This window comes from Micromonospora sp. CA-259024 (genome assembly GCF_050936255.1).
Lineage (GTDB): Bacteria > Actinomycetota > Actinomycetes > Mycobacteriales > Micromonosporaceae > Micromonospora.
Map to the genome: position 1 here is coordinate 2,906,891 of NZ_JBNJND010000001.1, position 57,671 is coordinate 2,964,561.

48 protein-coding genes and 5 pseudogenes (2 of these 53 running past the window's edge) are annotated in these 57,671 nt (G+C 68.9%); 27 read left to right on the forward strand and 26 right to left on the reverse strand.

The genetic code is table 11. The annotated features are described in order from the left end of the window. Window positions 1-299, forward strand: partial view of a hypothetical protein gene (locus ACQEUX_RS12585; protein ID WP_433045994.1) — the 3' portion only. Its footprint begins 196 nt before the window's first position; the window shows 299 of its 495 coding nt (coding positions 197-495); its start codon lies beyond the left edge, outside the window; the stop codon is at window positions 297-299. Between the two features lie 151 nt (window positions 300-450). On the opposite strand, the gene ACQEUX_RS12590 is transcribed toward ACQEUX_RS12585, so the two are convergent. Continuing rightward, a complete protein-coding gene (locus ACQEUX_RS12590) occupies window positions 451-777 on the reverse strand; it encodes a hypothetical protein (protein WP_433045997.1) in 327 nt (108 codons plus the stop codon). Window positions 778-1,076: 299 nt separating this feature from the next. On the opposite strand from ACQEUX_RS12590, the gene ACQEUX_RS12595 reads away from it, so the two are divergent. The 4 genes and pseudogenes from ACQEUX_RS12595 (at window position 1,077) to ACQEUX_RS12610 (ending at window position 3,883) form a co-directional block, all read left to right on the forward strand. Further along, entirely contained in the window at window positions 1,077-2,276 is a 1,200-nt protein-coding gene (locus ACQEUX_RS12595; RefSeq protein WP_433046000.1) for an alpha/beta hydrolase family protein, read from the forward strand. Between the two features lie 319 nt (window positions 2,277-2,595). Then, window positions 2,596-2,763 carry a hypothetical protein gene (locus tag ACQEUX_RS12600; RefSeq protein WP_433046003.1) on the forward strand — a complete coding sequence of 56 codons (168 nt, stop codon included), beginning with the start codon at window positions 2,596-2,598 and terminating at the stop codon, window positions 2,761-2,763. Between the two features lie 133 nt (window positions 2,764-2,896). Next, window positions 2,897-3,408 (forward strand): annotated as a pseudogene (locus ACQEUX_RS12605) (hypothetical protein). Between the two features lie 16 nt (window positions 3,409-3,424). Further along, entirely contained in the window at window positions 3,425-3,883 is a 459-nt protein-coding gene (locus ACQEUX_RS12610) for a hypothetical protein (protein WP_433046006.1), read from the forward strand. A 133-nt stretch (window positions 3,884-4,016) separates the two neighbouring features. Here ACQEUX_RS12610 and ACQEUX_RS12615 read toward each other — a convergent pair whose 3' ends face one another. Continuing rightward, entirely contained in the window at window positions 4,017-6,242 is a 2,226-nt protein-coding gene (locus tag ACQEUX_RS12615; RefSeq protein WP_433046009.1) for an MMPL family transporter, read from the reverse strand. Window positions 6,243-6,349: 107 nt separating this feature from the next. Here ACQEUX_RS12615 and ACQEUX_RS12620 point away from each other — a divergent pair, with 107 nt between their 5' ends. The 3 genes from ACQEUX_RS12620 to ACQEUX_RS12630 all read left to right on the forward strand — a co-directional run bounded on the left by ACQEUX_RS12620 (window position 6,350) and on the right by ACQEUX_RS12630 (window position 8,763). Then, the gene (locus ACQEUX_RS12620) at window positions 6,350-6,964 is read left to right on the forward strand and encodes a TetR/AcrR family transcriptional regulator (protein ID WP_433046012.1); all 615 of its coding nucleotides are present in this window, start codon (window positions 6,350-6,352) and stop codon (window positions 6,962-6,964) included. A gap of 363 nt (window positions 6,965-7,327) precedes the next feature. Then, a complete protein-coding gene (locus ACQEUX_RS12625; RefSeq protein ID WP_433046015.1) occupies window positions 7,328-7,810 on the forward strand; it encodes a PadR family transcriptional regulator in 483 nt (160 codons plus the stop codon). Beyond that, window positions 7,807-8,763, forward strand: a complete 957-nt coding sequence (locus tag ACQEUX_RS12630; protein ID WP_433046018.1) for a hypothetical protein — start codon at window positions 7,807-7,809, stop codon at window positions 8,761-8,763. Before ACQEUX_RS12625 ends, ACQEUX_RS12630 begins: the two co-directional genes overlap by 4 nt. A gap of 96 nt (window positions 8,764-8,859) precedes the next feature. On the opposite strand, the gene ACQEUX_RS12635 is transcribed toward ACQEUX_RS12630, so the two are convergent. Next, complete coding sequence (locus ACQEUX_RS12635; RefSeq protein ID WP_433050014.1) at window positions 8,860-9,057, reverse strand: hypothetical protein; 198 nt, start codon at window positions 9,055-9,057, stop codon at window positions 8,860-8,862. On the opposite strand from ACQEUX_RS12635, the pseudogene ACQEUX_RS12640 reads away from it, so the two are divergent. Beyond that, window positions 9,058-9,300 (forward strand): annotated as a pseudogene (locus ACQEUX_RS12640) (replication initiator); the annotation flags it as partial. A gap of 13 nt (window positions 9,301-9,313) precedes the next feature. Here the strand turns inward: ACQEUX_RS12640 and ACQEUX_RS12645 are convergent. From ACQEUX_RS12645 to ACQEUX_RS12655, 3 genes are all read right to left on the reverse strand, one after another. Further along, complete coding sequence (locus ACQEUX_RS12645; protein WP_433046021.1) at window positions 9,314-10,057, reverse strand: alpha/beta fold hydrolase; 744 nt, start codon at window positions 10,055-10,057, stop codon at window positions 9,314-9,316. A 97-nt stretch (window positions 10,058-10,154) separates the two neighbouring features. Continuing rightward, window positions 10,155-10,724 (reverse strand): DJ-1/PfpI family protein, encoded by a 570-nt coding sequence (locus ACQEUX_RS12650; RefSeq protein ID WP_433046024.1) that lies wholly within the window; start codon window positions 10,722-10,724, stop codon window positions 10,155-10,157. 92 nt (window positions 10,725-10,816) lie between these two features. Then, window positions 10,817-11,560 carry a GntR family transcriptional regulator gene (locus ACQEUX_RS12655; protein ID WP_433046027.1) on the reverse strand — a complete coding sequence of 248 codons (744 nt, stop codon included), beginning with the start codon at window positions 11,558-11,560 and terminating at the stop codon, window positions 10,817-10,819. A gap of 460 nt (window positions 11,561-12,020) precedes the next feature. Between ACQEUX_RS12655 and ACQEUX_RS12660 the strand changes: the two genes are divergently transcribed. The 9 genes from ACQEUX_RS12660 to ACQEUX_RS12700 all read left to right on the forward strand — a co-directional run bounded on the left by ACQEUX_RS12660 (window position 12,021) and on the right by ACQEUX_RS12700 (window position 20,702). Then, window positions 12,021-13,385 (forward strand): extracellular solute-binding protein, encoded by a 1,365-nt coding sequence (locus ACQEUX_RS12660; RefSeq protein WP_433046030.1) that lies wholly within the window; start codon window positions 12,021-12,023, stop codon window positions 13,383-13,385. A 101-nt stretch (window positions 13,386-13,486) separates the two neighbouring features. Further along, window positions 13,487-14,332, forward strand: coding sequence for a carbohydrate ABC transporter permease (locus tag ACQEUX_RS12665; RefSeq protein WP_433046033.1), 846 nt, complete (start codon window positions 13,487-13,489; stop codon window positions 14,330-14,332). After that, window positions 14,332-15,243: a carbohydrate ABC transporter permease gene (locus ACQEUX_RS12670; RefSeq protein WP_433046036.1), complete on the forward strand. Its 912-nt coding sequence runs from the start codon at window positions 14,332-14,334 to the stop codon at window positions 15,241-15,243. The genes ACQEUX_RS12665 and ACQEUX_RS12670 overlap by 1 nt, the downstream gene beginning before the upstream one ends. Continuing rightward, complete coding sequence (locus ACQEUX_RS12675; RefSeq protein ID WP_433046039.1) at window positions 15,243-16,310, forward strand: ABC transporter ATP-binding protein; 1,068 nt, start codon at window positions 15,243-15,245, stop codon at window positions 16,308-16,310. The genes ACQEUX_RS12670 and ACQEUX_RS12675 overlap by 1 nt, the downstream gene beginning before the upstream one ends. Continuing rightward, a complete protein-coding gene (locus tag ACQEUX_RS12680) occupies window positions 16,310-17,386 on the forward strand; it encodes an ABC transporter ATP-binding protein (protein ID WP_433046042.1) in 1,077 nt (358 codons plus the stop codon). Before ACQEUX_RS12675 ends, ACQEUX_RS12680 begins: the two co-directional genes overlap by 1 nt. 77 nt (window positions 17,387-17,463) lie before the next feature. Then, window positions 17,464-17,586 (forward strand): hypothetical protein, encoded by a 123-nt coding sequence (locus ACQEUX_RS12685; protein WP_433046045.1) that lies wholly within the window; start codon window positions 17,464-17,466, stop codon window positions 17,584-17,586. Between the two features lie 74 nt (window positions 17,587-17,660). Then, entirely contained in the window at window positions 17,661-19,121 is a 1,461-nt protein-coding gene (locus ACQEUX_RS12690; protein WP_433046048.1) for an NAD-dependent succinate-semialdehyde dehydrogenase, read from the forward strand. Further along, window positions 19,118-19,447 (forward strand): hypothetical protein, encoded by a 330-nt coding sequence (locus ACQEUX_RS12695; protein WP_433046051.1) that lies wholly within the window; start codon window positions 19,118-19,120, stop codon window positions 19,445-19,447. The genes ACQEUX_RS12690 and ACQEUX_RS12695 overlap by 4 nt, the downstream gene beginning before the upstream one ends. A 1-nt stretch (window position 19,448) precedes the next feature. Next, on the forward strand, window positions 19,449-20,702 hold the full coding sequence (locus ACQEUX_RS12700; RefSeq protein ID WP_433046053.1) for an iron-containing alcohol dehydrogenase: 1,254 nt from the start codon (window positions 19,449-19,451) through the stop codon (window positions 20,700-20,702). A 347-nt stretch (window positions 20,703-21,049) separates the two neighbouring features. On the opposite strand, the gene ACQEUX_RS12705 is transcribed toward ACQEUX_RS12700, so the two are convergent. The 3 genes from ACQEUX_RS12705 to ACQEUX_RS12715 all read right to left on the reverse strand — a co-directional run bounded on the left by ACQEUX_RS12705 (window position 21,050) and on the right by ACQEUX_RS12715 (window position 22,524). Beyond that, window positions 21,050-21,277 (reverse strand): hypothetical protein, encoded by a 228-nt coding sequence (locus tag ACQEUX_RS12705; protein WP_433046056.1) that lies wholly within the window; start codon window positions 21,275-21,277, stop codon window positions 21,050-21,052. A 278-nt stretch (window positions 21,278-21,555) separates the two neighbouring features. Beyond that, the gene (locus tag ACQEUX_RS12710) at window positions 21,556-22,239 is read right to left on the reverse strand and encodes a hypothetical protein (RefSeq protein WP_433046059.1); all 684 of its coding nucleotides are present in this window, start codon (window positions 22,237-22,239) and stop codon (window positions 21,556-21,558) included. Between the two features lie 39 nt (window positions 22,240-22,278). Then, the gene (locus ACQEUX_RS12715) at window positions 22,279-22,524 is read right to left on the reverse strand and encodes a hypothetical protein (RefSeq protein ID WP_433046062.1); all 246 of its coding nucleotides are present in this window, start codon (window positions 22,522-22,524) and stop codon (window positions 22,279-22,281) included. Window positions 22,525-23,036: 512 nt separating this feature from the next. On the opposite strand from ACQEUX_RS12715, the gene cspE reads away from it, so the two are divergent. Then, entirely contained in the window at window positions 23,037-23,240 is a 204-nt protein-coding gene (cspE, locus tag ACQEUX_RS12720) for a transcription antiterminator/RNA stability regulator CspE (protein ID WP_013283833.1), read from the forward strand. A gap of 472 nt (window positions 23,241-23,712) precedes the next feature. On the opposite strand, the gene ACQEUX_RS12725 is transcribed toward cspE, so the two are convergent. The 6 genes and pseudogenes from ACQEUX_RS12725 to ACQEUX_RS12750 form a co-directional block, all read right to left on the reverse strand. Then, entirely contained in the window at window positions 23,713-25,479 is a 1,767-nt protein-coding gene (locus ACQEUX_RS12725; RefSeq protein WP_433046065.1) for a hypothetical protein, read from the reverse strand. Further along, window positions 25,476-28,922, reverse strand: a complete 3,447-nt coding sequence (locus ACQEUX_RS12730; protein WP_433046068.1) for a DUF5682 family protein — start codon at window positions 28,920-28,922, stop codon at window positions 25,476-25,478. The genes ACQEUX_RS12725 and ACQEUX_RS12730 overlap by 4 nt, the downstream gene beginning before the upstream one ends. Next, window positions 28,915-30,030: an ATP-binding protein gene (locus ACQEUX_RS12735; RefSeq protein WP_433046071.1), complete on the reverse strand. Its 1,116-nt coding sequence runs from the start codon at window positions 30,028-30,030 to the stop codon at window positions 28,915-28,917. Before ACQEUX_RS12735 ends, ACQEUX_RS12730 begins: the two co-directional genes overlap by 8 nt. Further along, on the reverse strand, window positions 30,027-34,757 hold the full coding sequence (locus ACQEUX_RS12740) for a hypothetical protein (RefSeq protein WP_433046074.1): 4,731 nt from the start codon (window positions 34,755-34,757) through the stop codon (window positions 30,027-30,029). The genes ACQEUX_RS12735 and ACQEUX_RS12740 overlap by 4 nt, the downstream gene beginning before the upstream one ends. Then, a complete protein-coding gene (locus tag ACQEUX_RS12745) occupies window positions 34,754-35,629 on the reverse strand; it encodes a DUF4132 domain-containing protein (protein WP_433046077.1) in 876 nt (291 codons plus the stop codon). Before ACQEUX_RS12745 ends, ACQEUX_RS12740 begins: the two co-directional genes overlap by 4 nt. Before the next feature lie 829 nt (window positions 35,630-36,458). Further along, window positions 36,459-36,995 (reverse strand): annotated as a pseudogene (locus ACQEUX_RS12750) (GNAT family N-acetyltransferase); the annotation flags it as partial. 48 nt (window positions 36,996-37,043) lie between these two features. Between ACQEUX_RS12750 and ACQEUX_RS12755 the strand changes: the two are divergent. Both ACQEUX_RS12755 and ACQEUX_RS12760 read left to right on the forward strand, forming a co-directional pair. Continuing rightward, window positions 37,044-37,655 (forward strand): TetR/AcrR family transcriptional regulator, encoded by a 612-nt coding sequence (locus ACQEUX_RS12755; protein ID WP_433046080.1) that lies wholly within the window; start codon window positions 37,044-37,046, stop codon window positions 37,653-37,655. A gap of 118 nt (window positions 37,656-37,773) precedes the next feature. Next, the gene (locus ACQEUX_RS12760; protein ID WP_433046083.1) at window positions 37,774-38,466 is read left to right on the forward strand and encodes a hypothetical protein; all 693 of its coding nucleotides are present in this window, start codon (window positions 37,774-37,776) and stop codon (window positions 38,464-38,466) included. Window positions 38,467-38,766: 300 nt separating this feature from the next. On the opposite strand, the gene ACQEUX_RS12765 is transcribed toward ACQEUX_RS12760, so the two are convergent. Next, window positions 38,767-41,295: a LamG-like jellyroll fold domain-containing protein gene (locus ACQEUX_RS12765; RefSeq protein WP_433046086.1), complete on the reverse strand. Its 2,529-nt coding sequence runs from the start codon at window positions 41,293-41,295 to the stop codon at window positions 38,767-38,769. A gap of 289 nt (window positions 41,296-41,584) precedes the next feature. Further along, window positions 41,585-41,897, reverse strand: a pseudogene (locus ACQEUX_RS12770) (LD-carboxypeptidase); the annotation flags it as partial. Between the two features lie 79 nt (window positions 41,898-41,976). On the opposite strand from ACQEUX_RS12770, the gene ACQEUX_RS12775 reads away from it, so the two are divergent. From ACQEUX_RS12775 to ACQEUX_RS12790, 4 genes are all read left to right on the forward strand, one after another. Next, complete coding sequence (locus ACQEUX_RS12775; RefSeq protein WP_433046089.1) at window positions 41,977-42,348, forward strand: hypothetical protein; 372 nt, start codon at window positions 41,977-41,979, stop codon at window positions 42,346-42,348. A 107-nt stretch (window positions 42,349-42,455) separates the two neighbouring features. After that, window positions 42,456-42,725: a MauE/DoxX family redox-associated membrane protein gene (locus tag ACQEUX_RS12780; RefSeq protein WP_433046092.1), complete on the forward strand. Its 270-nt coding sequence runs from the start codon at window positions 42,456-42,458 to the stop codon at window positions 42,723-42,725. Between the two features lie 111 nt (window positions 42,726-42,836). After that, window positions 42,837-45,356, forward strand: coding sequence for a S8 family serine peptidase (locus ACQEUX_RS12785; protein WP_433046095.1), 2,520 nt, complete (start codon window positions 42,837-42,839; stop codon window positions 45,354-45,356). 264 nt (window positions 45,357-45,620) lie between these two features. Beyond that, window positions 45,621-45,752: a hypothetical protein gene (locus tag ACQEUX_RS12790; RefSeq protein WP_433046098.1), complete on the forward strand. Its 132-nt coding sequence runs from the start codon at window positions 45,621-45,623 to the stop codon at window positions 45,750-45,752. 235 nt (window positions 45,753-45,987) lie between these two features. On the opposite strand, the gene ACQEUX_RS12795 is transcribed toward ACQEUX_RS12790, so the two are convergent. Next, window positions 45,988-46,311: a hypothetical protein gene (locus ACQEUX_RS12795; protein ID WP_433046101.1), complete on the reverse strand. Its 324-nt coding sequence runs from the start codon at window positions 46,309-46,311 to the stop codon at window positions 45,988-45,990. 254 nt (window positions 46,312-46,565) lie between these two features. Beyond that, on the reverse strand, window positions 46,566-46,754 hold the full coding sequence (locus tag ACQEUX_RS12800) for a hypothetical protein (protein WP_433046104.1): 189 nt from the start codon (window positions 46,752-46,754) through the stop codon (window positions 46,566-46,568). A gap of 583 nt (window positions 46,755-47,337) precedes the next feature. On the opposite strand from ACQEUX_RS12800, the gene ACQEUX_RS12805 reads away from it, so the two are divergent. Further along, complete coding sequence (locus tag ACQEUX_RS12805; RefSeq protein ID WP_433046107.1) at window positions 47,338-47,622, forward strand: transposase; 285 nt, start codon at window positions 47,338-47,340, stop codon at window positions 47,620-47,622. Between the two features lie 173 nt (window positions 47,623-47,795). Next, complete coding sequence (locus tag ACQEUX_RS12810; RefSeq protein WP_433046110.1) at window positions 47,796-48,881, forward strand: hypothetical protein; 1,086 nt, start codon at window positions 47,796-47,798, stop codon at window positions 48,879-48,881. 175 nt (window positions 48,882-49,056) lie between these two features. Here the strand turns inward: ACQEUX_RS12810 and ACQEUX_RS12815 are convergent. The 7 genes and pseudogenes from ACQEUX_RS12815 to ACQEUX_RS12845 form a co-directional block, all read right to left on the reverse strand. Next, a pseudogene (locus ACQEUX_RS12815) lies at window positions 49,057-49,830 on the reverse strand (IS701 family transposase); the annotation flags it as partial. Between the two features lie 226 nt (window positions 49,831-50,056). Further along, on the reverse strand, window positions 50,057-50,620 hold the full coding sequence (locus ACQEUX_RS12820) for an RICIN domain-containing protein (protein ID WP_433046113.1): 564 nt from the start codon (window positions 50,618-50,620) through the stop codon (window positions 50,057-50,059). A 609-nt stretch (window positions 50,621-51,229) separates the two neighbouring features. After that, the gene (locus ACQEUX_RS12825) at window positions 51,230-52,414 is read right to left on the reverse strand and encodes a radical SAM protein (protein ID WP_433046116.1); all 1,185 of its coding nucleotides are present in this window, start codon (window positions 52,412-52,414) and stop codon (window positions 51,230-51,232) included. 92 nt (window positions 52,415-52,506) lie between these two features. Then, on the reverse strand, window positions 52,507-52,737 hold the full coding sequence (locus tag ACQEUX_RS12830) for a hypothetical protein (protein ID WP_433046119.1): 231 nt from the start codon (window positions 52,735-52,737) through the stop codon (window positions 52,507-52,509). A 935-nt stretch (window positions 52,738-53,672) separates the two neighbouring features. Beyond that, complete coding sequence (locus ACQEUX_RS12835; RefSeq protein ID WP_433046122.1) at window positions 53,673-54,626, reverse strand: SH3 domain-containing protein; 954 nt, start codon at window positions 54,624-54,626, stop codon at window positions 53,673-53,675. Window positions 54,627-54,691: 65 nt separating this feature from the next. Beyond that, on the reverse strand, window positions 54,692-57,223 hold the full coding sequence (locus tag ACQEUX_RS12840) for a CHAT domain-containing protein (RefSeq protein ID WP_433046125.1): 2,532 nt from the start codon (window positions 57,221-57,223) through the stop codon (window positions 54,692-54,694). Window position 57,224: 1 nt separating this feature from the next. After that, on the reverse strand, window positions 57,225-57,671 hold the 3' portion of the coding sequence (locus tag ACQEUX_RS12845) for a hypothetical protein (protein WP_433046128.1). 42 nt of this gene lie beyond the right edge of the window; only the last 447 of its 489 coding nucleotides appear in the window; its start codon lies beyond the right edge, outside the window — the gene reads right to left on this strand; it ends in the stop codon at window positions 57,225-57,227.

The following is a 57,671-nucleotide window of genomic DNA, read 5'->3' on the forward strand; positions in this document are numbered from 1 at the left end:
TCACCACCGCCCGCAAGTCCCCGAACCCGAACGACTTCGCCCTGGTCGCGCTCTTGGGCCTGCTCGGGCTGCGGATCTTCGAAGTCTGCAGGTCGAACATCGCCGACCTGGGCGAGGAACACGGTCACCGGGTCCTGCGCGTGCGCGGCAAGGGCGGCAAGGTCGTCCTCGTCCCGCTACCAGCCCCGAGCCATCGACTGGGCCGTCAACGAGCGCAGCAGCGGGCCGATCCTGCGAACACCCACGGTGCGCGGATGGACCGGTACGCCGCCGCCCGCCGAGTCAAGCACCTAGCTTAGGCCGCAGGATCCGGATGCCGAGGATAAGACGTTGGGTTATCGAAGCGCCTACCCGCAATGTCCGGGCAGCCCGCTCAGATGACTGGCCGAGATCTCCTACAACATCCGCTTCTTCTAGCCGCGATTCGCGCAGTGCCCGACGGCGCGGCTGTCAGCGCCCATACGATGAGTTGGGCAGGAGCAGCTCGAAGGCCGGCCCCGGGCGGGAGGGCTGCCAACCGGCAGCCAGGGCCTGGCGGACGCCTACAGCCACCGTGCCGGGCAACACCGGCTGGCTCGGTAATCCGAGCCAGTTGCCGGGATGAGCGCAAGGCAGCGATGCCACCATCAGGGCCCCTGGCTGCTCCGCACGCTCGACCACGAAGGTCAGCGGTGACCAGCCGAGGGCTTGACAGTAGGTCGGTCTGCGCCGAACCGACCAGCGGTAGGTCACGCCGTCCACCGTGATATTCCGAGAACCCTTGATTGCCAGCGTCATGCGCCCGCCCCGTCGGTCTCGGCCATCCCGTGGCGAGCACCGGAGCGAGAACCCGGTCGCGCCGCTATCAATATGGCCTAGCTCGGTGCTCGACGTATCCGAATTTGCCGCGATCCGGGCGTCACGGTGCGTAACGGCACGCGTCAGCGCCCCGGGTCTGGTCGTGCCGATCGCAGAACCGCCGGGTCGTCGATTCGGGTGATCATCCGGTGTCGAACCGGGCGAAAGTACGGTCCATAACGGCATGGACCGTACTTTGGGCCGATGCCGCGGCCGGACCGTCCGGCCATGGTGAACCCATGCCATCTATCCGTCGACGTGGCGTCCTGGTCGCCACAGGCCTGCTCGCGTTCGTCACCATCGCCATGTCCGCGACAACTCCCTCGGCCTCAGCTCGAGACACCATTGCCGACCGCGCATCGGCAACGCCGCCAAGCACACCGCGATTGCCCGAGCCCACCGGTCGTCGACCGGTTGGCACGACCTCGCTGCATCTGAAGGATCTCTCCCGGCCGGATCCCTGGGTTCCTACGGCGAAGGCGCGAGAACTCATGGTGTCGCTGTGGTACCCGGCGAAGACCAGAGACGGCCGGCCGGTGCAGTACCTGACGCAGAGGGAGTCCGAACTCATCCTCGAAGGCAGCCTGGGTACGCCGTCCGACTCGCTCAGCAGAACACGGACCCACGCCATCGGCGACGCCGAGCCCGCGGGAGGCAGGCACAAGCTTCCTCTTGTCGTACTCTCGCCCGGCTTCACCTGGCCACGCAGTTCCCTCTCGGCCCTAGCCGAGGACTTGGCAAGCTGGGGCTACGCAGTGGTCGGCATCGACCACACATATGAGACCTTTGCCACGACCTTTCCGGACGGACGGGTCACCACGTGTGCCGCCTGCGAACTGGAAGATGTCGAGGACTTCGGCAGGAAAGCCGAGGAGAGCAGAGCAGCCGACGTCTCGTTCGTACTCGATCAGCTCATCGGCGCTCACTCGAAATGGACCGGCAGCAGGCTGCTCGATCCGTCCCGGATCGCGATCGCTGGCAGCTCCCTCGGCGGTGCGAGCAGCACCGAGGTAATGCTGCGGGACCCGCGTGTGCGCGCCGGGATCAACATGGACGGTCACATGTTCGCCCCACTGCCCCCGGGCGGGCTATCGCGGCCGTTCCTTTTCCTCGGTCAGCAGTCGTTCCACAGCCCCGGAAGCGCGGCCGACACGACATGGGACGACAACTGGCCGCTGCTGACAGGTTGGAAGCGCTGGCTCGTGGTGGCCGGGTCGGTGCACGCCTCCTTTACGGACTACGACCTCCTGGCCGAGCAGATCGGCGTCGATCTGGGCAGCGACCTGACCGGGCTTCGGTCCGTGGAGATCACCCGCAGGTACGTCCGCGCGTTCTTCGACCTGAACCTCCGTGGAGTTGCACAACCGCTGCTGGACCGGCCTTCAGCGCGCTATCCCGAGGTCGGCTTCTGCTCGCCACCGGCAACGACCTGTCAGTAAGGCTCGTAGTGGAGTCCCGGCCCGCAGGCGACCGACGCTTCACGAGCCGGGCTCCTGGCCCCGGTCGTTAGGATCGGACCTGCGGCCTGCACCCGGAGACCGCGCAGGCCCATTGAGAGCCACACGACCAGCGTGGGCAGCCGATGTGAGAGCGACAGCCCGGGCACCTGGACCAAAGCCTGGCCGGGCCACGGTCCTACCCGCAATGAAACAAGCAGCCGATGACCGGATGCCGAGGGGTGGCACGTACTGTCCGGTCCCACACTGTGGGAGCGCGCCGAGTCTGGACTTCTACGCCGTTGACGAGAACTGGATCGCTGTGCTGGAGGCCGTCTTCGAGCTCGTCCGGCACGGGCGACGACACGTGGTCCTTTGCTCCGGTGAAGCCGGCAACCCAGCCGCGCTCAACAGCGAACTGATCCTGGGCCGCGAAACGCAGTATCCGCTCATGGCCGCGATCCGCACCTGGGCGACCGTCTGCTGGTGACTCACAGTGCGCAGGGACGCAGTGCCACTGAGTCGGGTCGCGAGGGGACTCCAGTGACTGCGCTGTCTCATGAGACATCCGAAGTCTGGAGAATGATGGCTGGCGGGCACCTGCCTTCCGCCGGCCCGACGGCGTGTACCTGCAGTCCAGAGCCGGCCGGGACGTCACCACCTACTTTCCCGACATCACCCGAGCCGTCGCCGAAGCCGTCGAGCCGGGTGCCGTCCTGGACGGCGAGTTGGTGGCGTGGGAAGGCGAACGAACCAACTTCGCCCAACTGCAGCGACGAGTCACCGCCGGCGCGCAGCTCCCCGACATCGCCCGACGCCACCCTGCGCACTACGTCGTCTTCGACCTGCTCAGCGCCTCATCGGGCCGACCACTACTGGACCGTCCCTGCACGAGCGACGTGCCCTACTCACACAGTTGCTCGCCGACGCACCCGCCCAACTCACCCTGTCCCCACAGACCACCGACCTCGACCAGGCCGCCGAATGGTTAACCAACTGGACCGCCGCGGGCATTGAGGGTGTCGTGATCAAACGCCCCAACGGGCGGTACGAGCCGGGCCGGAGAACCTCGCCCTGCTTACTTGCTGGCTCGCACGCACACTCACCACACTCCCACCGGCACACGTCACCCTGATCCGCGCGTTCGCCGAGTGGCACGTGACGCGCGACGCCGATCCGTACGTGGCCGCTACACCTACGCCGCCGACAAGGGAGACTCCGGCAATATCCGAGCCGCCACTCGAGTCCTGACCTGGCTGGATGAGCAGCACCTGACGCTCGCCACCCTGTCGCAGGCAGACCTCGACGGCTGGGCTTTAGGCAACTCAACCCTGAGGGCCGGCAGTATTCCCTTCATCCAGTGGGCGGGGGCGCGCGGCCTGACCACCGCGCTCACCATCGCCCATCCACCCAACCGGCCACCCAGCCACTTCCAAGTCGACGACATCCAGCATGAGGAACTGCGGCAGCGCCTCGTCGCCGAGTTCGCGGTCCACCCGGGATGCTGGCGCGTGGTCCACGGGGGTTGCCGCGTCCGGCCTGTGGAGACGGCGAGCCACCTTGATGCCTACGGCGACGTCCCCACCAGGCTTCGGTCAAGTAGCCGCTGAGCGTGTGTTCGGTCTTTTGGCGCCGCTGACCGACCGATCTTCTGCTGGCCGAGGCGCCGAACGTCGGAGCCCCGGCCAGTGGCCGTTGTGGTTTCTCAGCGGTCGGTCGGTTGCATCCGGACAAGAACCGGAGTCACCCGGTGGTCGCGGAGGGCCGTTCCGACCGGGGATCCACGACAGTGGCTGGTGGGAGAGAGGCGTGCGGGTCGAGCCGGCGTTGGAGTCGTCGCAGCGGGGCGGGGGCCCACCAGTTGGCTTGCCCGGCGAGGCGCATGAATGCCGGCACCAGCATGGCGCGGATGATGGTCGCGTCGATCAGGATCGCGATCGCGATGCCGATGCCGATCATCTGGAGGTACATGACCCTGCCGGTGGCGTAGAGGGAGAACGACACGGCCAGGATGACGGCGGCAGAGGTGATCAGGGGAGCACTACGCTGCAACCCCTCCAGCACCGCTCGGGTGTTGTCGCCGGTGGCCTCGTACCGCTCCTTGATTCGGGAGAGCATGAACACCTCGTAGTCCATGGATAGTCCGTAGGCGACGCAGAACATCAGGATCGGGAAGGCGGGGTCGAGAGTGCCGATCGGCGTGAAGCCGAGCAGTGACGAGAACGCTCCCCCTTGGAAGACGAACACCAGCGCGCCGAACATGACGGAGAGGCTGAGCAGGTTCAGCACGGTGGCCTTGACCGGGATGAGCAGACTGCCCGACATCAGGAACAGCAGTACGAACGTGATGGCGAGGATCAGCGCGGCGACCAGCGGCACCCGTTCCATCAAGGTGGAGCGGAAGTCGGTCAACTCGGCCGGGTACCCTCCGACCAGCACGCGCTCGAACGGCGCCGGCTCGGCCCGGATCCGCTCGACGAGTTCGGAGACCTCGGTGCCGGCGAGCACGTGGCGGGTCGGGATCGCCTCCAGACGGGTGCCCGTGGCACTGGTCAGCCGTTCTGGTTTCGGTGCCGGGCGTGCCAGCGTACCGTCGACGAAGACGCCGACGGCCGAGTTGACCTGCGCGATGCCGTCGATGCGCGAGAGTTGGGCGGCGTAGTCGGCGGCCCTGGCGTCTGGGCGTCCGGCTGGGGCGAGGATGTGTATGGCGTCATTCGCCTCCTGGGCGAAGGTGGCGCGTAGCTCGTCGTACGCCTGGCGGGTGGACGCCGACGGCGGCAACACCCGGTCGTCGGGCAGGCCGATCCGCAGCCCCAGCGCCGGCGCGCCGAGCACCGCGACCAGGACGAGCCCCGCGGTGCCGAACAGCAGCGGCCGTCGCATCACTCGGACACCGAAGCCGTACCAGCGCCGGCCACTGGCCGCGCCGGGCGATGCGCCGCGGGGCATCGCCCGGGGGCCGAGCACGGCGAGCGCCGCGGGCAGCAGGGTCAACGAGCCGAGCACCGCCGTCGCGACGACCAGGACGCCCGCGTAGGCGAAGGAGCGCAGGAAGGGGTACGGGAACACGAGCAGCGCCGACAGGGAGGCGGCGACCGTGAGCCCGCTGAAGATGACGGTACGGCCGGCGGTGCGGACCGTCGTCGCCACCGCGTCTGGTGTCCGCGCGCCGGCGGCCAGTTCTTCGCGGAACCGCGCGATGACGAAGAGGCTGTAGTCGACGCCGAGACCGATGCCCATGACCAGCGTGATGTTGGCGGCGAACGTCGACACCTCGGTGACTCCGGCCAGCAGCCGGAGCCCGGCCAGGGTGCCGAACACGGCGAACAGTCCGATGCCGAGGGTTAGCATGGCCAGCCGTACCCGCCGGTACAGCGCGAACAGCAGGATGACCATCAGGGGAATGATCAGTATCTCTGCTCGAACGAAGTCCATCGTCGCCTGCTGGCTTATCTGGGCGGACGCCGCCTCCGCGCCGGCCACCTGCACGTCGATCGTCTCTGAGGTGCGCGTGAATGCGGGCAGCAGCCGTTCCCTGATCTCCGCGCGCGCGGTCGTGGCGTCGCCTTCGACGTGGGCGAGGACCAGCGCCTGCCGGCCCTCCGAGCCGCGCAGCATCGGGTCACGCCCCTCCGTCCAGTACGACCACACGTCGGCGACGAGTGGCCGGTTCCGCAGGTCGTCGGAGAGTTGCTGAGCGGCGGCACGGGTCGCCGGGTCGTCTACGGTGCCGCCGTGGGCGGTGATCAGCAGGATGAGGTTCGCGTTACCGGTGTTGAAGTCCCGGCGCAGCACCTCCTGGGCGTGAACCGACTCGGTGCCGGGCGCCTCCCAACGGCTGAGCACCAGGACGCCCATGGCGCCGGCCCCGACAGCGGCAAACGCCAGGGTCACGATCAGACCGGTGACGAGCGTGAGCCGACGATGGCGGGCAACGTACGCGCCTAGCCGGTGCAATGGTGACATGCACGGTCCTCTGCTAGTGTCAAAACACGAGCGGTCGCCCGTATTTTGACAGTACGAGTGATCACTCGCATTAGTCAAGGCACTGTCCGCAACGCGAAGGGGTACGGGTGACTGAGGCCCATTCGGTCAAGCGGCAAGCGCGGGGGCGACAGCGGATCGCCGACATCCTCGACGCGGCGCTCGCCCTGTTTGCACAGAACGGGTACGAGGGGACGAGTACCAACGCCATCGCCGCCCGTGCCGGCATCTCGCCCGGTTCGCTGTATCAGTTCTTCCCGAACAAGGAGGCGATCGCGGAGGCGCTCTCCGCCCGACTGCTAGAGCAGATGCGGGCTGCACACTCCTCGGCGTTCGACCTGGCGCAGGTCACCGACCTGACATTGAACGAGCTGATCGATCGGATGGTAGACCCACTCATCGCGTTCAACCTGGAAAACCCGGGCGCGAAGGCACTGATGGCGAACACCGACCTGCCGGCCCGCCTGCAAGGGGCGGCGCGGCCGCTGCAACAGGCGGTGGTCGACAGGGTAGCGGCTATCATCGGAGCCCGTTCCCCCCGGCTGCCCGCCGCCGAACGGAACCTCGCCGCCATGGTGACGGTGCGCATCGTCGTGGCCATGATGCCGCCCATCGTGGCGGCACAGGGAGCCGAGCGGAACGCCCTGATCGCCGAACTGAAGAAGGCGCTGCACGGCTACGTCCTCCCGATCGAGGCCCACTGACGCAGAGCTACGATGCCCCGCACCTCAGCCAGGGGCTCTCCACTGCGCTCACCGCACCGGAACAACCCACAACTACCCGCCCGCCCGACAGGCTGTTCGCGCACCGGCAGGGGCGAAGACCCGCAACCACGAATGCGGCCGGTAGAGCGCCGCGTCGCCCCGACACCGCACGACTTCAGTTTCGTGTTGGCCTTCGGCGCGTGACCCAGCACGATCTGCTCGGACAGACCTCGGACGAGGTAGCCGCGGTGACGTGGCGCCAACGCCTGCCGCAACCAGTTCTCGATCAAGCTGGCGCCGGGGGTACGTATCCGGGCCTCCTCGCGTGGCATCCGTACGAGCGTCGGCCCGCGGGCAGCTCGGGTGCACATTGGCGGTGGACGCACTGGCGTCTCCAGTGGCATCGGTCCGGTCAGCTTCTACTCCTCCCTCGGTGGCACCACCCGCAGAACGAGCCCTGCCCGCAGCAGAACCCCGTCGGCGGCCGCCTACCAGCGGCAGCTCGCCGCGCAACGCGAACCCACATATTTCATCCTCGCCGCGTTGCAGGACGAACCGTTGCACGGCTACGCCATCGTCAAGCGCGCGCAGGAGTTGTCCGACGGGCGAGTGCGGTTGACAACCGGCACGCTGTACGCCGCGCTGGACCGGCTCACCGGTGAGGAGATGGTGCGGGTGGCCGAGGAGACGGTAGTCAACGGTCGCGCCCGTCGCACGTACGAGCTGACCGAGCGTGGGTTGTCCGCACTGCACGAGGAGGCGGCGCGGCTGATCGCCGCGGCTCGGGTCGTTCGAGACCGCTCCGTACGGTCGACGGCCGCGACGGTTCGGACGGCGCCGGCATGACCGGCCTGGAGCGCCGCTACCGGTGGCTGCTGCGCGCGTACCCTCGGGCCTATCGGCAGTACCGCGCCGACGAGATGCTGGAAACGCTGCTGGTCGCAGGCGAGACGGACCGGAGGCACCCGAGGCTTCGGGAGTCCCTCGCACTCGTGGTGGGAGGTCTGCGGGTCCGCTCCGGTGTGGACCGGCTCGGCTCCCGGGAGACCCTGCGGTACTCCGCGCTGCGATTGACCGCGCTGTCCCTGCTCCTGTGCGGCGTTGCATTTGCGGCTCTGCCTCTCCTGTGGCGCTTGTGGATGCTGTTGCCGGGTGATTCCGCCAGCAATGAGCATGAGGGGAGCCTGGTCACGCCCGCATTGCTGATTCTCGCGTCGGCCGCTGCGGCATGGGCTCGCTACCGTCTCGCGCTCGCCATGACGATCGGCGCCTTCGGCGCGGAGATTTGGTACGCCGTGGCGAATGACCCGTGGTATCTAGAGCCATGGACGGGGCTTGACACGGTGCTGGGGGTCCGGACGGGTCTCTACCTGCCCATGCAACTTTCTATGTGGGCGTGCGTGATGGCCGCACTGACGATGGTGCCACTGCTTCGAGCGCGTCAATCACGGGCGGCGCGACCATGGATCTGGCTTGTCGTCGTGGCAATGACCATAACTGTCGTGACGCCTAATCCGCTCAATGGCTGGGTCGACCAGTTGACCCTGCCGGTCATCGTGGCTGCGGGGCTGGTGGCGGCTCTCGTGGGCGCGGCGCTCGATGTGCGGATATCGATCGCGGTCAGCGCAGTCCTTTTGGCACTAATCCTGCCTATGTTGGCCTATGAGCACAACCATTGGGTGCTTTACGGTCTGGAGGACTTTGGACCGCGAGATCTGCTTCTCGGAGCCGTGCTCGGAGTCTTGGCAATCAATATTACGGTCAGCCGATTGGCCGCCCGCCGGCAAGTCGCCCTGTGAGCAGCGTGGTCGCCCGGGTCCGCGCCACGGGCCCGGCCGGCGTGTCACCCAACCCGGCCAACGTTTGTGGCCACGGCACTAGCAACACTCGGCTGCTCAGGCGGCGTAGACGGCGGTGGCGTCGTCGCTGCGCTCGTTGCGTGCCCAATTCATGCAGGACGGGTCGGCAGCCTCGATGGCGCGGACGCGGCTGATCAGCTCGGTCGGGCCGTCCTGCTCCAGGACGTCGAGTACGTCGGGCCAGTCGAGCAGACCGAACAGGGCCACCAGTCGGGCGGCTCCGTCGGTCAGCACGGCCGCCGCTACTCCACGACCTTCCGAATCCTGCGCGACGCCCGCGTCATCTGGCGACGCACCGAAACCGGCCATGAATACGCCGACCAGACCGAGGACGAGACGACGCTGATCGTCGGACTGCTCACCTACGCCGGGTCCGGCTGGCGCACCACCGGAGACGCGCTGCTTGCCACTACCGCCGCCGCCGGGGCCCGCGAGAGGCACGAGGTAGCCCGCGACGAGTACGCCGCCGTGGCCTGACCTGCCGCAGCAATTAGTGACCTCGGTCCCGGCGGAGGAAGCACGACAGCAGTTGCCTGAACTCGTGCGGGTGCTCGATCGCCGGCACGTGCCCGCATCGGCCGAGCACGTGCAGACGGACATCGGCCAGGTGTTCGAGCAGGGGCTGGGCTGCCGTCCCGAGCGGGGTGACTCGGTCCTCGGCGCCGTGAACGAGCAGCACGGGCGCGCGAACCGCTGCCAGCGTTTGCGCCGAGAGGGTGAGCTCGTCGACCCATCGTGCCCTGGGTGGAGGGAACAACGACGCGAACGCGGCCGCCCCCGCTCGCATCGCAGCTGCACGGGCATCGACGGCCGAATCGGTCACGAGCGCTTGGTCGAGGACGAGGCGACTCAGCATGTCTCGTGCCCCGAGCGGGCCGGCGGGGGCGGCCCAGACCGCGTCGAGCTCGGCGGACAGCGGCGCCCCGGGGGCGCCCATCGTCGAGACCGCCACGACACGGATGACCTGCTGGGGGCGCGCGGCCGCCAACGCCAGCGCCACGGCACCGCCCATGGAGTGACCCACCACGGCGTAGTACTCGATACCGAGAGCATCCATCAGGCCCGCGGCCTGCTCCGTCCACAGCCGGAGCCCACCCCTGGAGCCCGCCGGGATGGGTGTACGGCCGAACCCCGCCTGGTCAGGAGCCACCAGGTGCCAGGACGTGCCCAGCGCCTGCGCCGTCGTTGCCCAGGCGCCGGACCCGGTCGTGCCGGGTCCGGAGCCGTGCAGCATCAACACCGCGGGCCCGGTGCCGCTCTCCAGGACGTGGACGGGCGAACCGTCGACTGTGACGGTCCGAAGTGCCGTCACCGGGGCAGCCCCGATGTGCTCATGCCGATGCGGGGTTGACGGACTTCGAAAAGACCTCCATCATCGCCCGGCCGAATTGCGGCATGTCGGGCCACCCGCGGCAGGAGACGAGGTTGCCGTCCACGACGTCGGGAGCGTCGATGACCGTCGCGCCCGCGTTCTCCATGTCACCGGTGATGGGCGGGAAGCACGCCGTCTTTCGACCCTTCAGTAGCCCGTACACCGCTGGTACCTGCGCGCCGTGGCACACCAGCGCGATGGGGAGGTTGAGCGCGAAGAAGTGCTCGGTGATGCGCCTGACGTCGGCGTCGACCCGGATCCACTCGGGGGCACGTCCCCCGGGGATGATGAGGGCGTCGTAGCGCTCGACGTCGACCTCGGCCCAGGGCACGTCGACCGGCAGCTTCCGGCCGTTCTTCTCCACGTAGGCGTCGGAGTTGGGGTCGAACTCGTGGATGACCAGTTGCACGTCACGCATCGTCCGTGACGAGACGTCAACGTCCCAGCCGCCCTCCTGCACGCGATAGTAGGGATACATGGTGTCGAGCTCCTCGGCGGCGTCGCCGGTCAGGAGCAGCGCTCTGGGCACCTGCTTCTCCTCGCATTGTGGGTGGGTGAGGTAGATCCAATCCGATCCGATCCGATCCGACCGAGTCAGCATTCCTCGGCCCAGCCCACCCGTCAAGCCTCTACCGCCATTCCGTCCGCGTCCCTGACCTCGTCGAACAACCGTCGGAAACGCTCGCCCGACCGCAGGATGTGCCGACGCATCGCGTAGGCGGCGGCGTCCGGGTCACGCGCGGCGATCGCGGCCACAATGTCCTCATGCTCGGCCATGGCCAGGTGAGTGACCTGGGTGTCGTGGTGAAGCCGGAAGAGGTGCACGTGGCTGTGCAGGCGAGCGAGCGCTTCACGGATGACCTGGTTCTCCGCGCTCAGGGCGACGAGATCGTGAAAAGCGGCGTCACGTAGCCCGAAGGCGCCATAGGCCATCGGCCCGTTGCCCCCCTCCAGCTCCGCCATTTCCTCCAGCATTCGTCGCAGACCGGCCACCTGCCCCGAGGACGCGCGTTCCGCGGATCTGCGCGCCGCCGCCGGCTCGAGGAGCAGGCGGACCTCGAGCATGTCCTCGAATCGGTGGCGGGTGATTTGGGGAGGAATGCGGTAGCCGGCATGGGGCACACGCACGACCAGGCCCTCGGCCTCCATGCGGTTCAGAGCGTCTCGGATCGGCGTCTGCGAGACCCCCAGCTCTCGCGCCAGGACGTCGATCGTGACGCGGGAGCCAGGCTCGATCCGTAGCGACATCAGCTGTCCGAGCAGCGTGTCGTACACCTCGTCGGCAAGCCGGCCACCAGATCTTCCCGGCGGCGTTCCGCCCGTCACGGCCCTGCGGCCCCGCGCGATCATCGCTTCGTCGTCCATCGTGACGTGAGGTCCTTTCTTGCACCTTCGGGAACCTGTTGACATCAGTCACAAGGCTGCGACATGCTGACGCCCCCACTCGATCGTATAGGAAAAGTGACGGATGCCTGGCATCCTCCACCATCGCGGAACCGCCCGCGATCGCTCTACTTCGATCACCTGGAGCCCCCATGAGCATGTTCGACGTCCTGCTCGGTTCGTCCCCGGGCCGTAGATGGGCCGAAGGACTTCTCGACAGCACGAAGACCCGGTACATCGCGGCGTACTCGTGACGCCGGTCCGCGGGTCGGCCCCCGCGACAGCCCGGCAACACGCCTGAACAACCCAGCAACTGCTCGGCGAAGCACATAGCGAGGTTCTAGAAGTCCCCACCCAGAAAGCAGGCATAAAAATGCGCTATCCGAAGCGAATAGGAAGAATGTCCGCTCCCAGCCGAAAGGTACGGCTGGCGACGGCGGCCATGCTGCTGGTGGCCACGACCGTAACGGCTTGCGGTGATGGCAAGGACGACGGCGGGAAGGCGAGCGCCCCCAAGGCGCCGGCGACCATCCCGGAGCTCACCAAGGACCCGCTGACCCTCAGCTTCATCTGGTTCGAATGGCCCCCCGCCCAGGCACTGGAAGCCTTCGCGAACGCGGAGTACAAAAAGGAGCGGCCGAACACGACCATCAAGGTCAACACCGTGCCGAACGCGAACTGGCACGACGCGATGTTCACCCAGTTCGCGGCGCGCAAGACCGACTTCGACATCGCGGTCCTGGATTCGCAACACATCGGCGAGGCCGTGACGAACGGCAACATCCTCGACATCACCGACTTCGTCAAGAGCAACATCGACGTCACGGCCTACAACCCGTACCTCCTGGCGGCCTACGGCCAGTTCCCCCAGGCGGAGACCGGCAAGCGGGACGAAAACGCCAGCCTGTACGGACTGCCGCTGCTCGGCGACACCTGGACGATGATCTACCGCAAGGACCTGATCGGCGACAAGCCACCGCAGACCTGGGACCAGATGATCTCAGCCGCCGAGAGGTGCCAGGCGGACAATCCTGGCGTCAGCGGGCTGGCTTTCCACCAGGCCAACGGCTCCGACGCCGCGGCCGTAACCTACAACACGGTCAACGGCGTCTACGGCGGCAACCTCTGGGACTCCAAGACGCGCAAGATCGAGGGCGTCATCAACGACACCGCCGGCCAGGAGGCGATGGACGTCCTGGTCAACAAGATGAAGCCGCTGACCGCCAAGGGCTCCGGCAACTGGTTCATCGACGAGGTGAACGCGGCGGTCGCCCAGGGCAAGGCATGCATCGCGTTCAACTGGATCGCCGCGAGCGGCGGCCTGCTCGATCCGAAGCAGTCGACGCTCGGCACCACGCGGGAGCAGATTCTCGACAAGCTGGGTTTTGCCACCCTGCCGAGCCAGAAGACGAACCTGGTCCCTCTCGGCGGTATGGGGATGCACGTGTCTGCCTACTCCGCCGCGGCAAACCAGGCCGAGGCCCTGAACTTCATGAAGTGGTTCGAGCGGGCTGACATCCAGAAGAAGTGGGCCGCGGCCGGTGGCGTGCCATCGCGTACGGACGCCCTGGAGTCACCCGAGTTCCTCAATGCCGGGCCGTTCAACCAGGTGTACACCGACTCGGTTCCGCGGATGCGGGACATGTGGAACGTGCCCGAGTACGCGCGCCTCGTCGACATTGAGAACACCAACGTGAACGCGGCTCTCAACGGCGCGAAGAAGCCGAAGGATGCGCTCGACGACATCGCCAAGGAGCAGCAGGGCGTTCTCGACTCGAGCAGCCGCAAGGGTGGCGGCGGACTGTGAGTGACCCCGTCCCTCTGACGACCGACGATCCCGGGCAGGTGGCGTCTGCGAGGCCACCTGCCGGGGGCCGGTCCCCTCGGCTGAGCGACCGCGGGCTCGCCGTGGCCTTCATCTCCCCCGCGATGCTGCTGTTGCTCGCCATGTCGGTGTTCCCGTTGCTGTGGGCGTTGTACCTGTCTTTCACCGACTACTCGGCCACCCGCGGGGGGCCCGCCAATGTCATCGGATTCGGGAACTACACCGCCATCCTGACGTCGGCGCAGGTCCACACGAGGGCCTTGACGACGTTGATCTACGTGGTCGGCGCGGTCGGCCTGCAGACCGTGCTCGGATTCGGCATCGCCTACCTGATCTCACGGCGCACGCACGGGCGAGGAGTGCTGACCACTCTGTTCCTGGTTCCGATGATGCTGTCGCCGGTCGTGGTCGGGCTGTTCTGGCGATTCATGCTCGACGCGCAGTTCGGCGTGGTCAACAGCATGCTCGGCTCGCTCGGCCTGGGGCAGGTGGAGTGGCTCACCCGACAGCGAACGGCATTGCTTTCCCTGATCGTGGTCGACACCTGGCAATGGACGCCGTTCATCATGCTCATCGCACTCGCGGGCCTTACCGCGGTTCCCAAGTACCTCTACGAGGCCGCCTCGATCGACCGGGCGTCCGAGTGGTTCCGGTTCCGCACCATCACCCTTCCGCTGGTGTGGCCACTGCTTCTCATTGCCGTGATGTTCAGGGCCATCGAGGCCTTCCGGCTGTTCGACCTCGTCTACATCCTCACCAACGGAGGCCCGGGTGTCTCGACCGAGACGTTGTCGTTCCACATCTACAAGGTCGCGTTCCTGGGCTTCAACACCGGAACCGCCTCGGCGTACGGGATCCTCATGGTCCTCGTCGTCATCGTCCTCACGCAGCTTTACCTGCGCTACCTGAACAAGCTCAAGGAGGGCTGATGGCCGTCTCCGTCGACGAGGCCGTGTCCGCAGGTCCTGCCCGGGATCACACGCCTCCCGCGCGCCGCCTTCGCGGCCGGGGCCGCTCCGCGCTGGAGGTCGCGCTGCTGGCCGTACTGGCCGTCGTGATGCTCTTCCCGGTGCTGTGGATGATCGAGACGTCCATCAAGGAGAACCGGGACGTCTACGCCATCCCGGCCAAGTTCTTCGACTTCAAGATCACTCTGGACCATTACAAGGACGTGTTCGTCGCCCCCGACGGCGGTCGCTCGGCCTTGTCCGTCTCGTTTCTCAACTCCGTCCTGGTCGCCGGAGCTTCCACGGTGCTGGCCACCGTGCTGGGGGTCCCGGCGGCTTGGGCCTACTCACGCTTCGCCGTGAAGGCCAAGAAGGACCAACTGTTCTTCATCCTGTCCACGCGCTTCATGCCGCCCGTGGTGGTCGTGATCCCGATCTTCCTCATGTACCGCCAGGTCGGACTCATCGACAACAAGCTCGGCCTGATCCTGATCTACGCCGCGTTCAATGTCCCGTTCACGATCTGGATGATGAAGGGGTTCGTCGACGAGGTGCCCGCGGAGTACGAGGATGCCGCCATGCTCGACGGCTACACCCGTTTGCAGGCGTTCCGGCGATTCACCCTTCCCCTGCTCGTGCCCGGCATCGCCGCGACGGCGGTCTTCGCACTCATCTTCTCGTGGAACGAGTTCGTGTTCGCGACCTTCCTCACCTCCAGCGACGACGTCCGGACGGCCCCACCCGCCATCGCCGGCCTCATCGGCGGCACCACTACGGACTGGGGTCTCGTTGCCGCCGCCTCCGCGGTGTTCGCCCTACCGGTGCTCGTCTTCGCGTACCTGGTGCGCAAGCACCTCATCGCCGGTGTGACGCTCGGGGCGGTGCGACGCTGATGGCGGGCATCGAGGTGACCGCCCTGCACAAGCGCTACCCGGACGGGACGGTCGCAGTTGACCACGTAGACCTGTCCATCGGCCACGGCGAGCTGTTCGTGATGCTCGGCCCTTCGGGTTGCGGCAAGACGACCACGCTGCGGGCCATAGCCGGCCTGGAGAGGCAGACGACGGGCGACATCCGCATCGGCGACACGCTGGTCAACGACCTGCCGCCCGCCGAGCGCGACATCGCCATGGTGTTCCAGTTCTACGCCCTCTACCCGCATCTGAAAACCCGCGACAACCTGGCGTTCCCGCTGCGGGCAGAGGGACTGCCCAAGCCGGAGGTGCACGAGCGGGTCAACGAGGCTGCCCGGCTGATGCGGCTTGGTCCGCTCCTGGACCGGCGACCCCGCCAGCTGTCCGGCGGGGAGCAGCAGCGCGTCGCGCTCGCTCGGGCCCTGGTGCGACGACCGCGCGCATTCCTCATGGACGAACCTCTCACCAATCTGGACGCGGAGCTGAGGGCGGACATGCGCACGGAGATCAAGCACCTGCAGGGGGAGCTGGGCGCGACGATGGTCTACGTCACCCACGACCAGGTCGAGGCGATGTCGCTCGGTCACCGAATCGCCATCCTCAACAAGGGCCGTGTCGAGCAGATCGGCACCCCGCTGGAAGTTTACGACCGTCCGGCGAGTCTTTTCTGCGCCGCATTCATCGGCTCCCCGCCGATGAATCTCATTGAGGTAGAGGTGGCCGACGGGAAGCTACGCAGTCAGGGCGGACTGGTCCTCACGCCACCGCCAGGCCTGCCGCGCGACCGTCGCCTGGTCGCGGGCGTCCGGCCGGAGGCGCTGGAAGTCACCGAACCAGGGGCGGAACGGTCGGTCCCGGCCCGGGTGGTCTCGGCGGAGTGGCTGGGCGACGAAATCATCTACGTGGTCGACCACGGCGGCCAGCGCGACGTACGGGTTCGGATGCCACCGACTGTCCGTTTCGCCGCTGACGCAACGGTCGGGTTGCGGCACACCGGCGGGACCCCGGCGGTCTACGACGTGAGCACGGAAGAACTGGTGGCCTGATGGGAATCGTGGCAGTGCACGGGCTGCGCAAGTCCTTCGGAAAAGTCCAGGCCCTGGACGGGGTGACGCTGGACGTGCCGGACGGCTCGTTCTTCGTCGTGCTCGGGCCCTCCGGGGCAGGCAAGACGACGACCCTGCGAGCGATCGCCGGCCTTGACAAGCTTGACGCCGGCTCGGTGCATCTGGACGGCAGGGACGCGACCGGTGACACCCCGGCCGCACGTGACCTGGCCATGGTCTTCCAGAGCTACGCCCTCTACCCGCGACACACGGTGTACGAGAACATCGCTTCGCCGCTGCGGGCACGCCGCTGTTCTTCGAGCGAGATCGCCGCTGCCGTCGAGCAGATGTCGAGCCTGCTGCACATCGAACGTCTGCTGCAGCGTCGTCCCGCCCAGTTGTCGGGTGGTGAGATGCAGCGTGTCGCCCTGGCCCGGGCGCTGGTCCGTCGCCCGCGCGCGTTTCTCATGGACGAGCCGCTGACGAACCTCGACCTCAAGCTCCGCGTCGAGATGCGTACCGAACTCACCCGCATCCACCGGAGCCTCGGAGCGACCTTCGTCTACGTGACCAACGACCAGGTCGAGGCCCTGTCCATGGCCGACCAGGTCGCGGTCCTCAAGGAGGGGAAGGTGCAACAGGTCGGAACGCCGACCGAGGTGTACGAGCGTCCAGCCAACCAGTGGGTCGCAGGATTCGTCGGGAGCCCGCCGATCAGCCTGCTCGCCTGCCATGCCGAGGGAGATCGTCTGGTCGGTGCGGAAGGCTGGACGCTGCCGCGGCCCCGCTGGACCACGGCTGAGGACGGTCGTGAGCTGCTGCTGGGCCTGCGCGCGGAGGACCTGTCCGTCGAGCAGCGTGGGAACGCGTCGTTGTCGGGTGAGCTCTACGGGCTTGAGCCGCTCGGTGACCGAACGGTGGTCGACGTCCGAGTGGGGACGGAGATCCTCAAGGTCAAGGCACGACCCACCGTCACCGGTACGCCGGGCGAGCGGCTGCTTGTCACGGTCGACCTGGATCGTGCGCACCTGTTCGATGCGGGCACCGGGCTGTCGCTGTCCGAGGCTGGGCGGTAACGGCGCCGGGCGGCGCCGGCGACATGCGCCCGCACGTGGCAATCGAGCCTCGGCGGACCGTCACCAGTGCCCACGGCATGACGACGCTGAGACGGCCGTGGCCCGCGAAGGCGATCGGTGGCGCGGGGCGTCGCCCCGCAGACCGGGCCGAGGCCACATTCGACCCGCCCGGCAACCTCGCCCCGGACGAGGGCGTGTGACCCGTCCGTCTACGCGCACAGGCAACCGCTGAGGCACGCCGGACATCACCAAGAAGATCACAGGAGGCGACGCAATGAGTGACCCGATGAACGTCCTGGCCCCCGAGCACCGGCGGCTCCGGATCGGCGACGCCTGGCGCGACGCCGCAAGCGAAGCCACCTTTGCCGTCGAGGACCCGGCCACCGGCAAGACCATCGCCGAGGTGGCGGACGCCGACGCCGTTGACGGGCTCGCCGCTCTGGACGCGGCGAGCAAGGCGATGGCGGCGTGGGCGGCGACCCCGCCTCGGAAACGGTCGGAGTTGTTGACCGCGACGTACCGGGCACTGACCGAGCGATCCGAGGAGGTCGCCCGGCTGATTACGCTCGAGATGGGCAAGCCGCTCGCCGAGGCTCGGGGAGAGGTAACCTACGGCGCCGAGTTCTTCCGTTGGTTCGCCGAGGAGGCGGTGCGCGTCGAGGGGCGCTACAGCACCGCTCCCGCAGGTGGATATCGCATCCTCACCGTGCCGAAGCCGGTCGGACCGTGCGTCTTCGTGACGCCCTGGAACTTTCCGTTGGCCATGGGTGCCCGCAAGATCGCTCCTGCGCTGGCTGCGGGCTGCACGACGATCACCAAGCCAGCAGCCCAGACGCCACTCACCATGCTGTTCCTGGCCCGCATCATGGAGGAGGTCGGCGTTCCCCCGGGCGTCGTCAACGTGGTGACCACCAAGCGTGCCGGCGAGGTGGTCTCAGCACTGCTAGCCGACAGTCGGACCCGCAAGCTTTCGTTCACCGGATCGACCGAGGTCGGGCGCGTGCTGCTCCGACAGGCTGCGGACAACGTGCTGCGCACCTCCATGGAACTGGGCGGCAACGCGGCCTTGATCGTGTGTGCCGACGCTGACCTGGATGTCGCGCTCGACGGTGCCATGGTGGCCAAGATGCGCAACATCGGGGAGTCCTGCATCGCGGCCAACCGGATCTACGTCGAGGAGCCGGTGCGCGAGGAGTTCACGGCGCGCTTCGCCGAGCGGATGGGCGCGCTTTCGGTGGGCCATGGTCTCGACGACGGCGTGGACGTCGGGGCGTTGATCGACGAGGCCTCGGTCACCAAGATTGACGAGCTCGTCGCCGACGCGGTCGATCGCGGCGCCCGGGTCTTGGTGGGCGGCGAGCGTCCGGATGGGCCGGGCCACTTCTACCCGCCTACGGTCCTCGTCGACGTGCCCGAAGATGCGCGGATGCTGGAGGCGGAGATCTTCGGTCCGGTGGCGCCGATCATCTCGTTCACGTCCGACGACGAGGTGATGGCGAAGGCCAACGACACCGAGCACGGCCTGGCCGGATACATCTTCACCCGTGACCTCCAGCGGGCGCTCCGGTTCACCGAGGGGCTGGATACGGGGATGCTCGGCATCAACCGTGGTCTGATATCGGACCCGTCAGCTCCGTTCGGAGGCGTGAAGCAGTCCGGGATCGGCAGGGAGGGGTCGCACGAGGGCATCTTCGAGTACCTCGACCTCACCTACGTGGCGATCGACCTACCATGACCGGCCTGCTGCTCCGGGCGCCCGCCGAGGATCACCGCGCCCTGTGCACACACGACCTGACCGGCCTCCACCCGGCGGGCGGGACCCGGACTCGTACCGCCCTTGGCGACGATGTCCGCGGGACCCGCGACCCGACCCACCCGTCCTGCAAGGGCGACGTCTTCATCGCGATGGAGCCGAGGGCGACCGGGCACGATCGAGTCCCGGCGCTCGGCACGCGTGCCTGCGCCACCCGGGCGGCCAACCTTGCCGACGCCGTCCCGGTCTCGCAGGTGACCTGGACGTCCGCCCAGCACATCGCCGCCGACGTTCCGGAGAGGCACTGACATGCTTGAGACCGTCCGCGGACCACGCCAGCTGATAGTGGGCGAAGGGGTCGCGCAGAACATCCCACGAGTGGTGGCCGAGAGTGGCTCGCGAGTCCTCATCGTGACCGACCAGGTTCTTCTGGGGCAGCCGGGCGTGGCCGAGATCGTGGCCGCCGTGCGGGAGAAGGTCGAGGTCGTCGAGGTGTTTTCCGACGCGACCCCAGACGTGCCACTCGCCGATGTCGCCCTCGCCGTCTCGGTCGCCGCCGAGGTGGACGCCGACGTGATCCTCGCCATCGGCGGTGGCACGGTGATCGACCTCGCCAAAATCGTCGGCGTCATCCGGCGCCACGGTGGGACGCCGCGCGACTTCTACGGCGAGTCGAAGGTGCCGGGCCCGACGATTCCTCTCGTCGCGGTCCCGACGACGTCAGGCACCGGCTCCGAGCTCACACCCGTCTCGGTGTTGACCGACCCGGACCGCGAGCTGAAGGTGGGGGTTTCCAGCGTCCACATCGTGCCCGACTTCGCCATCGTCGACCCCGAACTCACCTACACCTGCCCTGCGACCGTCACCGCCCACTCCGGCATCGACGCGTTTTGTCACGCGGTGGAGAGCTACACCGCGCGACCCCGGGTCCACGGACCGCGCGATCCGGTGGAGCAGGTGTTCCTCGGCCGCAACGCGATCACCGACCACTACGCGCTCCGGGCCGCGGAGCGGATCGCCCGTAGCTTGCGTCGTGCTGTCAGGGACGGAGGCGACACGGACGCGCGCGCGGACATGTCCTATGGGTCCATGCTCGCCGGTCTCGCGTTTTCCCACGCGGGCAACGCGGCCCCGCACGCTCTCCAGTACCCCATCGGCGCAGCCACGCACACGCCGCACGGCCTGGGCGTCGGGCTGCTACTGCCCTACGCGCTGGACGCGGCCAGGGATGCCATCGGCGACCGGTTGGCCATCCTCGCCGGGGTGTGCGGGCTCGACGTGACCGACGCCTCGGAGGCCGAGGCCGCAGATACGTTCCTCACCTGGCTCGACGGGCTCCTTGCCGACATCGGCATCCCTCCCACCTTGGCGGACATCGGCGTGGCACGCGCCGACCTCCCGCGCTTCGCGGAGATGGCCAGTGGCGTCACCCGCTTGATCCAGAACCATCCAGGCCCGACCGACACCGCCAGCCTGACCGCGATCCTCGAAGCGGCCTGGACCGGGGAGCGGACCCGACACGTCCTGACTCCGAGCAGAGATAGTGACCGGCCATTCACATGACGACGAGTTCCCTGCCCCACCCTGGGTGTCGGAATGCTCGGCTACGCCGTCGCGCCGACGTCGCAGCCTTCCTCGGGTCACTCACCCCGACCAGGCAGTAATGCTGATCCGCCCCGGATGATCGTTCGTCGGATCATGCCGTGGCTCCGAATGTGCTCAATCGGTGTCCGGCAAACGCTCCCGCGAGTACGGGTGATCGGGGATCAGCACCATCTCGTGCGCTGGGTCGTAGGCTATCGGACCAAAGACCCGCGGATCCCGTTTCACTTCCTCCCGTGCTGCTGCATTCCGCCGTGCAGTTCGCTCTCGATGTGCTGACTAACCCTGCCGGCGAGGGGCCGGGAGGATCAGCCGTCGGTGAGACGTATCTGCCAGGAGACGCTGGCACAGCCGGCCCCGGTGTCGGTGACCTCGGCCACCCCCGAAGGGCCGACCCGCTCGACCACGTAGTCGTCGAGCTGGTGGAACCGGGCCAACTCGTCCACTTCAGTGCCGTCCAGGCGGCCGGCGATGAGGACGTCCTCGGGATCGAGGCTGTCCAGCTCCATGGCGAGGCTGTCTACATCGTCGTCCACGTAAGCCTCCGGGCGCCTCCAGATCTCCGACGCTCGACCAGCCGTCTCGGCTGTTGCGGCCACGACGGCCAGCGCGCTGTCGAGGAGGGACACCCGCAGCTGCTCGGTGTCGAACGGGGCAGAACGATCCGCGTAGTGCCCGGTCCCACAGCGTCCGTCAACACCCGATTCTCGTCACCTGTCACCACCTCAACGGTGAGGTCCTGCGTTTTTATCAAGATCATTATCGAGCCGCCACCCCCGCGGGTTCACGCGAACTGAAGGTGGGTGAGGACGGACTAAGGCCTCCGCTTGGCCCTTACGCTTGGCGGAACCGCGGGTTCCGGCGAACTGCGGACCGCCTCGTCGATGTCGTGCTCGGTGATGAGTGCGGGAAACCAGCTGACGTCCTCAGGGGTGCCGTCCTGAGTGCCGTGGTTGTTGTTGGCCATGTCAGCGGCCTGTTGTGCATCGTTGAGGGTGGTCAGCAGCGCAGCATCCCCCGGCCGGATGCCGAGCGTGTCGAGTGTCTGGGTATCCAACCGGTAGCAGAGCCAGCTGTGGAAGCGGCCGGCGTCAAAGCCGAGTACCTCGAATCCGAGAATCGTGCCGGGTGGAGCGGCCGCAGATTGCGCGAGGTTCATCCGGATTGGATGCGGAAGGTCGCCGATCCACATCTCGATCATGGTCGCCAGCTCGGTGGCCACCGTTGCCGCCACGCTCATGCTCAGCACGTGAGCGGTGCGGGACTCCGAAGGCGCATGCCTGACGGCATTAGCTGCCTGTTGGAAGGATCGGTGCCACGGCTCGAACAGAGACTGTTGCCACGGCTCGATGTCCCGGTCCGTCGGGACAAAATGGGCGAGGCAGTCGCTGACAGTGGGGACGACGCGCGGTAGGTCGGCGGTCCAGTCCTGTCCGGCTGGCATCCAGCGGAAGCCAGCCACGAACCCGGCCAGCGTGTAGCTCTCGGTGCGCGTCACGTGCTCATGATCGACGAAGCCGAGGTCCGACACAGAGGATTATTCGCTGGTGTGCCGTTCCGGATTGGATTCCAGGAGACGGCGGGCAGTGGTGGCGTAGCGGATCGCGGTCTTGGCGTCGATACCGAAGACCGCAGCCAGGCGCACCGGGTCACCGCCGTGGGCGAGTTTTCGAGTTGTCGGTCTCCGCACAGACGCTCCAGGTAGGGCGGTGTGGCTGCGGAGCACGTTCTTGGTCCAGAAGGTGCTCAGCGGGTCGACCTCCGTCGCGGTCTGCTGGTTCATCAGGAGGTATGGATTCGCGGTGCCTGGCCAGCGGCGGTTCCGGTGATCCAGCCACTGGTGCGGGGGTTGGTGGGTGAGGTCATCCAGTGGCCGGACCCAGCCGGCGACGACGCTGTGCCAGTTGCCGAGGTCGACGTCGTCAAGGCGCAGCGCGCGGATCTGACTGGTGCGCGCACAGCGTGCATTGCGGCCAAGGCGAGCACGAGCCGGCCGCAGGGGTGGTCGCGGCGGCGACGGCCTGGTCGACGTTCGCTTCACGGTTGCGGCCAGGGCGGCATCGATGAAGCAGCCAAGTGACCAGGTCCACTCACCTCCATCGGATCGACGACAGATCATGTGCTACGGTAGCCGAGTTGCAGTTTTGATTTCCGTAGACGTTTTCCAGCGCCTGATGGGGCATCTGAAACCCTTCCAGGCGCTTTTCGTTTTTCGTGTCGTTTCGACGCGGGTGATCAACGCGGCGGCGTAAGGGTCCGCACAGTGCGGTCTCTAACAGCCTGCGAGGAGCAGACATGACTACAGGTACCGTGAAGTGGTTCAACGCCGACAAGGGCTTCGGCTTCATCAGCCCGGACGACGGCGGCGCCGACGTCTTCGCCCACTTCTCCGCGATCTCGGCGAGCGGCTTCCGCAGCCTCGACGAGAATCAGAAGGTGGAGTTCGACATCACCCAAGGCCAGAAGGGCCCGCAGGCGGAGAACATCCGTCCGCTCTGATCCACACTCTGCGAACGGCGGCCCGACTGATTCAGCGGGCCGCCGTTCGGCGTTTCATGCGCTCACCACGGCGTCTCAAATCGTCTGATCGGCAGAAGTCGGCCCTCTCGGTGTAGCGAGTGGTGGCGCAAACGAGCGCCGCAGCACCGACGCTGCCTGTGGCCGAAATGGATCGGCTACTCACCCTCGCAGCTGTCCAACCAGACAGCTCAGCGGACCGAGGCGATTCGAACCCACGGGAAACTCATGTCAAGCCTTCTCCTTCAAGGCTTGTCATTGGTTGTCATCTTTCGACGGCGGTTTTCGGGGGGGTAAACGGGGAGGCAGGGCGACAGGACAACGCGGAACTGACCAGGCCCCGCTCCCCCCATCGGAGGACGTCCCGTCAACATCGGGACAGGGTGCGCCGCATGCGGTCGCGTTCGTGCATGACCTGCTCGTGGAGGGCGAGCCGCCTTGATTCGGGCGGTTCCTACTGCCGAATCCCCTCGCCGCTGCCGTTGGATTGCCATGATCCTGCGGTTGCGGCTGTCGTCGCAGCGTTGTGATAGGTCGCAGCCGTCAGCCAGGCCACCGCAAGGGCGATGGAATCCTGCTGGTTCAAGCGGCCGAACGCGTCGCGGCTACGCCGGTGCCCCGTCCGCCGTAGTTCGCGCAGCACGGATGCGGCTGTCGGCAGTTGGGCGTCCAGGAGCGCCTGCGCGTCCCGGTCGACGTCCGGCACCAGCGCGGCGCGGCCAGCGGCGACAACCCGTTGCAGGTGGTGGGCGAGGAGATGCAGCGGCGGTTGCGGTTGGTCGGTGCCGGAAGGCTCCGTGGTTGCGGCGTCGGGTAGGTCGGCGCGCTGTAGCTGGTCGATACCTAGGTCGACGTGTCCGCCGAAGCGGTGCGGCAGCCAGGGCGCGGCAACGGCGAGACCGTGGACCTGGCGGGGTCCGTGGAAGCGTCCGATCATCCGTACCGGCATGGCGGTGGCGTGGGCGGCGAGCAGGCGCAGGTTCGCGACATACGGGAGCACCGGATCATCGTGTGGAGCGAGGACGATGACCGGCCCCGGCAGTTGCGCCGTCTGCAGGAGTAGACCTCGTTGGTCGGCGGTGAGGACGCCGTCGAGGAAGGCGAGGTCGTAACCGGCGGGCCGCTCGTGTTGGGCGAGGTCGAGGGCGTTCAGCCAGCGGGCGGCCTGTTCGGGGATCGGTTGCCGCCAGAGGGCGTCGGCTGGTTCTTCGTGCCAGGTGCGGCCTGTGGTTCGTACGGCCTGCACTGTCCTGCCGTGGCTGAGGCGCCGGTCGACGGACGCATGGGCGTTGATCACGATGACCCCGGCGCGGTCCAACTCCCGGTGGCTGATCGTCACGTCGCCAAGGTTCACGCTTGCCTGAGCGGCGTTGCGGGCTGTGTCGCCATCGCCGGGACGTGCCTGCGCCAGGCTCCAGATGGTCGCATCGCCGTCGGTCAGGTAGCTGATCGCGCCAACGTGCCCGGTGGTGGTGCGCAGCGGCTCGGTGCACAGCCCGTACAGGTGCAGATCGCCGACCGGGCCGTAGCCGCGCCGGCTCGTACCCCGGGCGGTTCGCTGGTCGCCGATGCCTCCACTCAGGAGGTGAGAGACGACGAGTGCCTCGCGCAGATCTTCGGTGAGGTCGGCCAGCCGGAACCCGGGGGTGCTCCGGCGGGCTGCGCGGAGTTGTTCAACCACTCTGGTCGCGGCTGTCGCCAGCCGGGGCAGTCCGATGGCGCGTGCCTGGTGGATGGCGCGGAGCAGGTCCGCCTGGGTCACCGCGCCGGCGCCTGCCATCCCGTGTTCGAGGATCTGCGCAACGACGTCGCGCACCTGGGTGGCGGCGGCCTTCTCGTCGGCGGTGGCGGACGGGGCGGCGGGATCGGGCGGGTCGGCTTCGGTGGTCACGACGGCCTCAGCGGTGGCCGCGTCCGATCGGGCTGCGGCCGCGTGGTGTGGGTGCGTGGTCAGGACGGGTGCGGCGCTGAGCACCGCGGCTCGGTGCAGGCAGCGTGGTGCGAGCAGGCAATTGCAGGCGGCTCCGTCCGCGGTCTCGACCGGGGTGGTGAGGGTGACGGTGACGTGGTCGTCGATGGTGATCGTCGCGCCAGAGTCGGACGTGGTGATGTCCCAGGTCGGCTGCTTCTCGATAGCCTGGTCGAGCTTGGAACGCAGCCGGGTGGGGAGGGCGGCGACGGCGTCGGCGACGACGTGTGGTGCGACGGCGGGCAGGCTCATCGGACCTGGTCTCCGATCCAGCGGGCCAGTTCGGTGGGGCTCAGCGCGGCGACGGGCATCCCGGCGGCCACGAGTTGCCCGGCGACGGCCGTGCTGTAGCGGGGTTGACCTCGGTCGTCGAGGCTGGCGCAGCCGAGCAGGGTCACCCCGTCGTCGGCGAGTGCCCGGACGGCGGCCAGTAGCCCGCCGATGGGATGTCCCTCTTCGAAGTCGCTGACGAGCACGACGAGGCTGCGGCTGGGGGTGGAGACGAGCTGCCGGGCGTAGCGCAGGGCGGTGGCGATGTGGGTGCCGCCGCCGACGCTGATCTCCAACAGCAGGCTGAGCGGGTCGGCGACCCGGTCGGTGAGGTCGACTACTTCGGTGGAGAAGGTGACGAAGTGGGTTCGTAGGGTCGTCACGCCGGCCAGGACGGACGCGGTCAGCGCCGCCCAGATCGTGGACGGTTCCATCGACCCGGATACGTCGACGAGGAGGATGATCTGCCAGTCGACGCTGCGTCGACCACGGCTGCGGAAAACGAACCGTTCGGGGCGGATTTGCGGTGCGCCACCCGAGTCGACGTGCGCCGTGTGCAGGTTGGCGTGCACGGTGGCGCCGAGGTCGAGGCGCCCGGTGGGTCGGCGGGTACGTCGTGGTGTGGCGAGCCCGGTCAGTGCTGGTCGGATCTGTCGGGCCAACTGCGTGGTCAGCTCGGTGACGAGCCTGGCGACGAGTGGGCGCAGTCGGTTGAGCCGCGCCTCGGGAAGCCCGCCGGCCAGCGCCAGGACGGTGTGCAGCAGTTCCACCGAGGGTCGGACGTCTTCGGGTGAGATGGTGAGCAGGGCGTCGGCACGTCCGCGTTCGGCGGCGCGAGCGAGCACCTCGTCGCGTACCGCGGCGCCGAACAGCGCTTCGAGGTCGTCGGCCCAGTCACGCACCTGCGGGTATGCGGGTTGTCGCCCACCGCCAGGTCCGGCGGCGGTGTGGGAGCCTTCTCCCCTGCCGCTGCCGTACAGCTCATCAAGAGCGGTAGCGAGCCGGCGGGCGTGCGGTGGCAGGTCGTCGGGGCGGCGGCCGAGCAGCAGCCGCCAGCGCTGCGCGGCGGGCAGCGTCTGCGGTCGGGAAGCCGGGTGGGGTTCTGCCGGGGGCGGTGGTGGAGCCGAGCACTCGGCGTTTCTGTCGCCTCCGCCCGCAGAGAGCCCGAGTGCGGTCAGGGCCTGCCGGCCGGACCGGTCGACGGCGAGCCATTCGGCGAGCAGGCTGGGTGCGACGCTCACCGTCGCGTCGACGTCGCCGATGCGGTGACGGACGGTGTCCAGAACACGGTCCCGGTCGGCGGGGCTCAACGCGTCGAAGCCGCCGCGCAGCGCTGGCAGCCGGCGGATGAAGTGGTCGTCGTCCCAGCCGTCGATGGTCTTCAGCAGCGGGGTCAGTGTGTCCCCACCGGCTTCGAGCAGGGCGCCGGCGAGGCTGAGCGCTCCGCGGAGTCGGTCGGTGCATTCTGCGGCCGGCATCTCGGACCAGGACGCCAGGACCACGCCGAACGCGTGGGGGGCGGCGAGGCCGAGCAGTACCTGGACGGCGTGGGCCGCTCCCCGCATCAGCGGTGATCCGTCGCGGGCGAGGCGGCTGACGGCGTGGCCGAGCCGCAGCAGGTGGCCGCTGTCGTCAGCGTGCCGGACAAGGTCGAGCAGCGCGCGGGCGTCCCCGAGGTCGGTGGATCCGGCGAGCCCGTCAATGGCGCGGACCGCCGCGGCGTGCAGCTGTGTCAGGTGCTCGTCGAGGCCAGCCGGTGGTGACGGGGTGGCGGGGATGTGCCCCCGGTGCAGCCGCTGGAGCAGTTGGCTGGCGGTGGCGAGTTCGGCGAGGGTGGCGGTGCCGGTCACGGCGGTGTGCAGGTCAGCGAGGCGGACGTCGACGGCGTCGGGTAGGCCGCAGGCGGCGGCGCGGGCGAGCCCAGCGACAGCTTGTGCGGCGGTGGGGCCGCCGTCGGCCACCTCTCGGCGGCGCCGGGTGTTCAGCATGCCGGCGGCGGCCTGGGCGAGGGTGACACCGTGTGGGCTGGCGGCGGCGAGCCCGGCGTCGGTGCCGGGCTGCCAGTGCAGCCGCCATCGGGTGGTGAGGGTTTCGGCAGTGGTGGTCTCGGCGGGCTCGGCATAGGGCACCTGGCAGGCGAGCAGTCGCTGCAGGGTGGCCTCTCGTCGCCGGTCGAGTGGGGTACGCAGTGGATCAAGGCGAACGGTGCGGGGCGGGTCACCGGGGCCGGGCAGGCGCAGCTCGTGCAGCAGAGCCGTGGTCGCGGGGGTCAGCCCGCAGACGGGTGTGTCCGGGCAGGGGTGACCGCGGTGCTGTCCGATCAGGGTGTGCTGCATGGCGGCGGCGACCGCTCGGCCCCGGCCGGCCGGGTCGCCCTGGGCGAGGACGGTCTGCAGCGCTTCGACGAGTTCACCGCGTCCGGCGGCGGGCAGGTTCCGCAGTCGGGCCAGATCGTGGGCGAGCCGGGTGATCTCGGCGGCCTCCGCCGGTCCCGTGGGGTGTCCCTGGTCCCGCAGGTGCCGGGTGATCTCGACGGCGAAACCGCGCAGGTGGGCGGCCAGCGCGCTGGGATCGGCGTGAGCATCGTGGACAGCCTGCTGCCAGCGAGGATCGCGGATCCCGGCGGGATAGCCGGATCGCACGTCGAGCAGGTCGAACGAGTACGGCACCAGAGAGATGACGGGGGTTCGTCGTGGCGCCTCGGCATCGGGTGTCGGTGGTGTGGTGGGTGCCGGGTGAGCGGGTGTGGTCAGGGCGGGGGCGTGGAAGGCGCCGACGACGACGGCGAGACGGCCGGAGGTCTCCGCGATCTGCTGCCGCATCCACGCCTCGCGCCGCTGATCGAGGGCGCCGATGCCGTCGGCGGCATCCTTGCGAAGCGCCCAGCCGACTGCCAGCGCCGACCGGCGTACCGCTTCGGGCGGTGAGCCGGGGGCCGCCGCCTCGACCCAGCGGTCCCACAGGTCGTCTCCGGTCCGACCGGTCAGGGTGGCACGCACGGTGTCGGCGTACCCGCTCACCTGCGGTTCGACGGCTGCCGGGCGTTCCTGCCACGCCGGGTCGCTCAGCGGAAGATCGCAGCAGTGGACCGGCACGCCTCGCCGTTGCGCCCACCGCAGCGCGGCCAACTCTGGGGAGAAGTCGGCGAACGGGTAGAAGGCGAGCGGGCCGCCCTCGTCAGCGTTGGCGGCGGCGAGGGCGACCGGCGCCTGGGTGTCGGGGTGCGCCAACCAGGTCAGCCACGGCTGCATGTCGGCGGGCAACTCGACCAGCACCGCGTCCGGGGCGGCCGCGTCCAGCAGGGCGGGAATCGCGGCGGCGAGCACCGGCGAGTGATGCCGCACTCCGATCAGCGCGACCCGGCCGGCGTCGGAGAGGCGTGCGACGGCGGCGCGCGGGTCGTCAGCGGTGCTGTCGTCAGTCACGCAGGACATCACGCTGTTCCCACAGCTGCCGCCACATCCGGCCGCCGGCCTCGGCGCGGCGGCGCAGGGCGCCGTCCCAGTACGCCAACAGCCGCGCGTGGTCGGCCGGGTCGTCCTTACGCACGACGCCCACCAGGTGCCCGGGGAGCAGGGACAACGGGTCCGGGCCGGGCAGGTAGGCGGTGGACAGGCCGATCGACGCGGCGACGGCGACCGCCTCGGCGGTGCTCATGACCGAGGACGGACGTTCCACCTCCCAGCCCTCGACGGTGCTGCCGGTGCGCAGATCGCGGAAGGCGGTCACCAGGGTCTCCAGCACCGCCTCGTCCACCGTGTACGCGGCGCCGACCCGTTCGACGGTGGCGCGGGCCTGCCGGGTGACGAGGGCGACCTCGGCGTCGAAGTCGGCGATCGGAGGCACCACCTCAAAGTTGAACCGCCGTTTCAACGCCGCGGACATCTCGGACACGCCCCGGTCCCGCAGGTTGGCCGTGGCGATGACGCAGAAGCCAGGAGACGCGTAGGCGACGGAGTCGTCGGGGAGTTCGGGCAGGACCAACCGACGGTCGGACAGGATCGACACCAGAGCGTCCTGCACCTCGGGCAGGCAACGGGTGATCTCCTCGACCCGGGCGACCGCGCCGGTGGTCATGGCGGTGAGCACCGGTGAGGGCACCAGTGCCTCCCGGGACGGTCCCTTGGCCAGCAGGAGCGCGTAGTTCCAGCCGTAGCGCATTTGTTCCTCGGTGGTGCCGGCCGTACCCTGCACGGCCAGGGCACTTGTGCCGCACACGGCGGCGGCGAGCAGCTCGGACAGCATCGACTTGGCGGTGCCCGGTTCACCGACGAGCAGCAGGCCCCGCTCACCGGCCAGGGTCACGACACACCGCTCGATGAGGGCCCGCTCCCCCACGAACTTCGGCGCGATGGTGACCTGCCGGCCGTCAGCGCCCGGCACCGGGCGGCCGGCGGAACCGGCGATGAACGTCACCACCGCTTGGGGGGTCAGCTGCCAGCCGGGCGGGCGGGGACCGCGGTCGGCGGCGGCCAGGAACGCCAGCTCGTCGGCGTACAGGTGCTCCGGCGGGTCGATCTGTCGGGCGTTCACGCCTTCTCCTGCAGGTCGAGGTAGCGAGGTTTGTCACCGGCGGTCACGCGATCCCATGCCGTGCGGAACAGCTCCGGCGTCGTGCGGGTGACCAGAGTCAACCCGTTGAGGAACAGGTACAGCGGCTGCTTCCAGCTCTCCATGGGTGGGGTGGGGTTCTTCGCCGCAAGCCAGCCGCCGGGCAGGAAGACGCCACGGCCGGCACGTTCCCGCTTGCCTGCCACCACCAGTCCGGAGTCGAGCAGAGCCGCCTGGGCGTGCTTGAGGGTGGCGGGCTTCCACGCGTTCCAGGTCCGCACGTTGACGTCGGTGGGGTTCGGCAGGGCGAGCAGCTGCAGGTAATAGCCGGCCGGGTCCCGGTCGAGGCCGGTGTGAGTTGCGACGGCGTCGACCAGGTCGGGTGCGCTGACCCGGGGGTCGCGGTGTTCTCCGCTGGCGCCGTCAGGGGTGGACAGCACGGCGGCGATGTCCGGTGAGAGCACCAGCCGCAGCGTGTCCGCGACCGGGCCGGGGATGAAGCTGACCGCCGGGTCCTGCGGTCCGCTGAGGCGGGCCGGGGCGAGGTGGTGCACGACCATGTCCCGGAAAGCGTGCCCGGCCACCAGCGCCGGTCCCACCTGGGGTGGCTCGTCCACCTCGTGTCGTCCGGCGCCGATCAGCAGCCGTGGGTTGCGCAGCCGCTGCCGCAGCAGCTCCAACGCCCGAGGTAGAGCATCACGCATCGGGTCACCCCACGGCAGCTGGTAGGCCAGCCACAGCAGTGCCACCGTGCACCCGTACAGGTGGTTGCCGTCGAACGGGGTTCCGCTCGTGGTGGTGGTCTCTAGCCGGCCCCAGTCGCCGGGCTGGCTTTCGCCGTCGGTGGTCAGCCAGCTTCCAGGTGCCGGGTTGGCTATCGTCTGCAGGATGTCGGCCGCTCGGTTTGTGGGCAGGACGCGGGTGGCGTCGGCGAGCAGTTGCTCGCCGATGACGACGCGGGCGCCGCGCAGTGCCAGCCAGGCCATGGCGAGGCGGTCGACGTCCGGGCCCTTCCGCCACAGATCGGCCGGGTCCTGCGGCATCGCCGCGTCCACCAGCGCGATCCGGTGCCCGTATGACAGGGACTTCAACGCGTCGCGGGCTGTGCGCGCCTGGGTGCTGTTCACCCCGAGGATGCGCCGTTGGTCGGCGGTGAGGAAGTTCGCCTGCCAGTCGTCGATGCCGGGAAGGCCAGCCAGCAGGAGAGCGGCTTCCGCTCGCGTCATGCCGGTGCGTTGCACCAGGTCGTCGACGCAATCGGCGCGCCATGGGGGCGGGCCTTGCTCGGCGAGCAACCGGCAGAACGCCCTGATGCGATCAGCGCCGCGCCAGCCCGCCGCGACGGTTTCCGCCTCAACCGTGGCGCCGGACGGCGGGGTGAACCGCCCGCTCGGAGACAGCTGCACGGCCGTGCGGCGCCACTGCTTGCTCCGCCCGGCGTACCAGGTAGGGCCGCGTTCTGGCAGCAGCACTGTGACCTGCGCACCGTCGCGTTGAATGACCCGGTGGCTTTCCGGAGGTTCCTCGTCCCACGTCACGGTGAGCACCCGCACCGCCTGTGCCGGGTCGGTCAAAACGGTACCGGCCAGGGTGGACAGCAATTGGGTCAGCGCTGGGCGGTCCTGCTCATTGGTGACCGGTGCGGCGGCGCGGACGGCCAGGGCGCCGAGTCCGCCGAGGGCATCCACCCACGTCGGGCTGGCCTGCGGTACGTCCTCGACCGTTCCGGCCGCGAGGAGGTCGGCGACCGCGGTAACCTGCCGAAGGACCTCCCGCCGCGTCTGGGCGCTGCCGCTGTAGTAGGTGAACCGTTCCGCCGGCAACAGCCCGGACCAGGCGGTGCGCAGCACATCATCGGCGATGGCTTCGACCGTGCCCTCGTCGACCGGTTCGGCCGCCAACAGCTGCGGCAGCCCTTTCAGCCGCCGTTGCAGCCGTACCGCGCGCACCACCTTCTCCGCGAGGGCGGTGCGGAGCACCGGGTCGGTCACCTGCGTCAGCACCTCGGTGACGATGGCCAGCGCCACCGCGTTGATCTCGGTGGACTTCGTGACGGTGTCGCCGATTGCCATCAACCGGGCCGCATCGGCGGCGTCGAGCCGTCGCAGCCGGGCTGAGCCCGGCACATCGCGCGGGCCCAGCGCGTGCCACCAGGCCAACGGCGGAAGATGCCGGGATGGTCGGCACCGGTCCACCGGCTCTCGGCCATCGGCACTCCACACGGTCAGCTCCAACTCAGCCCGGTGATGGGGCCGCCCGGTCACCGGTAGCACGACGTCGCTGCCCGGTAGCCGGAGGCCGGCAACCAGCGCGTCGCCGTGGAACGGGTTGGGGCTGGCCCGGACCGCGCTCGAATGCCAGGACACCCGCCGTCCGTCGATCCCCTCCCCCACCTGTGTGCCGTCCGGCAGGCGGGTCACCCGCCACCCGACCAGCCCGTCGCGCCAGCCCAGCGGCGACGAGGTGAACTGTGCCGGTGCCGGCCGCAACTCGCACAGGTCAGCGAGGAGGGTCGCGCCCGGGGGCAGGTCGGCGGCGAAGAACGCGGGCAGGCTGTATCGGCCGCCCTCGCCCGTCGCCGGGTCGTACTCGCGCCAGCGCCGCTCGTCGGCCATCGGGTCGGTGGGCGGTTCGCACCGCCAGAACGAGATGCCGTCACAAGCGACCGGATGCGTCGCGGCCGGACTGCGGGTGTCCCCGGCGTGCCAGGGCCGACTGCCCGTGGTCATCGCGCCGTCGGGCAGCGGCAACGGCAACGACCGGCGGCCCCACAGGGCGTGGTCCGTCGGTTGGCCCGGCTCGACCAGCACGTCCGGGTCGGCCGACCAGTAGCCGACAAGCCGGCCGCTGGTGCTGTGCCAGGTGACCAGGAGTTGCCCATTGACCAGCCGGCAGGTGGTCTCGGTGTAGGAGTTGCGCGCGTGTGGGCTGTCCGAGGGCGGATACCGGAAGATGTGTTCGCTGGTCGGGACGTCGACGTCGATGACGTGCGCCGTCCGATTGTCATGCACCACCAGCTGCGGCCAACCGTCGCCGAAGCGTCGGCCGAGCTTGTCCTCGGCCACCTGCTCATAGGCCGGCCAGGACAACTCCGCGACCAAGCCGGCCCGCAGTGACCGGGCGAGTACCGCAGGCACGTCGACCCTCGCCAAGGCGCTGAACGCGTCCGGTGCCAACGCCGCACCGGCGGGCGACCACACGGCCGCGAGCTGGGACAGCGCCTCGTCCAAGCCGATCAGGGTACCCCCCGGCACCCGGGCAGCGCGTTCGACGAGCAGCTCGGACAGCACCTCCCGCAGACCGGCCGTTCCCAGCGTCTCAGTGACCAACCGCGCCGGCAGTGGCCCCGACCCCTGCCTGTTGTGCAGCTCCGACAGGGCGTCGGCGGCCCCCCGCGCCAACAGGACCCGACATCTGGGATCGGCGGCCACGGCGCGTAGGTCCCGCCGGCCGGGGCCGACGTCGTGCACCCAGGGGGACACGTTGAATGCACCGTTGTCGGTGTCGATCACCACCGGCACCCCGCCAGCCAGGCACACGTCGAGAACGTCCAGGTCGGCCCGGTGAGCGAAGTCGCTCCACAACTTCACCGGCAGGCCCTCCGCCCGCAGCCGAGGCACCAGGTCCGCCACGACGCGGATGAGCCGCTCACAACGACGCCGGCTGCGCCGTTCCCGCAGCGCCATCAGCCGCTCCAGCCACCGCGCCGCGGACACCGTCGCCGCCTCGTCACGCAGCAGATCGAGCGTGCCTGCCGCGTCCAGCAGCTCCAGCCAGAAGTCGGTGACGTCGGTGGACCAACCGGGCGGCTCGGGGAAGATCTCCACCAACCGCACGCGCACCGCCGGGTCATGCCTGGCCAGCCGCATCAGGGGTTTGCGGTACGCCTTCCACACCGCCTCGCTCGAGCGGGTCATCGCGGGGAACGCCAGCAACTGCCGGATCACCGCCTCGGCCTGCTCCTCGACGTCCACGCCGGCCACCTTCGCCAGCCGCCGCAGATCCTCCGCCATCCCGGCGTACGGCGGCAGCCCGCCAGCGACGCGACGAACGGCCAGGGTCCGCACCAGCTCGTACGCCTCGGGCGCCGGCCGCCGCGTCGCGACCGCGCGGGAATACTCGGTCAGCATCTTCGCCGTCAGCGCACCGGCGAAGGCGAACTCCAGATGCACCTCCCGCAGCCGCTCCTCGTCCACCGGCAGCCCGTGCACCTGTTCGGCCCGTCGGGCCTCGGCGAAGCAGCCGCCGGCCATCCGGGAGTTGTCGGCGGCGCGGAACGCCCGCCCGGCTTCCTCCCAGAACGTCGGCAGGAAATGCGGCGCCGCCGCACCCAGCCGGGCAGCAAGCTGCTGATAACCCTCGCGGGCATTACCCGGCTTGGAAGCGGCGGCTCGGGCAAGCCGCGCCATGTCCTTGACCATCGCCAGCGCGTGCCGACCATTCGCCGGATCATTGATCAAAGCCCAGGCCGGGAACCCGAGCGACTGCCGCCGGGCCGTGCCCACCGGCGTCGGTTCGGCGGTACGGCTGAAACCGAGGAACTCCATCGACAGGTCCTCAGCCTCGCCCAGGGTCGCCCCGGCCAGACGGACGACGGTGCGACCGGTGAGCGCCGGATGGGTGTAGCGACGCGCGGTCACCACATCACGTTCGGTCTGCGCCTCACCGCCAGGCAGGATCGCCCCCGCCTCCAACAGCGCCTCATTCACGCCCGCTCACCGTCCTCGTCGACAACCCGTCCGGCGTGAAGATTCGCCGCCATCCGCATTCCTTCCGACCACGCCACCGGCCCCACAGCCACCGACGCCACCGCCTCCCCCTCCGGATCGGTGAAATAGAGCGGGCCGATCTCGGTTTCGTACAGCGGATCGCCCTCGCCGATCCACACCGACGCGACCATCGGGACGCCGTCCTCCCACACCCGCACCGAGGCAGCGCCACCCTGCACGCGGTAGCCCGCCGACGTCGCCCGCGCCTGCACGTGGCGCAACTCCTTGTAGCGGGCCCCGGCGTATCGGGACAGTTCGCGCCGCCGTTCGTCGTGTGACTCCGGCCGCGCCCACACCTCCCGGAACAGCTGCAGCGTTTCCTGCCGCACCTCCAGGTCCGCAGCGAACTCCCGCAGATCTGCCAGATCAGGCAGGCGAACCGGGTGCGGCAGGACGACCTGCACGGCGGTGAGCCGGCCGCTCTCGCCGTCCAGGTCCACCACACCGAGACCCTTCTCGGGGTCCGCGTCACGCAGCAGCCCCGCGCGGTCGGTGTCCCATCGCCCCGCACCGTCGATCGGCACGACGACCAGATCACGCAGCGCCGTCCGCCACGCGTCGTCTGCCCACACCTCACAGATCACACTGGTCGGCACGGGCAGCGACCGCACCATCCACTGCTCAACCTCCCGCCGGCAGGAAACCTCGTGCCGCTTCAACCACTCCGAGAGCTGCCGCAAGCCGACGACCACGTCGGTGTCACGCAACGCCTTCGGTAGGCCTTTGAGCAGCCTGCCCTGGCGGTTACGCGCGATCACCTTCCCGCGTTCCAGGCTCACCTCATAGTCGGCACCGGCCGCCAGCCAGCCCATGTTGATCTCCTCCCGCCGAGCAGTGAGCGGGATTCTGCCACCCGCGACTGACACTCGAGATCACCGTCCGCGGGGGTGCAGCCGGAGTTCGAGTGCGCAGGCCACTGTCTCCGATGGCGGTGACCCCACCTTCTACGGATACCTGCCGGCAGAGCATCTCCACAGTCTGATGACCAGCTACTTTTCCCGGCCGGGTGCTTGACTGGATGCTCGAATACGCCGGACGCACCGACGCGGTCGTGATCTATCGGACTGCCCCAACATGGCCCGCGACTTCCTCGACGTCGATGCCGCCATCAGCAGTGGCCGGTACACCTCGACCAGCTGTGCGAACTCGCGCACACCGCCGACGCCTGGCGCGCGTTCCCGCATCGCAGTGACGGACAGGTCGGGTCCTTCATCGGACGTCATCCCAGGCCATCGAGCTCATCCTCCAGCCGGCGGGCGTCCGGACGAACTGGGTGGTCTTGTGGCCGGAGCCCTCGAACCACTCGCCGTCGAGGACACCGGACTTGCGGTAGTGGCTGAACCGGTGCGCGACCGACCCGAAGATCTCGGTGCGCTCGGCGACTTCCCATTCGGAGAACTCAGTCAACGTCCCGTCGGTGAGGATCTTCTCCCGAGGCGCGATGAACGAGTCGAGGTCGTAGATCACGGGTTCGGCCCCGACGTTCATGATGATCGTCCCTTGTGGAATGAACACCTCACGGATAACGTCGACGTCCGGCCCGCTGCCGCCGGTGTTGGTGAACGCGCCGAGAAAGGTGCGCATCAGCTGGTCGAGCTCGACCTTGACGTCGGCACCTCCTCCAGGCTGGGTGGATTCAGGCCATTCGGTGGCGAGCACGGACCAGATCTGCTTGTCGCGCCGGAGCCCGCCGGTGCCCGGATTGTATTGCCGCAGCGTGCCGTCGAGGCTCATACCAAGCCTCTTGGCCACGTTGATGCTGCGGGTGTTGTCGGGCAGGGTGCACCACTCAGCGCGGGCCAGGCCGCGTGTTTGGAAGGCCCAGTCGATCATCATGCGGACTACCTGGGTGATCAGCCCTTGTCCCTCCGCGGCAGGCTCGAGCCAGCAGCCGATCTCGCACACCCCGAGGGCGGGGTCGAAGCTGACGAACATGGTGCCACCGACCAGGGTGTTGTCTAGCCAGATGCCGTAGAGGCGCTGCCGGTCGGCGGCCTGGCCGTCGGCGTAGCGCTGGAGCACCGCTCGCGCGGCGTCGAGGTCGGACGCGACGAAGCTCGCGCCCACCCAGGGTGCGATGTGCGTGCGGGCGCGGTCCAGGTGGGCCAGGAACTCCTCGGCGTGCTGCGGCTCGAGCGCCCGCAGCTCGGCATTGTCGCGCAGCGCGGTGGCGAACACGGAACCTCCATTTGCATAACGGATGTTGTGTGAACGTATCCTGTCGGCATGCCACGCCGCAAGGGAGATCACGATGCACGCCGCCGCGACGTGTCCGGGGCCGTGTGGCGGGTGCTGGCCGCGCACGGGTTTGGCGGCCTGACGCTGCGCGCGGTCGCGGCCGAGATGGGAGCGACGACCGGCCTGCTCACGCACTACTTTCCGCACAAGAAGGACCTGGTCGCGCATGCGTTGACGTTGCTGGACGAGCACCGTGCGGCACGGCCGAGGCGCATCGCACCCGAGCCCGAGGGGCTCGCCGCATTACGGGCGACACTGATGGACATCCTTCCGTTGACGCCGCAGGCCGCTGCGGACAATCGGATCTGGGTCAGTTCGTGGGACGCCGCGCTGGCTGACCCGGACCTCGCGGTCGGGCACGCGGCCCGCTATGCGCGCTCGCGCGAGCGGATCCGCCACCATGTGCAGGCGGCACAACGCCTCGGGGAGCTGCCACCGTATGATCCGGACGATATCGCGGCGGCTGTCCAGTCTTTCGCGCTCGGCCTCATCGTGCAGGCGCTGTTCGGCGCGGAGGAGTTCCCGCCCGAGCGGCAGATCCACCTCCTGGACGGCTACCTGGCCACGCTCGCCACCACAGACCCGCCTGCCGCGCGATGATCGCGCAGCGCCTGCAGGTCCAGACGGCACAGAAATTCCCGTGCCGGTGTAGCACGGCGATGGCTAGTGCCCTGACCAGAAACGTTGACGGTGTCGGTCAAGGCACTAGGCTCCCCTGATGCGTCCGGAAGCCGTTCTCGAACAGGCCAACTGGCGGGCACTGGCACACAGCCACGGGCCAGCCTGGCCGGAGACGCCGCGACTCCTAGCGGGGTTGTTGACCGGTGACCGTGACGACGCGCGGCGGGCTCTCTCCCACCTGTGGGAGGAGTTGTTTCACCAGGGCACTATCTACGAGGCGACCCCCGCGGCGGCCCGGTTCGTCGCCGTGGCGCTGGCCGACCCGCGGGTCCGGGCCCAGCCCGGCCCCACCCGCGAATATGGTGACGGACCGCTGCGGGCCGCACTGCTGCTCTGGCTGTCCCGGCTCGGATACGCGATGGGTGTCCAGTGGCGGGAATGGTTCGGCGATGACGCCGCCGGCGGCGAGAACGTCGGCGGCCCGCTCCGCCCGATGCGGCCGCGACTCTACGCCGTGGTGACCGCCTGCCTCGACGATCCCGACGAGAACGTGCGCGACGCCGCCCTCATCGCCGCCGTGAACCTGGCCTCCGCACCCGAACTCACCCCGCACCGCGCCGCCCTGTCCGCCCGCGTCCGAGCCGCCATCGCCGCCGACCCGCACTGGCGTCACACCGAAACCGCGGTGCTCAACCTGCGTCACTGGGGTGAGCACGACCTTCGTTGGACGGAGCCCGCGATACCGGCCTACGAGCCGCGGCAGGGCACCTACGATGACGCCCCTTTCTAGTGCCCTAACCAGAAACGTGCACGGCGTTGGATGACACGCCGCTCGACCTGCGGGTTGGGTGGTGTGGCTGCGTTCAGGCTGGACGGGTGGCAGAACCCGTGCGTGTGCGGCGGCTGTCTGACCTGGAGGGTCAGCAGATGTTGAAGATCATTCGACGTGGGACGGGTTCGGCGATCCGGCTGCGGCGGGCGATGGGTGTGCTTGCCTCCGCTGGTGGGAACACCGTGCCGGCGATCGCACGTCTCGTCCAGGCCGGGCCGGGAGGGGGCGTCGTCGCCCCCTCCCGGGAAACCCGCGGTCCTACTTTCCGGACTCGTAGAGCGCCGTCACCTCGGCGGCGCTCAGCGCGCGGTCGTAGACGTGCACCTGGTCGATCGTGCCGTCGAAGTAGTCGACGGGGTTGCCGCCGAACTTGCCGCGGCCGATGACCAGGGGCCCGGTGGAACCGTCGCCGAGGCAGGCGCTCGCCTGCCCGGCGAGTTGCCCGTCAACGTAGAGGCGCAGCTGGCCCGTCGCCGCGTCCCGGACACCGACGAGGTGGTACCACTGCCCGGCGACCGGGCTGGTCGGCGCGAGGGCCCGCACCCCGGCGAAGCTCATCGCGAACCGTCGGTCAGCGCCCGAGTACTGCAGGTAGAAGGCGCTGTTCGAGGCGCCGTCCTGGCTCACCACCGTCTGGAAGGCGCCACCCGCGCTGTCGAGCCGCACCCACGCCGAGGCCGAGTAGCTGGCGGTGGTGTCGAGGATGGTCCTGTCGGTGTCGACGTACTGGTTGCTGCCGTTGAACAGCAGGCCCGAACCCGTCTTGCCGGCCGTCCAGGTGGGCCCGGCGACCAGCCGGCCGTTATTGTTGCCCGCCTCGTCGTTGGCCGTGTCGCCGGCATTCTCGTCCAGCGGCCAGTAGCCGACTCCGGTGAGGCCGGGCGTGCCGGGCGGCGGCGGAGGAACGTTCGCGCCGGTACCGTCGGCCGAGCGGATGACCGCCTCGTTCACCGCGCGCACCTGGTCGAAGTCCATCTTCTCGACGCGGCGGTCGTAGGTGAAGAAGCCGTTGACCTCGTGCTCGACGTCGGTGATCTGGGTGTAGACGCCGGCCGAGACCCCGCAGGTGTTCGCTATGCGCAGCAGGTCGCGCTGGTTCTCCACGTACCGTCGGGTCAGCGTTTCGGAGTCCGGCGCCATCCAGTACGCGCCGCCCTCGCCGAACCACATGTGACCGTCGACCTCGAGGCCCATTCCGCCGTGCTCTCCGTCGACGGCCACCCGGCCGGCGGTGGGCAGTGGCGACGCCGGACCGAGGTACTGGTGGTGGTCGATGATGTCCCCGCGTCCGGAGTCACCAAGGGAATCGCAGCAGTTCACGCCGCTGTGCGCGTTGACGAGCCGGGTCGGGTCCTGCTGCTTGACCGAGTCGGCGATGCGGCCGGTCGCGCCCCGGTCCCACTCACCCCAGCCCTCGTTGAACGGCACCCACACCACGATCGACGGATGCGCGGCGTGTTCCCGGATCATCTCGCCGAGCTCGGATTCCCACTGCCGCTGCCACTCGACCGTCGGGCGGCCGGGCTTCGTCGCGGGCATGTCCTGCCACACCATCAGCCCCAGCCGGTCCGCCCAGTAGTACCAGCGGCCGGGCTCGACCTTGATGTGCTTGCGGACGGTGTTGAAGCCGAGCACCTTGTGCTGCTCCAGGTCGAAGCGCAACGCATCGTCCGTCGGTGCGGTGTTCAGCCCGTCGGGCCAGAAGCCCTGGTCGAGGGTGGACATGTGGAACAGGATCTTGCCGTTCAACGTCATGCGAAGCTTGCCGTCGGCGCCCTTCGCCTTGCCGATCTCGCGCATCCCGAAGTAGGAGCCGACCTCGTCGACCCGCTTGCGGCCGTCGAACAGGCGTACCCGGAGGTCGTAGAGGAAAGGCGAGTCGGGCGACCACAGCTTGGGCTTGGCGATGGGTATCGTCAGGTCGGTCCCGGCCGGACCGGAGACGCGCGCGACGGCCTTGCGTCCGTCGTACGCCACGGCCTCGACGGTGAGGCCCTCGGCCCCGGATGTGGGGTTCGCGCGCAACCGCAGGGACTTGTCGCCCAGGTCGGGCGTCAGGTTAAGCGAGTCGATGGCACCCGTGGCCGAGACGGGCTCCATCCAGACCGTCTGCCAGATGCCGGAACTGCCCTGGTAGAAGATGCCCCGGTCGCCGACCCGGCGCTGTTTGCCGATCGGCTGGAACGTCGCGTCGGTCAGGTCCTCGGCCCAGACGATCAGCTCCTGCTGCCCGCCGGGCCGCAGTGCGTCGGTGACATCGGCGTCGAAGCCGTCGTAGCCGCCCCGGTGCGTCGCCACCTGGTGGCCGTTGACCCACACCTTCGAGTCGTAGTCGACCGCGCCGAAGTGCAGCACCAGGCGCTGGCCCCGGCCGACCTGCCACCGCTCGGGCACGATGAAGGTCCGGCGGTACCACATCCGGTCCTCGTGCCGTTGGATGCCGGAGAGGGCCGACTCGATGGGGTAGGGCACCAACACCCGCTCGGCCAGCTGCTCGCCGACCGGCGGAGCCTCGCCGGCGGCCGCACCGGCGAACTCCCACACGCCGTTGAGGTTCTGCCAGCGGGACCGGGTCAGCTGCGGCCGCGGATATTCGGGCAGCGCGTTGGTGGGTGAGACGTCATCCGTCCACGGCGTGGAGAGCGGCGGTGTTCCCTTCGTCCAACCGGTGTCGGCGCCGGGTTGGGGCGCGGCGGTCGCGGCGGTCGGCGCTGTGGTCGCGACCAGGACGGCCGCGGTGGCGAAGGCGAGGAATGGCCAGCGTCGGCTGGAGGCGCGTCGGGTCATACGGTCGGCCCTTCGGGAGTGCGGACGGGGGCGGCGGCTGCCAGTGGTGCGCTCCGAGGGTGGGCGGCCGGGTCACTGGTCGACGTTCCCGGGGCGGGACGTGTCCGCGGCCAGATCCCATCACGCGCAGGTCACGGCTGAACACATTCCAACGTTGTTCCGGCAGCGATGTCAATAGATATCGACAGGACTGAGCCGATTCGGCCACCACCGCACACGCTCGAACAGCGGGCAACCCTGGCGCTGGCGGGTCGGGCGGAAACTTGGCCGCCGGGCTCAGTGGACGGTCCTACCGATAGTCGGCGAAAATCCGACGTTCCACGCCATCAACGGTGATGGCTCCGCCGTGGGGAAGGATCATTGCGGTCGGGTGTGGCCGAAGGGGATGCCGACGCAGACGGCTGCCTCCGGGTTGTAGCGGGCCACGACGTCGACGACCGCATCGCGCTGCTGCTTGCGTAGCCGTGCCCGATCCGCGGCAACGGGCCGGCGGGTGTGGTCGGAGACCGGCGGACGGCGAGCAGGACCGCGTCGACGGCGCTGAGAATGTGGCGTTCACCGATTGAGCGGACGATGAAGCTGACATCGCGCGCGGGGAGGAGTTCGGGTGCCAACCCGGTGCCAACTCGCCCGGAACGGTGCCCTCACCGTGGACGGGACAGCCGCCGTCACGCTGCTCCGATGCCGCCGGAGGTAAGGAGCCTCGACGGTGACGGGTACCTGAGCCAGATGCGCCAGTACGTCGGCGCCGGCAAGGGGACGCACGTCGTCGACGAGCGGGACCCGGCCAGGAACGCCATGCTCAACGTCGGCGCAGGCAAGGGCGACTACCTGATGTTTTCCGAGGGCACGGACAACGACGGCGACGGTCGCTACGACGAGGACGGTGTCGCCGGCCTGGACCTGCACCGCAACTACCCGTACAACTGGCACGTCATGCCGGAGGACGACGCCACCGACCGGAACCTCATCTGCGCAACAAGCCCATCACGGGCAAGTCGTACACGACTTCCGTGGACGCAACCCATGGCCCGGTACATAACAGTTATGTGAATCGATATGGGCGGTCGCTCAAACCGCTTCTGGTGGACAGGTTTTGCCCTCTTGACGAGGGACTTCGATCGCAGTCTAATTTGGTGACCATATAGGGAGGCCTACTCGTGGGAGCGTTCCAGTTCGCCGTTCTGACGTGGCAGGGGTTCCTTCTGATCGCGGCTGCCCCCGCAAAGGTGCGCGCACCGCGTCGGTTCGCAATGGCCGTTGCCGGTTACCGGCTTGCGCCGTCTGCATTGCCACTCGCGTGGAGCGTTCCCGGCGTCGAAGTCGCCCTCGGCACCGGCCTCATCAGCAGTTGGCACCCGACGTTCATGCTTCGGCTCGCGCCGCAGTCGGGATCACGATCAAAGCCGTCGCCATCCGCCGCCTGGTAGCGGCGGAACGGCACATTATTTGTCTCGACCAGCGCGTGTAGACAATGGCGCTGGGACGCAGCAGGCCGCCCTCGTCGGTTAGAGATATCGACCCATCGGAAGGAGTCGGGGATGAGCATGAGGTTCGTGAATCGGCGGCAGTTTCTGCGTCGGCTGGGAGGTGTCCTTGCTGCCGGAGGAGGCATCGCGTTGTTTCCGGCCGGGTTCGCCTCGGCATCGTCCAAGACCGGTCCGGCATCGACCCCTGGTCATACGGGCGGCGGGCCGGCGTACCCGGGAGACCCCGGTTTTGTCGCCACGAGGCCAGGGGAACTAGATGCCGCTAAAGCCAGTTGGGAAACGCCGGAATATGGTTATTATACCGGCCATAATCCTTCTAACCCTGGCACAGCGGTCGATTCACCATGGCAGCTCGTCGCGGTAAACGCGTCCACCGCCTACGCCCTAGGGTACCGCGGGCAGGGCGTCGCGCTGGGCATGATGGATTCGGGCTACAGGGCTACACACGAAGCATTTCAGACCGGGCTGATCGTTCCGGTGAGAGCGGAGGGTGTCTACGGCACGTCCGGCTTCGGGTACCGAAACGCAGCAACCCCGGCGAACCCGTTTACTGCGGGCCAGCCGTTCACTGTGGCCGGTGATCAGGCGAGAACAAGTGACTTCGGGCACGGGACCGGCATGCTTGGGGTTACCTCCGGCATCCGCGATGTCAAAGACCAGCACGGCATCGCCTTTGGATCGACGATGTATGTCGCCATGACCGGCGGCTCCGATACCCAGTCCCACGGCCCCTTCCACGATTACGTGTACTGGCGTACCGCCAACAAGGCCCTGGTCGACGCGGGCGCCCAGGTCATCAACAGCAGTTGGGGCTCTTACGTCCAGACTATTGACAGGACCCGCTTTGACGGTCTAGGAAACGACCTTGGAGTCAATGGCAACCTCGCCAACGCTTACCAGCTGCGTGGCAAAGACAGCGCCAGCGCCACGGCGATGGCGACCATTATCCCCAACGAGTACCTGAAGGATCTGGAGTATCAGTATTTCCTCTTCAAGAAGAGCTATTCGGAAGGCGGCATTCAATACAATCCGAGCTACCCCGGACGCTCCTTCATGGATGCCATCTGGGACGCTATCAAGGACAGCGGGGCCGTCAACGTAAGGTCGGCCGGCAACAACGACTGGAGCAACCCGTATTTTCGCCCGGCGTATCCCTTCTTCAATCCCTTGACGGAAAAGCAGTGGGTATCCGTCGGCGGGGTGCAACCGCCCACTGCGACCAGTCCCGAATACACAAAGCAGTTCGGGTACAACGAGGCGGGGCTCGCCAAATGGTGGACCGTGTCTACCCCTTCAAACAGTGTTCGGACCACGAACAGCGGTGGTGACACTAACTATTCAAACTCAAACGGCACGTCACCGGCAACGCCCGTTGCGACAGCGGTGATGGGGGTTCTGCTCTCCCGCTATCCGAACATGGACGCCAAGCAGGTTCGTGAGCTGATGTTCACCACGGCGGACAACAAGATGTCCGACGGCGTGAGATTCCTCGGCACCGGGCAAACCTCCCCCTCCGGGGCATCCATCGCCTGGACCGCTCCCGACGGTCTTCCGGACCAACGCTGGGGCTGGGGGATTCCCGATCTGGCCAAGGGCATGTATGGCCCCGGCCAGCTCCTGAGCCCCATGACCTACAACATGGATAAAGCGCCCCTGGACGTCTGGTCGAACGACATCAGCCAGATCGCGATCAAGGAAAGAGAAAGGGAAGATCTGGAGTGGCTGGCGGGCTACAAGAAGCAAGGCATTGCCTACGCCGGTGAATTCAGCCCCAACGTGCTGAACCCGGACGGCACGCTTAACGAACAGGCCTTCATGCTTCAGGGCATTTTGGCTGATCCTTACATCCAAGCTATCACTAACGGCCATCCTGAGTTGTACGACAAGATCACCTATGAAGACGCCGTCAAGTGGCGCAAGGAATGGATGGACGAGCGCGCAGCCTACATTCAGAACAACATCGACAACAACCTCTACACGGCTTCTCTGACCAAGCAAGGCCCCGGGACGCTGATCATGACGGGCGACGACACCTACGAGGGCGGCACGACGGTTCAAGGCGGTAAGCTTTCGATCACCGGCTCGCACGCAAGCTCGATCGACGTCAAGGGCGGCACGCTCGGCGGCAGCGGTTTCGTGGCAGGCAGCATCGACGTCGACAGCGGTGTTCTGCAGCCCGGTCTGTCGTCCGGGGAAGCGGCGTCCGCGGCGTCCATCACCCTTACCGACGTCGCACCCGGCAACGTCCTGAACGTCGGCGGCGACGTGACCGTCAGCCGAACGGGTCGCCTCGCCATCACCATCTCCGGCGACCACGACTACACGAGCGTGCGGGCCGCGGGTGACCTGGTGCTGGACGGCGAACTCGCCCTGGACATTCGCGCGCCCCTCACTCCGGGCACGGTACTGACGATCATGAGCGGGGACTCGATCAAGGGCAACTTCCGTTCCCTGCCGGAACGGCGGGTCCTGAACGCGGGCCACCACATGTTCAGGGTGTCCTACCAGGACGGCGATGTGACGCTGACCGCCGTGCGGACGCTGCCCGGGGCACGGTCCGGCGGCGTCTAGCCGCACGTGGCCTGGCCAGCCAGGCTCAGGTTCGCCTGAGCCTGGCTAGCCAGGCCTTCGCCCAACGTGGCCGCGTTGACGAAGCTGCCACCATTGCGCAAGCGCAAGGGCAGCTCGTGGACGAGCGAACAGGCAGGGATGTTTTTCGGTCCTCCCGCGACGGCGAAGACTACGTCTACGTCTGTCCTACTCCAATACTCGGTCGCGGCTCGTGAGCTGCGGTTTCGAGCGTCGGGCTGTGTCTCACGGTGCTTACGTCGCCCGGTGTTCGACGTCCTAGCCCTCATGATCGGGTTCATGGCCGTGCGACTGATCTACCAGCTCCTCATCCAAGTCTTCTCGTGGCTGGCCTTGCTGGCGCAGTCGTCGGCGTCAGAGGGTCTGCTGCACCGATAGGTGACATCTGAGATGGCTTGCCGTGGTGGCGGGCTGGAAGGATGTTGCTGTTGTCCAAGCCTTACCCTCGTGAGTGCCGTGATTACGTCGTGCGGGTGGCTCGTGACCGTGATCCGGAAGATCGCCCAGGGCAAGCAACACACACAGGCCCTGCTCTGCCTTGCACGACGCCGGGCCGACGTCGTGTTCGCCATGCTCCGCGATGGAACCTTCTACGAACCGCGAACAGCCATGGTCACCTGACCGACGGCTCCGCCCTCACAACGACGCAGTCCGCCTCAACGTCGAAGCCGAGCACCGGATGGCTCCCGTCGCCGCCCTCGGAATCCATCAGCACGGCTTTGCCCAGGCACCTTCCGATCGCCGTCAGGAAACCGCAGAACACATCGAGCCGCTCCTGCCCCTGGAGCTCCCGCAGATCGACATCGAAGTCGATCTCATTCGCCGCATAGAACCGGAAGATCGCCAGGACATCCGGCGACGGCCAGACCCGCAGTTCCGGGCACTCGGCGCCAGCCGGGCGGGACAACACGGCCGCCGCTGCGGGCAGCGGCAGCACCGCCGCACCTTCGGAGTACTAGAACGTCCAACCCTGAGCGACGACGAGATCGAGGACCGACTGCCAGTCCTCCAGCGAGGCGCCAGGCACGCAGACGTCCGGCAATGACCCCATCAACCCGGGGTCGAAGAAACCACCTGACGTCATCCCACAGCAGATCAGGCACCACGCCATCCTGCCCTCCCCACAGCCCGACGCCGACCCGATTCCTTGACGAAACCCATAGGGGCAACCCCCGGGGTCAACGTGCCACACTATCGCGGTCTCGATGCATCTTCCTCGTTCCAGATCGAGATGACGTGCCCCTCTCCGTACTCCTCGATAACGCGAGACTCCGCCTCGTCGAGGGAACTGGCAAGAATGCGCAGGCGAACGCCCGGCTTGTCTTCGATCCAGATCATGCCTACATATTCCCGCAGCGGCGGACCCTTGTCGATGTTCACGTTGCCTTCCATGCGGTCACATGAAGGGGGCAAAACAAACACCAGCGCGCAGCGTGTCAAGGGAGACAAAACATCGACGCGGCCATCCACGGATACGGGTACCAGTAGCGGGTGGTCGCCAGGATGCCGACCCCGGCCTCGATCATGTGAACCAGTACAACTTCGGGTCGGCTCGGACCCCAACCCATGATCGCCGATCGGGTGAACATGGCTCACGCTGACGCATCCCCAACAGTCTATTACTGACCCCTCTACCTGCACCGTGGGTCGCCGACTTCGAGCCCAGGCCGCGGCACAGCGGCGACGGTCTTCGGCTCTCGGGTGGTGGGACGACCGACGGCGTCGCCAGGGTCCCGCCACGCCCCGCGCCCCCGCCAATCGGAAACCCGGCGGCCAGATCATGGCATCAGGTCATCGCGTCCACGACCTCGGGCAGCCGGGCCGAACCGGCGAGCTGACAGCCGATCGACACCCTCGGCATGCTCCTGGCCGTGATTGTCACCGCGGCGTCGGTGCAGGACTCCACTGCCGGCCGCCACCTGCTCGACACCGCCGCCGCGGACCATCCGAGCGTGGTCAAGGCATGGGTCGACAGTGGCTACAACACCGCCGTAAGTGGGCATGGCGCCGGGCTCGGCATCGACGTCGAGCGGGTTCCCCGCCACCCAGGGAAGGGCTTCCACGTCCAGCCCGCCGGTGGGTCGTGGAACGGACCTTCGGCTGGCTGACGCAACACCGACGTCTCGTCCGCGACTACGAACCCCTTCCCCAACGCACCCGGGCGATGATCCATTGGGCCATGGCTAACACAATGAGCCGCTATCTCACCGGAGAATCCGCCCCAACCTGGCGAAACGAAAGCCCCTAATCGGACCGATCTGGCCAAGCGGGATCAGATGCCCCCTAAGGGGACTCCTGCCCATGTTGGTCGGTTACGAGTGGCGGGCACCCGACACTCAAGCGCGGGGTAGCTGACTGTGATCACAGCATCACCGCGTGCACGCTCCTCCCCGACATGTCCCCCGTCGAATGGAGGAACCCATGCGTCTTCGATCGTTCGTCACCGCGGCACTGGCCGCGGTCCTGGCCGCCAGCGCATTCGCGCCGGCGGCACCGGCCGCGGCGACCACCGCCGACCGCTGGGGGTTCGCGTATGTCAAGGACCCCACCGTGCCGGTTTGGACCGTGCTCGACACCAGCCGGCAGTGGGGTAGCTGGAAGACCGCCTTTCCGGCCGCCTGGGCCGACGGCGTCAAGCTCGCGCCCGGCCGGTTCCAGGTCCGTTTCCCGCAGGTGGGTGCCAGCTCACGAGGCGTGCCGCACGTGACCCCGGTGAACCGGACCGGGCACTACTGCGAGGTGGTCCGCTGGTTCCAGTCCGGCGCCGACGAGATCGTCGACGTGCAGTGCCACAAGCCCGGCGGCACACGCGAGGACACCCCGTTCACCGTGCTCTGGACGACCAGTTCGGGCGTGCTGCCGGCCGGCACCTCCCACGCGTACGTGCAGTGGGGCGGCGGCGCGGTGGCGCAGTCGTACAACTCCACTGGCGTGGTGAACACGGTTGGGCCGCTGGGCGTCGGGCAGTACCTGGTGCGGCTGCCGGGCGTGGGACTCGCCGGGCTGCTCGGCGGCAACGTGCAGGTCACCGCCGTGCAGCCGAACGCCGGTCCCCGCCGGTGCAAGGTCTACTCCTGGAACGCGGTCGGCAGCGACGTGCAGGTGTACGTCTTCTGCTACGACCAGTCCGGCGCGTTCACCAACACCGACTTCGCCCTCTCGTACCACCGCCGGCGGCCGGTGATCGGCTCCCTCGGCCCGCCGTCGTACTTCGGTTACCTGGGTACCGCCGTCGGCGGACCGACCAACGACAACTCGGTGCTCGGTATCGGCGCGAACACGGTGGCACCGCTGGCGCCCGCCGGCCGCTACCTGGCGACCTTCCCGCAGATCGGCATCAAGGAGACGCACGCCCAGGTGGTGGCGCAAGGCGCCGGCAGCAATTACTGCCACCTCACCCAACCCTGGACGTACACCACCAACGCCGACGTCGACGTGATCTGCTTCGACAACGCCGGCGCGGTCATCCCGCACCGCTTCCTGGCCACCTTCACCTCCCGGCTCTGACGCCGGCCGCGCCGGCGGTGGCCGTTCTCCGGTCGTCGCCGGCGCGGTAATGGCCCGGCACTCGTGGAAAATCCGACCGCGCCGCCGGCGCCACCTCATCAGTTTCCCAGCAGCGTCAAAATGCTCGACGACCACTTGCACCATCGCCACCCCACCGCCGCAGCTACCTCATGACTCATGAGTTGCCACGGCTTGCCGAGGGCGACACGACGAATGGCGTCGATCTCGCGCAGGTGGGCATCGTGCACGTACGGGACGAGAGCGGTCTCGCCGACGTGCAGGCAGGCGCGGTGCTCGACCAGACTGACTGCGGTCTTCGGGTAGCGCGGGTCGGTGCGCGTCGGTGGGCGGCCCCGTCCGACCAGACCCGCGCCACCGGTTGCACACCGGGCTCGTGGGCGAGGGCGTCGCCTTTGACCTGCATGATGTAGCCGATTGACCGCTCGTCCAAGGCGCTGCGGAACTGGCTGTTGTCGCCGTAGCCGGCGTCCGCGGCCAGCAACGGCGGGCGTAGCCCGTGCTCGGCCAGCCCCTCGAGCATCTCCACCACCATCGACCACTTCGGCCGATGATGCTCATCGGCCGGTATCCCGCACCGGGCCCGGCGAGCGGCTACCTCGGGACGGTCAGCCTCGTCAACGGCCTGGTCGTCCCACGACGTCGGCAAGAACCGCGGCCAATCCTGGGGGCACGACGCGGTGTCGGTGACCACGTGGACACTCACCCCGATCTGGCAGTTCGCCACCTTGCCCAACGTCCCCGAGTACTGCCTGGCCACATCCGGTGAGCCCTTGCCGTCTTTCGGGAAACCGGTGTCATCGACCACCCACGCCACCGGCCCGACTGCATCCACCGCCCGACGGGCCAGCCGCATCCGCACCGCCGTCGTGTCCCACGTCGAGGTCGTCACGAACTGCTGCAACCCCTGATGCCCCACCCCGAGCCGATCTGTCGATGCCATGTCTGGACGACGTCTTCACGAAGTGGAGATCTGCCGGACATTGTTCGCTCTGGCGCGGCGGTCCTGTTCGAGCAAGGTACATGCGCGGTCGAGGTCGCGGCGTTGCTCTACCTGTTCTATGCCTGGCCAGCGGGCCATAGGGCGGCGAGAGCACCAGGTCGGTGTTCCAGGCCACCACCTGATCAACCGAGCGGTTGATCAGGTGGCGGCCCGTCTACCAGGCGCGCAAGACCCACTGCTGGGCGGCGGTGTTGTTGCAGGTCCACTGCCACAGGGCGTTGCCCGCGATGGGGTCGCCCCAGGGGACGTCGACGCATTGCCCGGTCTGGAGGTTGCGCAGCGCGTAGCCATTCACGCCGGGTACCTGCGTGACGGACCAGAGCTGCCGGGCGACGCCCAGGCAGTCCCACAGTTGTAGCGTCTGACCGGCTGCCGGGTTGCCCCAGGGCAGGTCGAGGCACTTGGGGCCGTCTGCCGACCAGAGGGAGCTGACAAGCTGGTAGTAGACGACGCCGTCCCACCTTCCCTCGTAGACCATGGTCCATCTCTGGGCCGGGCCGCCGTCGCAGGGCCACTGCTTGATGGCCGTGCCGTTGGCGGTGCTGGCGTACGACACGTCGATACACAGGCTGCCGAAGGGGTGCTCGCTGGTGGCGGAACTCTGGGATCTGAATGAGTACTCGGTGGCGGCGCTGGCAGGCGAGGCGACCACCAGGCTGGCGGCTACGAGTCCGACGCACACCGCGAGCACCATGCACGTCCGGCTGAGGATGTTCATGACCGTTCCTTCCAATGGGAGTTAGAGATATCGATAAAGGGGTAGCCGGTCGGCGCCAGATACGTCCGCGTCAGACGCGGGCGAGGATCGGCTTCGCGATGGTGTGCGAGTGGAAGGCGCCGTCGTGGATATCGGCGGAAGCCGGGACTCGGCATGGCGGTGCAGTTCCGTGCGGGCAAGGGTGTTGATCGTCGCGATCTCGACGTGGACCGGAATCGGCACGCCTGCTGCGATGGCGTCAACGACGTACCCGCCCTCGCCGCCGCGCTGCGCACCCTGCAGCGCGCGATCGCCGCAGAACTGACCCCGGCACAGGCCGCGGCCGCCGCCGCGGGAGACCGGGCCCGGCGGGCGAAGCTGGTCTACCTGCGCCGCGCCGTCACCTACCGCAACCAGGTGTGGGAGGGCGACCACAAAAATTTGCCGGTCGTGGTCCTGTCGTCGTGCAGGTGGGCGAGTGCGCCGGGACGGCAACGACCGGGCACCGGGCTGGCGCAGGTGAGGCAAGCTTCGGAAGCGGGTTCCAGCATTGCTCGACTCAACTCCGGCGCGGGCCGTCGAAGCAGGTCGGGCGCTGACGTGCTGATCGGCGTTATCTTATCGACAGGGTTACAGGCGGCCGCTGGTGTAGAGGTAGTCCAGCAACCGGCCGTCCACCCGGTCCTGGAAGGTGTCGGCCAGCGCCTGTTTCGGTTGTTCGTACTCGTAACCGCAGCGCACCCAGCGTTCCGGGACGCTGGCCACGTCCAGGTACCCCTCGTCGATGCTGCCTACCTCAAGGCCGGGCTTTCCGGCCGACTGCCAGCAGCTGAAGAGTTGACCGTCGGCGTTGACCACGGCGCCGTACCGACCTCCGGGCACCGAGCAGATGTGGCAGGTGGTTCTCATGCTGGGTCGGACCATCCGGAAGCCCGCTTCCAATGCCGCGATGCTCCAGCTCGCGAACGCATCGCTCACATCGTCGATGTGCCGCATGGTGTTGCGGTACCCGAAGCCCGCGTCGCCCACCCAGGCGAACGTCACTGTGCACCGGTCGGGGCTCAGGCCGGCGGCCAGTTCCCCGATGAGGTCGGCGATCCGGTCGAAGTTGTGGTGCGACACGTTCACCCGCAGATTCCAGTTCAGCCCGGTGACCTCAGTCGCGCGGGCCACGTTGCGCAGGATGGTGTCGAAGGTGGGCGCTCCAGACCGCTTGACCCGGATCTGGTCATGGTCCGCCCGGCTGCCGTCGAACGTCACCTGCACACCATTGAGACCTGCCGCGTACAGCTCGCGGGCCAGCCTCGGGCTCAGCAGAACGCCGTTCGTGGTCATGGCGCACTGGTCGAGCCCGATCACGCGGGCTCGGTCCAGCAGGGTGAGGCAGCCCCGCGGGTTGAGCAGCGGCTCACCCCCGAATAGCAGCAGGTAAAGGCGATCCAGCTCGCACCGACGCATCCGGTCGCGGGCAAATGTGATGATGCGCTCGACGGTGCCAGTGTCCAGCCAGGCCCGCCGGATCCGCGGCGGCCGTGCGCCGCCTGTGTTGTCCAGCCCGGTGTTCTGGAAGCAGTAGCCACAGCCGAGGTTGCAGGTGGTCGTGGTGAGCACGGTCAGCGAGAACGAGGGCGGCCTACGCGGCTGGAACGCCCCAATGCGGCGAAGGAAGCCAGTGGTGGCGTCGTCCACCGTGCCGTCGGGCCCCACAGACTCGGGGCGCAGCAGGGTCCAGGTCTGGTTCCCGATGAACCACCAGCCGTGTTCGCTGCGGATCAGGCGCGGCGCGTCGATGTCGTCCAGGCGGGTGCCGATCATGGCCTTTCCTTCCATCCATGGTGCTCAGTGTCGGGTCAGCGGGGCCCGTAGGCCGGTCGCAGCGCCAACGGGCCCCGCGGTAATGCACCCGGCTAGGCGCTCGGGCCGGCGTTGTGCTGCAGCGTGGCGTTCTCCGGCGCGCCGATTTGGATCCCGCAGGCGGCGTCCGCGAGCTGTGCGGAGCTGCGGTTGGCGAGAACCCGGCTTACCTCCGGCGCCCCGATCTGGACTCCGCAGGCGGCGGCCTCTTCACCGGAGGCGTCCGGCCCGCGGTTGACGAGGATGTTCTCCAGCTCTTCAGCACCGATCTGAATACCGCACATCTGTCCTGCTCCCTTCTCCGGCCGGAACGACTTCCCGCCGGTCTTCTGGATACGTGGCGGCAGGGCCGGTAGCAGATACCGATCCGTCGGGTTTTCCCCCGACCGAGTGCCGCCGCACCGGTCAGCGGCGATGTCCGCTATGGAGGTCTGCGGACGTTCGGTGCAGGCGTTTCACCGTCTCGCAGGCCGCCCGGCTTTCGGACTTGTCCGCGTCGCGCGTGGGTGCCGTGCTTCCACAACGCTCCCAACGCCTGTTGCTGGGCGGTAGCTTCGTCGTGGAGCGGGGAGCGGCGGACTGCAACGCTTCGGAGAGCGAGAGACCACGTGTCGGCCTGACGCAAGCCACTCGCTATGAAACCGTTCTGAGGTGGGCAACTCGGCGGCGAGTGTGGGGTGGGTCGCAGCGCAGGGGAGGGCAGGTTCTTCGGCTGGCCGCCCCCGGCCGACGCGGTGCATGGTGGCCGGGCTGGTGGCGCGCAGGCCGCCGACGCTGGCGCGGATCTGCGAGTCTTCGCGCCCCATCCCGGTCTGCCTGGCCTGCACGGTACGCGTCCGACGCCTCGCGCCGCCGGTCTGCGCGGGCTGCTGTCCGGAGTTCTGGATCGCGTGCTGGCGCACGGCGCGGTCCCGTTCGTTGTCGCCGCCCCGTTGCGACGGCCGCGACGGTTACTGGCACCCACACCCCGACGACGACCCGCTCGGCATTTCGTCGGCGACTTCCTGCCACTGCTCGCCGGGCGGGGCCGCGGATCGACCGGGTCGCGGCGGCCTGCTGGTCGACGGGTGGGCGGACCGTTCGGCGTCGACCCGGCGTCCTCCGCATGCGCAGCGCGGCGCGACGACCGCGGCGCTGACGTTCACCGTCACCGTTTTGTCCGTGGCCGGTGGTGACCCGGCCGCCGGTGGGATCGCCCGCCAGCGCGCACGGTGCCGCCTCAGTTGTCCGGGCACAATCCGGTCCCCCGGATCGGCAAAGCGCTGTCCAGGTAGGCCGCCGCGATCCAGCCGGTGTCGCCGAGGACGGTCGTCCGGGCCCAAACGTCGTCGTCCTTGACGGCTTCCCCGGTGCGATAGCAGGTCACCCGGCCCAGCGTGCCGTCGGGCACCTTCCGCAGCACCTGGTCGCCCGTAGAGGGGCCGGCGCGCAGCGACACGTTGGGTCGGGCCTTCACCGCGACAAGCCGGCCGTCGCCGGGAACCAGGCCGTCCTGGAGTCCCCGGCAGGTGAACGCCGACGAGCCAATCCACATGATGGTGTAGTCCTCGCCGTCGCGTTGTTGGTGGCTGGTGTCGAAGCAGTACGCCGGGTTGTCCTGCTCCGGTCCGATGCCCTGAGTGGCCAGATCCAAGAGCGGGATCTGCTTGATCAGGAAGCAGGCGGTGGTGTCGGCGACCGCGCCGAGGCGGCCACGGAGGACCGCTACAACGCCGACCGCCCACGAGTCGCGCCGGCTCTGGTAGATCCGCACCGCCAGCCGGTCCGTCTCGTAGGCGCATTGGACGGCGTCGTTGACCTGCCCGAGCCGGTCAGCAAAGCGGCCGAGGTTGTCGAGGAACTGGTCGACCCGGGGCCGCTGCCCAGGCACGATCCGTTGGGTCACCTCGCTTACCAGGTCGACGTACGGCAGGCAGGGGTTTTCGATCGAGGTGTAGCTTTCCTCGTCCAGCTTCGGGAGCAGTCCGCCGCTCCGGGTGCCGGCCGCCGGACAGCCGCCTCCGGCGATCTTCGCGAGGCCGTTGGCCGTGCCGGGGCGGTTCTCGGCACCGCCGCTGGCCGCGCCGCCGTTCGTGCGGCACCCCGCCAGGAGACCGGCCGCCAGGGCGAGCACGGTGAGGCCGGCGGCGAGACCCGCCCGGCGTCGGAGCTTCCTCACATTGTGGTCAGTCATGCCTGGATGGGGGGCCGGGCAGCATCCTGGATACCTGCTGTCGGCACGACTCTGGTGCTGTCGGTTCAGCCGGCACCGAAACAGACGAAGCTCGGGGGCTGGTTGCCGCGTACGGCCTCCGCCAGTGCTGCCGCCGGCGGCCGGCCCGCGACGACCGCCCGATGATAGGCCACCATGATCTCCGTGGCCGCCTCGTCGGCGACCCGGCTGACGCTCGCGACGACCGTGGCGGTGCCTGCGGCGAGTAGGGCGGTCGGCATGCCGAGCGCCTCGTCGCCGTGCCGCACGTCGGTCAGGCCCAGGTCACAGCAGGCCAAGACCACGGTACGCGGCGCGGTCCGCAGGTCCTGCACGTCATATCCCATCAGCGGGCCGCCGGCCAGCTCCAGCGTGGAGAACAGCGGGTTCTCGGTCTGGTGCTGCCCATGCGCGGCGATATGGGCGAGGCCGGCGCCGGCCATCGCCGCGAGTGCCGCCGCCGGGGTCGCCTCCGGCCCGGTGAGCACCACGGCACCTCGGTGCAGCGACGCCACGGCCCGGGCCTCCGCTTCACCCCGGGGGATTCCCGGTCCCGCCACCACCGTCACCGCCGCCGACTCGGCGGCGGGCCTGGCGGCGTTGAGGCGGCGCCGGGCGGCCAGCCAGACCCCGACCGACGGCGCCACCGTGACCGGCCGGGACGCGCACGCTGGCAGGGCGTGCCACGGCGTGGTCAGCAACAGCCCGGTCGGGACCACCACCAGGTCTCGGTCGCCGACCAGCGGAAGTACCGGATCGAGCACCATCGCGCCCACTCGGTCGGCGTCCTGCCGCGTCGCGGCGCGGACCACCGCCGCCAGCCGGGCGGGCATGGCCCGGCCCGCCTGCGCGTCCAGGTCGGCGCGCAACCGTCGTACCGCCTCCTCGGCGGTGCCGCGGTCGCCGAGCACCACCACCGAGGTCGCCCGGTCAGTGACCACCAGCGCGCGTAGGACATCCCCGGCGGCCACGTACACCACGAGCGCCGCGCCGGCCAGCTCCGCCGTCACGGCGGTCAGCGGCGCCGGCGTCGGCGGCGGGGCGTCCCCGGGACCCGGCGTCGCCCAGGCGTGCTCCCGGATCACCCGCTGGAGCGCCTGCAACCGACTGTGGAAGGCCAGGGTCGGGCGGCCCGCGAGTTCCGCCTGCCGGACGCGGTGCCGTAGCTGGCGCAGCTCTTCCAGCGCCTCGGCGGCGACCGGGTCGTCGGGTGGTCGCACCGGCGGCAGCAGCAGCGCCTGGGCCCGGGCCCGCTCGGACCACCGGTAGACGGCGTTGGCGGAGCCCTCCGCCAGCGCCGCGGCGAGCCCCGCCCGGGCCAGGTCGCGGCCGTGCACCGCGGCCCCGGTCTGCAGGTCGGCGCAGCCGAACCGGGCGCGGTGCCGGTGCAGAGCGGTCATTCCGGCCAGCAGACTCCGCCGGGCCTCGGCCGACCGGCCGGCCGAGGCCGCCACCTCCGCGCGGGCCATGTGCCAGAGCAGGCGCGTGTCGAGCCGATCGGTCCGCCGTGGTCCGGCCTGTCGCCCGATCAGCTCCGCCGCCCGGCGGGGTCGTCCCGCGGCCACCAGCGCCCGGGCCCTGACCATACCGGCGACCCGGGCGTCCTCGGGCAGCCCGAGCCGGGCCAACCGGCCGGCCAGCACCCCGGCGCGCCGGGCCACCGTCGCCTGGTCGACCTCGCCGACCGCCTGGTCGGCGCGCAGCTCGAGCAGGGCAGCCAGGGCCGCACGGCGGACGTTGGTACGGCCGAGGAACGCGGCACGGGCGTGTCGGGCCCACCGCGCGGCAGCGACCGGCTCGCCGGCAAGCAGGGCCGCCTCCGCGCGAACCTGGAGAGCATCCGCGTACGTGTGTCCGAGCTGCTGCTGCGTCGCCCGCACCACCGCGCTGGCGAGTTGCCGTTCGGCCTCGCGGTACAGCCCGGCCGCGACCAGCGCGCGGGCCCGTTCCACGGCCAGGTTGGCGAGCCGGCCCGGCGCGAGCACCCGGTAGTCGGCGTCGGATCGGGCGAAGGCACGCAGCGCGGCGGGCAGGTCACCGGCGATCACGTCGAGACAACCCAGGTTCGTCCGCGCCATGGCCACATGCAGGCCGAGCCCGTGCCGGGCGGCGACCTCAGCGCAGCGCCGCAGGTCGGCCCGGGCGAGCCGGACGTTGCCCGCCTCCAGGTGCACAAGGCTGCGATTGTTGAGCGCCTTAACCAGATCAGGCGGGTGTGTCAGGTCGCTCAACAGGTCAATGGACTCGTCGTACTGGCGCAGCGCCTCCGCGTTGCGGCCGCTGCGCTTGAGCAGCAGGGCCCGCTGGCCGAGCAGGATCGGCCGCTGCGGCGGAGCCACGAGTGCCTCGGCCTCGTCCAGCAGCCGGAAGCCCAGCTCCACCCGGCCTCGCTCGGACTCGGCCCAGGCGAGGCTGATCAGCAGGCGGGCGTGGATGTCGCGCAGGGCGGGGTGGCGCTTTGCCAGCCGCAGGCCCGTCCGCAGTTCCCGGGCGGCCCGCCCCGGCTGGCCGGCGTCGCTAGACGCCAGGCCCGCCGCGTGCCAACGGGTGGCCCGGCGAGCGAGTGCGGCCGGGTCCATGTCACAGGGCGAGGGCCGGCGTGACCACCTGCGGCGCGTGCTCACCCCGCGCCGGGTGCACCACCACCTGCGCCAGGCCGTGCGGCACGCCGTCCAGCACAAACCGGCCGGACGCGTCGGACTCCACCGTCTGGGACGGGTCGGGCGCGGGGTGCCGCAGCTCGACCCGTACGGCGGCGCCAGGCGCAAGCCAGCCGTCGATCCGGACCAGGCCGTCGGGCCGGTCCACGATCGTGATCATCACGGTTCGGCTCTCCGCGTCGAACGTCAGGGTGCGGGTCCGTTCCGTGCCACGCACCGCGCCGACGAGTTGCTCTTCGCGCAGCCGGGCGACGTCCCGGTCAACGTCGTCGAGTGCCAGCACAAGGCGTACCCGGTCGTCGAGGTCGGGGGGCGGCGGGTCGAGCCGGGTGAGCACCGTGGCCAGCTGGTCCAGGATCGCCTGGTC

Excerpts from the sequence above, each read along its gene's own strand:
- ACQEUX_RS12590 (WP_433045997.1), bottom strand. The coding sequence starts at position 777 with ATGACGCTGGCAATCAAGGGTTCTCGGAATATCACGGTGGACGGCGTG.
- ACQEUX_RS12595 (WP_433046000.1), top strand. The coding sequence starts at position 1,077 with ATGCCATCTATCCGTCGACGTGGCGTCCTGGTCGCCACAGGCCTGCTC.
- ACQEUX_RS12615 (WP_433046009.1), bottom strand. The coding sequence starts at position 6,242 with ATGTCACCATTGCACCGGCTAGGCGCGTACGTTGCCCGCCATCGTCGG.
- ACQEUX_RS12630 (WP_433046018.1), top strand. The coding sequence starts at position 7,807 with ATGACCGGCCTGGAGCGCCGCTACCGGTGGCTGCTGCGCGCGTACCCT.
- ACQEUX_RS12645 (WP_433046021.1), bottom strand. The coding sequence starts at position 10,057 with ATGCTGCACGGCTCCGGACCCGGCACGACCGGGTCCGGCGCCTGGGCA.
- ACQEUX_RS12655 (WP_433046027.1), bottom strand. The coding sequence starts at position 11,560 with ATGGACGACGAAGCGATGATCGCGCGGGGCCGCAGGGCCGTGACGGGC.
- ACQEUX_RS12660 (WP_433046030.1), top strand. The coding sequence starts at position 12,021 with ATGCTGCTGGTGGCCACGACCGTAACGGCTTGCGGTGATGGCAAGGAC.
- ACQEUX_RS12670 (WP_433046036.1), top strand. The coding sequence starts at position 14,332 with ATGGCCGTCTCCGTCGACGAGGCCGTGTCCGCAGGTCCTGCCCGGGAT.
- ACQEUX_RS12675 (WP_433046039.1), top strand. The coding sequence starts at position 15,243 with ATGGCGGGCATCGAGGTGACCGCCCTGCACAAGCGCTACCCGGACGGG.
- ACQEUX_RS12680 (WP_433046042.1), top strand. The coding sequence starts at position 16,310 with ATGGGAATCGTGGCAGTGCACGGGCTGCGCAAGTCCTTCGGAAAAGTC.
- ACQEUX_RS12685 (WP_433046045.1), top strand. The coding sequence starts at position 17,464 with ATGACGACGCTGAGACGGCCGTGGCCCGCGAAGGCGATCGGTGGCGCG.
- ACQEUX_RS12690 (WP_433046048.1), top strand. The coding sequence starts at position 17,661 with ATGAGTGACCCGATGAACGTCCTGGCCCCCGAGCACCGGCGGCTCCGG.
- ACQEUX_RS12695 (WP_433046051.1), top strand. The coding sequence starts at position 19,118 with ATGACCGGCCTGCTGCTCCGGGCGCCCGCCGAGGATCACCGCGCCCTG.
- ACQEUX_RS12700 (WP_433046053.1), top strand. The coding sequence starts at position 19,449 with ATGCTTGAGACCGTCCGCGGACCACGCCAGCTGATAGTGGGCGAAGGG.
- ACQEUX_RS12715 (WP_433046062.1), bottom strand. The coding sequence starts at position 22,524 with ATGAACCAGCAGACCGCGACGGAGGTCGACCCGCTGAGCACCTTCTGG.
- cspE (WP_013283833.1), top strand. The coding sequence starts at position 23,037 with ATGACTACAGGTACCGTGAAGTGGTTCAACGCCGACAAGGGCTTCGGC.
- ACQEUX_RS12725 (WP_433046065.1), bottom strand. The coding sequence starts at position 25,479 with ATGAGCCTGCCCGCCGTCGCACCACACGTCGTCGCCGACGCCGTCGCC.
- ACQEUX_RS12745 (WP_433046077.1), bottom strand. The coding sequence starts at position 35,629 with ATGGGCTGGCTGGCGGCCGGTGCCGACTATGAGGTGAGCCTGGAACGC.
- ACQEUX_RS12755 (WP_433046080.1), top strand. The coding sequence starts at position 37,044 with ATGCCACGCCGCAAGGGAGATCACGATGCACGCCGCCGCGACGTGTCC.
- ACQEUX_RS12760 (WP_433046083.1), top strand. The coding sequence starts at position 37,774 with ATGCGTCCGGAAGCCGTTCTCGAACAGGCCAACTGGCGGGCACTGGCA.
- ACQEUX_RS12765 (WP_433046086.1), bottom strand. The coding sequence starts at position 41,295 with ATGACCCGACGCGCCTCCAGCCGACGCTGGCCATTCCTCGCCTTCGCC.
- ACQEUX_RS12775 (WP_433046089.1), top strand. The coding sequence starts at position 41,977 with ATGCCGCCGGAGGTAAGGAGCCTCGACGGTGACGGGTACCTGAGCCAG.
- ACQEUX_RS12785 (WP_433046095.1), top strand. The coding sequence starts at position 42,837 with ATGAGCATGAGGTTCGTGAATCGGCGGCAGTTTCTGCGTCGGCTGGGA.
- ACQEUX_RS12805 (WP_433046107.1), top strand. The coding sequence starts at position 47,338 with ATGGGTCGACAGTGGCTACAACACCGCCGTAAGTGGGCATGGCGCCGG.
- ACQEUX_RS12810 (WP_433046110.1), top strand. The coding sequence starts at position 47,796 with ATGCGTCTTCGATCGTTCGTCACCGCGGCACTGGCCGCGGTCCTGGCC.
- ACQEUX_RS12820 (WP_433046113.1), bottom strand. The coding sequence starts at position 50,620 with ATGAACATCCTCAGCCGGACGTGCATGGTGCTCGCGGTGTGCGTCGGA.
- ACQEUX_RS12825 (WP_433046116.1), bottom strand. The coding sequence starts at position 52,414 with ATGATCGGCACCCGCCTGGACGACATCGACGCGCCGCGCCTGATCCGC.
- ACQEUX_RS12830 (WP_433046119.1), bottom strand. The coding sequence starts at position 52,737 with ATGTGCGGTATTCAGATCGGTGCTGAAGAGCTGGAGAACATCCTCGTC.
- ACQEUX_RS12835 (WP_433046122.1), bottom strand. The coding sequence starts at position 54,626 with ATGACTGACCACAATGTGAGGAAGCTCCGACGCCGGGCGGGTCTCGCC.
- ACQEUX_RS12840 (WP_433046125.1), bottom strand. The coding sequence starts at position 57,223 with ATGGACCCGGCCGCACTCGCTCGCCGGGCCACCCGTTGGCACGCGGCG.